Annotated in this window: 51 protein-coding genes and 2 pseudogenes (1 of these 53 running past the window's edge); 28 read left to right on the top strand and 25 right to left on the bottom strand. The window is 59.1% G+C overall.

The features are described from left to right. The 3 genes and pseudogenes from GHN86_RS15300 to GHN86_RS15290 all read right to left on the bottom strand — a co-directional run. Positions 1–1,754: the 5' portion of a xanthine dehydrogenase family protein molybdopterin-binding subunit gene (locus GHN86_RS15300; protein WP_153382691.1), read on the bottom strand. 466 nt of this gene lie to the left of the window's left edge; only the first 1,754 of its 2,220 coding nucleotides appear in the window; it begins with the start codon at positions 1,752–1,754; its stop codon lies off the left edge, out of view. Next, positions 1,751–2,749, bottom strand: coding sequence for an FAD binding domain-containing protein (locus GHN86_RS15295; protein ID WP_153382689.1), 999 nt, complete (start codon positions 2,747–2,749; stop codon positions 1,751–1,753). Before GHN86_RS15295 ends, GHN86_RS15300 begins: the two co-directional genes overlap by 4 nt. Next, a pseudogene (locus tag GHN86_RS15290) lies at positions 2,749–3,243 on the bottom strand ((2Fe-2S)-binding protein); the annotation flags it as partial. The pseudogene GHN86_RS15290 and the gene GHN86_RS15295, both read right to left, overlap by 1 nt. A 249-nt stretch (positions 3,244–3,492) precedes the next feature. Here GHN86_RS15290 and GHN86_RS15285 point away from each other — a divergent pair. From GHN86_RS15285 to GHN86_RS15280, 3 genes and pseudogenes are all read left to right on the top strand, one after another. After that, positions 3,493–3,979 (top strand): annotated as a pseudogene (locus tag GHN86_RS15285) (substrate-binding domain-containing protein); the annotation flags it as partial. A 307-nt stretch (positions 3,980–4,286) separates the two neighbouring features. Continuing rightward, positions 4,287–4,574, top strand: a complete 288-nt coding sequence (locus GHN86_RS23685) for a hypothetical protein (RefSeq protein WP_228385002.1) — start codon at positions 4,287–4,289, stop codon at positions 4,572–4,574. Between the two features lie 154 nt (positions 4,575–4,728). Further along, positions 4,729–5,016, top strand: a complete 288-nt coding sequence (locus GHN86_RS15280) for a hypothetical protein (protein ID WP_153382685.1) — start codon at positions 4,729–4,731, stop codon at positions 5,014–5,016. A gap of 9 nt (positions 5,017–5,025) precedes the next feature. Here the strand turns inward: GHN86_RS15280 and GHN86_RS15275 are convergent, their stop codons facing one another. The 3 genes from GHN86_RS15275 to GHN86_RS15265 form a co-directional block, all read right to left on the bottom strand. Beyond that, the gene (locus GHN86_RS15275; protein WP_153382683.1) at positions 5,026–5,301 is read right to left on the bottom strand and encodes a type II toxin-antitoxin system RelE/ParE family toxin; all 276 of its coding nucleotides are present in this window, start codon (positions 5,299–5,301) and stop codon (positions 5,026–5,028) included. Further along, a complete protein-coding gene (locus GHN86_RS15270; RefSeq protein ID WP_153382681.1) occupies positions 5,301–5,573 on the bottom strand; it encodes a CopG family ribbon-helix-helix protein in 273 nt (90 codons plus the stop codon). Before GHN86_RS15270 ends, GHN86_RS15275 begins: the two co-directional genes overlap by 1 nt. A gap of 138 nt (positions 5,574–5,711) precedes the next feature. After that, positions 5,712–6,635, bottom strand: a complete 924-nt coding sequence (locus tag GHN86_RS15265; protein ID WP_153386873.1) for a 1-aminocyclopropane-1-carboxylate deaminase/D-cysteine desulfhydrase — start codon at positions 6,633–6,635, stop codon at positions 5,712–5,714. Between the two features lie 190 nt (positions 6,636–6,825). On the opposite strand from GHN86_RS15265, the gene mrdA reads away from it, so the two are divergent. Then, complete coding sequence (gene mrdA, locus GHN86_RS15260; protein ID WP_153381111.1) at positions 6,826–8,721, top strand: penicillin-binding protein 2; 1,896 nt, start codon at positions 6,826–6,828, stop codon at positions 8,719–8,721. Positions 8,722–8,749: 28 nt separating this feature from the next. On the opposite strand, the gene GHN86_RS15255 is transcribed toward mrdA, so the two are convergent. The 6 genes from GHN86_RS15255 to GHN86_RS15230 all read right to left on the bottom strand — a co-directional run bounded on the left by GHN86_RS15255 (position 8,750) and on the right by GHN86_RS15230 (position 15,782). Beyond that, the gene (locus GHN86_RS15255) at positions 8,750–9,772 is read right to left on the bottom strand and encodes an NAD(P)/FAD-dependent oxidoreductase (RefSeq protein WP_153386877.1); all 1,023 of its coding nucleotides are present in this window, start codon (positions 9,770–9,772) and stop codon (positions 8,750–8,752) included. Then, positions 9,759–11,963: a hypothetical protein gene (locus GHN86_RS15250; protein ID WP_153381113.1), complete on the bottom strand. Its 2,205-nt coding sequence runs from the start codon at positions 11,961–11,963 to the stop codon at positions 9,759–9,761. Before GHN86_RS15250 ends, GHN86_RS15255 begins: the two co-directional genes overlap by 14 nt. Before the next feature lie 124 nt (positions 11,964–12,087). Beyond that, positions 12,088–12,954, bottom strand: coding sequence for an ABC transporter permease (locus GHN86_RS15245; RefSeq protein ID WP_153381116.1), 867 nt, complete (start codon positions 12,952–12,954; stop codon positions 12,088–12,090). 18 nt (positions 12,955–12,972) lie between these two features. Next, complete coding sequence (locus GHN86_RS15240; RefSeq protein WP_153381118.1) at positions 12,973–13,833, bottom strand: ABC transporter ATP-binding protein; 861 nt, start codon at positions 13,831–13,833, stop codon at positions 12,973–12,975. A gap of 5 nt (positions 13,834–13,838) precedes the next feature. Then, positions 13,839–14,852 (bottom strand): ABC transporter substrate-binding protein, encoded by a 1,014-nt coding sequence (locus GHN86_RS15235; protein WP_153381120.1) that lies wholly within the window; start codon positions 14,850–14,852, stop codon positions 13,839–13,841. A gap of 33 nt (positions 14,853–14,885) precedes the next feature. Then, entirely contained in the window at positions 14,886–15,782 is an 897-nt protein-coding gene (locus tag GHN86_RS15230) for a TauD/TfdA dioxygenase family protein (protein WP_153381121.1), read from the bottom strand. 265 nt (positions 15,783–16,047) lie between these two features. On the opposite strand from GHN86_RS15230, the gene GHN86_RS15225 reads away from it, so the two are divergent. Further along, positions 16,048–16,464 (top strand): hypothetical protein, encoded by a 417-nt coding sequence (locus GHN86_RS15225; protein ID WP_153381123.1) that lies wholly within the window; start codon positions 16,048–16,050, stop codon positions 16,462–16,464. A 279-nt stretch (positions 16,465–16,743) separates the two neighbouring features. Here GHN86_RS15225 and cysQ read toward each other — a convergent pair whose 3' ends face one another. Beyond that, positions 16,744–17,508: a 3'(2'),5'-bisphosphate nucleotidase CysQ gene (gene cysQ / locus GHN86_RS15220; protein WP_153381125.1), complete on the bottom strand. Its 765-nt coding sequence runs from the start codon at positions 17,506–17,508 to the stop codon at positions 16,744–16,746. A gap of 436 nt (positions 17,509–17,944) precedes the next feature. Here cysQ and cysD point away from each other — a divergent pair, with 436 nt between their 5' ends. The 9 genes from cysD to GHN86_RS15175 all read left to right on the top strand — a co-directional run bounded on the left by cysD (position 17,945) and on the right by GHN86_RS15175 (position 28,008). After that, complete coding sequence (gene cysD / locus GHN86_RS23975; RefSeq protein ID WP_323369981.1) at positions 17,945–19,546, top strand: sulfate adenylyltransferase subunit CysD; 1,602 nt, start codon at positions 17,945–17,947, stop codon at positions 19,544–19,546. Further along, entirely contained in the window at positions 19,546–21,459 is a 1,914-nt protein-coding gene (gene cysN / locus GHN86_RS15210; protein WP_153381127.1) for a sulfate adenylyltransferase subunit CysN, read from the top strand. The genes cysD and cysN overlap by 1 nt, the downstream gene beginning before the upstream one ends. 165 nt (positions 21,460–21,624) lie before the next feature. Continuing rightward, positions 21,625–22,707, top strand: coding sequence for a DUF1214 domain-containing protein (locus GHN86_RS15205; protein WP_153386871.1), 1,083 nt, complete (start codon positions 21,625–21,627; stop codon positions 22,705–22,707). A 25-nt stretch (positions 22,708–22,732) separates the two neighbouring features. Beyond that, positions 22,733–23,920, top strand: a complete 1,188-nt coding sequence (locus GHN86_RS15200) for a sulfotransferase family protein (RefSeq protein WP_153381131.1) — start codon at positions 22,733–22,735, stop codon at positions 23,918–23,920. Between the two features lie 29 nt (positions 23,921–23,949). Continuing rightward, positions 23,950–24,654 (top strand): EthD domain-containing protein, encoded by a 705-nt coding sequence (locus tag GHN86_RS15195; protein ID WP_228389622.1) that lies wholly within the window; start codon positions 23,950–23,952, stop codon positions 24,652–24,654. Between the two features lie 22 nt (positions 24,655–24,676). Next, positions 24,677–25,132 carry a nuclear transport factor 2 family protein gene (locus GHN86_RS15190; RefSeq protein WP_153381135.1) on the top strand — a complete coding sequence of 152 codons (456 nt, stop codon included), beginning with the start codon at positions 24,677–24,679 and terminating at the stop codon, positions 25,130–25,132. A 20-nt stretch (positions 25,133–25,152) separates the two neighbouring features. After that, positions 25,153–25,620: an SRPBCC domain-containing protein gene (locus tag GHN86_RS15185; RefSeq protein WP_153381137.1), complete on the top strand. Its 468-nt coding sequence runs from the start codon at positions 25,153–25,155 to the stop codon at positions 25,618–25,620. 39 nt (positions 25,621–25,659) lie between these two features. Beyond that, positions 25,660–26,451 carry an SDR family oxidoreductase gene (locus GHN86_RS15180; protein WP_153381139.1) on the top strand — a complete coding sequence of 264 codons (792 nt, stop codon included), beginning with the start codon at positions 25,660–25,662 and terminating at the stop codon, positions 26,449–26,451. 111 nt (positions 26,452–26,562) lie between these two features. Beyond that, a complete protein-coding gene (locus tag GHN86_RS15175; protein ID WP_153381141.1) occupies positions 26,563–28,008 on the top strand; it encodes an FAD/NAD(P)-binding protein in 1,446 nt (481 codons plus the stop codon). 38 nt (positions 28,009–28,046) lie between these two features. Here GHN86_RS15175 and GHN86_RS15170 read toward each other — a convergent pair whose 3' ends face one another. From GHN86_RS15170 to GHN86_RS15140, 7 genes are all read right to left on the bottom strand, one after another. Next, a complete protein-coding gene (locus tag GHN86_RS15170) occupies positions 28,047–29,279 on the bottom strand; it encodes an NADH:flavin oxidoreductase (protein ID WP_153381143.1) in 1,233 nt (410 codons plus the stop codon). Positions 29,280–29,414: 135 nt separating this feature from the next. After that, positions 29,415–31,097: a class I adenylate-forming enzyme family protein gene (locus GHN86_RS15165; protein WP_153386869.1), complete on the bottom strand. Its 1,683-nt coding sequence runs from the start codon at positions 31,095–31,097 to the stop codon at positions 29,415–29,417. Between the two features lie 515 nt (positions 31,098–31,612). Further along, positions 31,613–32,524: an SMP-30/gluconolactonase/LRE family protein gene (locus GHN86_RS15160; protein ID WP_153381147.1), complete on the bottom strand. Its 912-nt coding sequence runs from the start codon at positions 32,522–32,524 to the stop codon at positions 31,613–31,615. 14 nt (positions 32,525–32,538) lie between these two features. Further along, the gene (locus GHN86_RS15155; RefSeq protein WP_153381149.1) at positions 32,539–33,501 is read right to left on the bottom strand and encodes an ABC transporter permease; all 963 of its coding nucleotides are present in this window, start codon (positions 33,499–33,501) and stop codon (positions 32,539–32,541) included. Continuing rightward, complete coding sequence (locus tag GHN86_RS15150) at positions 33,498–34,490, bottom strand: ABC transporter permease (RefSeq protein WP_153386867.1); 993 nt, start codon at positions 34,488–34,490, stop codon at positions 33,498–33,500. Before GHN86_RS15150 ends, GHN86_RS15155 begins: the two co-directional genes overlap by 4 nt. Beyond that, positions 34,487–35,941, bottom strand: coding sequence for a sugar ABC transporter ATP-binding protein (locus GHN86_RS15145; protein ID WP_153386865.1), 1,455 nt, complete (start codon positions 35,939–35,941; stop codon positions 34,487–34,489). The genes GHN86_RS15150 and GHN86_RS15145 overlap by 4 nt, the downstream gene beginning before the upstream one ends. Positions 35,942–35,964: 23 nt before the next feature. Further along, positions 35,965–36,987, bottom strand: a complete 1,023-nt coding sequence (locus GHN86_RS15140; protein WP_153381155.1) for an ABC transporter substrate-binding protein — start codon at positions 36,985–36,987, stop codon at positions 35,965–35,967. A 271-nt stretch (positions 36,988–37,258) separates the two neighbouring features. Between GHN86_RS15140 and GHN86_RS15135 the strand changes: the two genes are divergently transcribed. The 7 genes from GHN86_RS15135 to GHN86_RS15105 all read left to right on the top strand — a co-directional run bounded on the left by GHN86_RS15135 (position 37,259) and on the right by GHN86_RS15105 (position 44,566). Further along, on the top strand, positions 37,259–38,494 hold the full coding sequence (locus GHN86_RS15135) for a sensor histidine kinase (RefSeq protein WP_153381157.1): 1,236 nt from the start codon (positions 37,259–37,261) through the stop codon (positions 38,492–38,494). A gap of 9 nt (positions 38,495–38,503) precedes the next feature. Further along, positions 38,504–39,247 (top strand): response regulator transcription factor, encoded by a 744-nt coding sequence (locus GHN86_RS15130; RefSeq protein WP_153381159.1) that lies wholly within the window; start codon positions 38,504–38,506, stop codon positions 39,245–39,247. A 141-nt stretch (positions 39,248–39,388) separates the two neighbouring features. Then, positions 39,389–40,414: a LacI family DNA-binding transcriptional regulator gene (locus GHN86_RS15125; protein ID WP_323369446.1), complete on the top strand. Its 1,026-nt coding sequence runs from the start codon at positions 39,389–39,391 to the stop codon at positions 40,412–40,414. Between the two features lie 84 nt (positions 40,415–40,498). Then, on the top strand, positions 40,499–41,281 hold the full coding sequence (locus GHN86_RS15120) for a sugar phosphate isomerase/epimerase family protein (protein WP_153381161.1): 783 nt from the start codon (positions 40,499–40,501) through the stop codon (positions 41,279–41,281). Further along, the gene (locus tag GHN86_RS15115; protein WP_153381163.1) at positions 41,274–42,218 is read left to right on the top strand and encodes a sugar kinase; all 945 of its coding nucleotides are present in this window, start codon (positions 41,274–41,276) and stop codon (positions 42,216–42,218) included. The genes GHN86_RS15120 and GHN86_RS15115 overlap by 8 nt, the downstream gene beginning before the upstream one ends. Before the next feature lie 57 nt (positions 42,219–42,275). Then, the gene (locus GHN86_RS15110) at positions 42,276–43,571 is read left to right on the top strand and encodes an MFS transporter (protein WP_153386863.1); all 1,296 of its coding nucleotides are present in this window, start codon (positions 42,276–42,278) and stop codon (positions 43,569–43,571) included. A 20-nt stretch (positions 43,572–43,591) separates the two neighbouring features. Next, positions 43,592–44,566 (top strand): 2-hydroxyacid dehydrogenase, encoded by a 975-nt coding sequence (locus GHN86_RS15105; protein WP_153381165.1) that lies wholly within the window; start codon positions 43,592–43,594, stop codon positions 44,564–44,566. A gap of 8 nt (positions 44,567–44,574) precedes the next feature. Here the strand turns inward: GHN86_RS15105 and GHN86_RS15100 are convergent, their stop codons facing one another. Further along, positions 44,575–45,981: an NAD(P)/FAD-dependent oxidoreductase gene (locus tag GHN86_RS15100; protein WP_153381166.1), complete on the bottom strand. Its 1,407-nt coding sequence runs from the start codon at positions 45,979–45,981 to the stop codon at positions 44,575–44,577. Between the two features lie 238 nt (positions 45,982–46,219). Between GHN86_RS15100 and GHN86_RS15095 the strand changes: the two genes are divergently transcribed. After that, a complete protein-coding gene (locus GHN86_RS15095; protein WP_153381167.1) occupies positions 46,220–46,498 on the top strand; it encodes a DUF1652 domain-containing protein in 279 nt (92 codons plus the stop codon). 156 nt (positions 46,499–46,654) lie between these two features. Here GHN86_RS15095 and GHN86_RS15090 read toward each other — a convergent pair whose 3' ends face one another. The 3 genes from GHN86_RS15090 to punC all read right to left on the bottom strand — a co-directional run bounded on the left by GHN86_RS15090 (position 46,655) and on the right by punC (position 51,002). Further along, on the bottom strand, positions 46,655–49,126 hold the full coding sequence (locus GHN86_RS15090; protein ID WP_323369447.1) for a UvrD-helicase domain-containing protein: 2,472 nt from the start codon (positions 49,124–49,126) through the stop codon (positions 46,655–46,657). Positions 49,127–49,227: 101 nt separating this feature from the next. After that, positions 49,228–49,764, bottom strand: a complete 537-nt coding sequence (locus tag GHN86_RS15085; protein WP_153381169.1) for a hypothetical protein — start codon at positions 49,762–49,764, stop codon at positions 49,228–49,230. A gap of 56 nt (positions 49,765–49,820) precedes the next feature. Beyond that, positions 49,821–51,002, bottom strand: coding sequence for a purine nucleoside transporter PunC (gene punC / locus GHN86_RS15080; RefSeq protein WP_153381170.1), 1,182 nt, complete (start codon positions 51,000–51,002; stop codon positions 49,821–49,823). Between the two features lie 117 nt (positions 51,003–51,119). Between punC and punR the strand changes: the two genes are divergently transcribed. Then, complete coding sequence (punR, locus tag GHN86_RS15075; protein WP_153381171.1) at positions 51,120–52,037, top strand: DNA-binding transcriptional activator PunR; 918 nt, start codon at positions 51,120–51,122, stop codon at positions 52,035–52,037. On the opposite strand, the gene nikR is transcribed toward punR, so the two are convergent. Further along, complete coding sequence (gene nikR, locus GHN86_RS15070; protein ID WP_153381173.1) at positions 52,034–52,450, bottom strand: nickel-responsive transcriptional regulator NikR; 417 nt, start codon at positions 52,448–52,450, stop codon at positions 52,034–52,036. The genes punR and nikR overlap by 4 nt on opposite strands. Positions 52,451–52,554: 104 nt before the next feature. Here nikR and nikA point away from each other — a divergent pair, with 104 nt between their 5' ends. Genes nikA through nikE form a run of 5 tightly spaced genes read left to right on the top strand, consistent with a single transcriptional unit; the run spans position 52,555 to position 57,495 of the window. Next, positions 52,555–54,114, top strand: a complete 1,560-nt coding sequence (gene nikA, locus GHN86_RS15065; protein WP_153381175.1) for a nickel ABC transporter substrate-binding protein — start codon at positions 52,555–52,557, stop codon at positions 54,112–54,114. Positions 54,115–54,117: 3 nt separating this feature from the next. Further along, complete coding sequence (gene nikB / locus GHN86_RS15060; protein WP_153381176.1) at positions 54,118–55,059, top strand: nickel ABC transporter permease subunit NikB; 942 nt, start codon at positions 54,118–54,120, stop codon at positions 55,057–55,059. After that, positions 55,056–55,901: a nickel ABC transporter permease subunit NikC gene (nikC, locus tag GHN86_RS15055; RefSeq protein ID WP_122782399.1), complete on the top strand. Its 846-nt coding sequence runs from the start codon at positions 55,056–55,058 to the stop codon at positions 55,899–55,901. Before nikB ends, nikC begins: the two co-directional genes overlap by 4 nt. Further along, on the top strand, positions 55,898–56,671 hold the full coding sequence (locus tag GHN86_RS15050; protein ID WP_153381178.1) for an ATP-binding cassette domain-containing protein: 774 nt from the start codon (positions 55,898–55,900) through the stop codon (positions 56,669–56,671). Before nikC ends, GHN86_RS15050 begins: the two co-directional genes overlap by 4 nt. Continuing rightward, positions 56,668–57,495: a nickel import ATP-binding protein NikE gene (gene nikE, locus GHN86_RS15045; protein WP_153381180.1), complete on the top strand. Its 828-nt coding sequence runs from the start codon at positions 56,668–56,670 to the stop codon at positions 57,493–57,495. Before GHN86_RS15050 ends, nikE begins: the two co-directional genes overlap by 4 nt. The last annotated feature ends 176 nt before the right edge of the window (positions 57,496–57,671 follow it).

Here is a 57,671-nt window from a genome sequence, read left to right as displayed (position 1 = left end):
CCCCCGCTCTGGTAGTTGCCTTCAGCGTGAGCCACCTGCTGTGAATCGAGGATTTGACCGAATGAGGCGCGCTGACCGTCACATACCAAGTACCCTTCTTCTACCTGAAGGTTTTCGGTTTTTTGACCTTCAAAGGGCGCCCCTTTCAACACGGCGATCTGGCGCAAGTTGTCCAGCGCTTGTCGGGTCGCGCCGGCGATGGCAGACATGACACTCGAGGTAGCCCACGATCCGCCGGACATTGCGCCGGGCGGGTACGCGGAACTGCCCAACTGCACTTCAATGCGCTCCAGCGCCAGCCCGGACAACTGGCTGAGCGTCTGCGCTACCACCGTGTAAGTGCCGGTGCCTATATCTTGCAGGCCGCATTGCGCCAACGCCGTACCGTCCGCACGCAGAAGCACTCGGGCATCGGTCGGTACTTGAGACGCCTCCCAATTACACGCGCCCATACCGTAGCCAATGATTTCGTCGCCTTCGCGCATGGAGCCGATTTCAGGGTTGCGCTGCTGCCAGCCGATTTTCTGCGCCGCGACGTTCATGGCCTCTTCAAGGTGGTTGCTGGACCACGGCAGGTCGACACTTTCATCCTTGGCAGCCCGATTGAGCAGGCGAAAAGCCAGTGGATCGATACCCGCGTCCAGCGCCATTTCATCGATGGCCGACTCAAGGGCAAATAAACCGGGGGCGGCACCGGGAGCCCGCATCGAGGTGGGCGTGCCACGGTTCACCGGCACATTTTTATGGCTGACCAGCACATTCGGGCAGGCGTACAGACTTTTTGTAACGCTGGCGCAGGTTTCGGTATAGGCATCGGTAGTAGACGTGCTGTTGATTGACTCATGGCGCAGCGATACCAGTTTGCCTTTGCTGTCTGTGGCCAGACGCATGCGTTGCGAGGTTTGCGGGCGATGGCCACTGGTGGTGAACATCTGCGCTCTGGGCAACATCAATTGCACAGGTCGACCGGTGATTTTCGCCGCCACGCAGGCGGCTATGGAATGCGGCCACGGCCATAGCTTGCTGCCAAATCCTGAACCGATAAAAGGTGCACGTACTTCAACCCGATCAGGGGGTAAATCGAACACATTAGCCAATACATTGCGATGGTTGACCACGCCCTGAGTGCTTTCGTACACAAAAAGACAGCCCTCCTCCCACCATGCCGTGGTCGCGTGCATTTCCATCGGGTTGTGATTTTCGACGGGTGTGGTGTAGGTCACGTCAATTTTTTTGGCCGCAGAAGCAAATGCGGGCTCCGGTTTGCCCCGTGAGTGCCCGCCTGCGCCGTCCTGAGCAGCCTGTGCCTTCAGGCCTTCGGTCAGGCTGGTTATCGGCTCGGCAACTTCATAGTCCACCGACACCTGATACGCCGCGGCCCTGGCCTGTTCAAAGGTTTCGGCTACTACCAGCGCCATAAATTGACCGGGGTATGACACCTGATCATCTTCGAACGGGGTGCGAAACTCATCGACTTTGCTGGCATTCAAAATTTTGCTCATGTCCATCGGCGTGGCAGGCGTGCGATGGAGTTTGGGGCAATTGAGATGATGCACGATGCTGACGACGCCAGGCATTTGCAGCGCCTTGGCATCATCAATCGTGCGTATCTGGCCGCGAGCTATAGTGCTGTACACACCATATGCATACAGCAGGCCCGGCATCGAATGATCGGCGGCATAGTCAGCTGTACCGCTGACCTTTAGCCGCCCGTCAATCCTGCGTTGAGGAACACCGATAATGGATTCGTTCATACAGACTCCTGCGCCGTCAGGTCGCGAAGGTTGCGCGCAATGACCTGCTGGCCGAGGGGGATTTTGTAAGCATTGTGCGCGTAGGCCCGCGCGTCTTTCAGAGCCATTTCGGCCACCTCTGACATGAGCTGCGCAGACATTCTTTGCCCGATGAGGTGCTGTTCGGCTTCAACGGCACGCCACGGCTTGGTGGCCACGCCGCCGAGGGCAATACGCGCCTCGATCACGGTGGGCCCGTCCATCACCAGAATGATGGCACTCGACGCCAGTGCGAACTGGTAAGACGTGCGGTCGCGCAGTTTCAAGTAGCCGGAACGACTGGTGCCCAGCGGCGCATCCAGGGTCACGTGGGTAATCAGTTCGTGGGGCTCAAGGGCATGTTCACGCCACGGCGTGTCACCGGGCAGCAGATGGAAATCAGCAAAATTGACTTCTCGTGACTGCCCCTGCGGGTTTTGCAGCGTGACCTGCGCACCAATGGCCGCCATGGCCACACACATATCGGAAGGATGGCTGGCAATGCAGTGATCGCTGGTTCCCAGCACGGCATGCACACTTCGATTAAGCCCCCCAAGCGCTGCGCACCCCGAGCCGGGCTGGCGCTTGTTGCAAGGTGAAACCCCATCGCGGAAATAATTGCAGCGCACCCGCTGCATGACGTTGCCAGCGGTGGTGGCTTTATTGCGCAACTGCGTGGAAGCCCCGGCCATGATCGCTTGAGCCAGCACCGGGTAATGTGTCACGACCTGCGGATGACGCGCCAGCGCGGTATTGCTGACCAACGCCCCGATGCGCAAACGACCGTCGTCCAGGGTTTCAACCTGCTGCAAGGGCAATCGGTTGATGTCGACCAAATGGTCAGCCTTAACCACATCCAGCTTCATCAAGTCCAGAAGCGTGGTGCCGCCTGCCAGATACCGGGTCAGTTCCAGCGTTGATGCCGAGTTGACAGCATGGGCGCACGACTGCGCCCGCACGTAATCGAAGGTCTGCATCAGACACCCCCCGCCATTTTGACGCGCGCCGACTGCACGGCCGCCAGAATGTTTTTATACGCACCGCAGCGGCAGATATTGCCACTCATGGCCTCCCTGACGCTGGCATCGTCCGGCGAAATGCCAGGATCATTAAGCAAGGCCACGGCGCTCATGATCTGCCCGGTGGTGCAGTAGCCACATTGAAAGGCGTCATGTTCCCAAAAGGCTTGTTGCACGGGGTGCAGCGCGTCGCCCTCAGCCAATCCCTCGATGGTGGTGATGCTGTCGCCATCGTGTTGAACCGCCAGTGACAGGCACGAGTTGATCGCCACACCATTGACCAGCAACGTGCAGGCACCGCATTGGCCGTGATCACAGCCTTTTTTGGTGCCGGTCAGTTGCAAACGGTCGCGGACCACATCAAGCAAAATCGCATTGGCAGGCACCTCCAGCGGGTACAACTGCCCGTTGATCTGAAGTGTTATCGGTTGAGCGTTCGCCGCAGGACAGTGTGTGTCTTCTTTGAGGCGCAGGGTTGTTGGGTGTTCTGTCATCAGGGTCACCTTTGGCTAAGGGAGACACGTACAGAGCGGTTACACGTAAACACCCCAATGGCGGCTACGTCAGGTCAAACCACACTTACGTCCGGTGTTGTCGGTGAGGGTCGTAAGTAATGGAGGCATGCCCGGGGCAATTAGTTTCGTGCGCAGGCCATTTAAAATCGTGAAGCCCTACAAGGTTTTTCCAAAAAACTGGCGCGCCATAAGAAACGCTATCGACGAACAGCCTTGTAGTGAACAGCAACACAGGTGATTTCAGCGTACGGAGCGCCGCGATGGCTACCTCAACGGCGTTGGCGAATTGGGCTTGGAGCCGTGGGTGTTTACGCCACAGGAGGGGCTTGCGCCCTTTGAAGCCGGCAAACAGGCCATGCAAACGCTGATGCAGGCCCCTGCCCCACCGGATGCAATCATCTTTGCCAACGACAACCTCGCGGCGGGCGGATTACTCGCCGGGCAGCGCGCAGGGCTGAAGATTCCCCAAGCCTGTGCAGTGCTGGGTTTAGGTGATTATCCATTTGCCGAACTGTTGCTGCCGAGCCTAAGCACCCTCAAACCGCCCGCACTGGAAATCGGGGTATTGGCGGCAACTCGGGTGCTGGAAAGTTTGGGGGTTTTGCCACTGGAGGACGATGTGCAGCGGCTGAACCTGCTGGAATGTCAGGTGATTGAGCGGGAAAGTACGTGAACACTGGCAAACGGGCATGAAGTGGCGGAATTAAATTATTTTCAGAAAATTCCTATTTACTACTGATGCCAGCAGATTCAGGGTGCTGCCTGCTAATTAAACCCTTTCACTCATTGCCATCAACTCGATGTGCTCAAGGAACAGCACACTCGCGCCAGTGACAATTGGAAAGTAGTCCAAAGCACCCAAAGATCCGGATCATACCCATGAATGCATCAATACCCCTGTTGTATACCAATGAAGTCTCCCCAGAGTTTCTACGAACGCTGGATAACTTGCTGCTACCTCCACCAGCGTCGCAAGTTGTATGAAGAAGCTATTGGCTGCTTTAGCGTTGGCGGTGTTGGCTGTGATCTACACAGGCTACTATCAAGCCCTTGAAGATGGCGATATTGAGACTATTTTGTTCATCAAAAGATACCCGACATTTCAACTAAAATTTTTCAACATACACGCCAATGATGGCGAAATCAGGCAAGTTGAACGTCTCACAGACAAAGAACGAATGTGGATCATTGACTACTGTAGGTACCGACTTGGTATTAACACTGAACTGAAAACACAGAACGACATTGAGAGGTGTAGACAGAAATAGATTAATCACAACAAACTCAACAGTATTGGCGGGCACCAGAATGATCAAGATCAGGATAACGATGGCAAATTTGTCCTGAAAACATCGGGATGGAACTGGTGAGAAATATTCGTACGCATACACAGTTACTGCCATCCCCTCGGGCAGTCACTGAATGAAGTATTTCATATTGGCGGGGCTACTTGCCTTACTGGCGATTCTAAATATTGGCTATTACGAGCAACACTCAGAGCATGAAACGCACACCCTTTTCTTTGTGAAAAAGACGCCTACATTAAGGGTTAAGTTTTTCAACATTCATGCCAATGACGGAGACTACCGGCGAATAGAAACATTGAGCGATGATCGACGGCAGAAGATCATGGACTACTGCAAGTACCGATTGGGTATAGAAACAGAAGTGAACACACAGGCAGATGTGGAGATGTGCGCAACGTTGTAGGTGACGGGATCAACGATTTTCACGGGTATGCCACACGCGCAATAGATAGAGCGTGGAGTTCACAATTTCATAGCGCATCTCGTAATTGCCAACCAATAGTCGGCGCACGTCTCGCGGTTCAAACTCTTCCAGTCGCTCACCGATACGCGGGTTTGCAAGAAGGCTGGTGGGGGCCGTCGTGAGCTGCTGCACCGTGCGTGCAGCAGCGGGTTGATGCACCGTAGAGAGGAAATCGTAAAGCCGGCTGAGGTCGCGCAGCCCTTGGTCTGTCCACTTCAATTCCATCAGCGAGGCACCGGCAGTGGTGTGTCAGTGCTCAGGCTGTCGGCCCACGCCTGAACGGCCTGATGATCAATAACACGGCCTGCATCCACATCGTCCAGCGCTTCACGAGTCAAACGATTGCGTTCTTCCTCTTGCTCGATCCAGGCGGTCAGCGCTTGTTTGACGATCCAGTTTTTGGATCGCTCCAAACGCTCAGCCATCACGTCTACTTTTTCAGCAAGCTCTACAGGTACGTGGGCCGTTACAGATCGGGTTTTTGTTGCAGTTACCATGATGAGTTCACTCCTGAGGCAGGATTGCTTTCGCCACGAGGGCTTATTGAATCGCAGTTAATCATGATTAATCATTGCTCACCACAAGTGTGTCGATCCCAGACAAAATGTCTGACGAACGACCGCCAGCGAAGCTCATCAAGCCTCGCTTTCAAACCCCCGGCGGCCTTGCAACCCTCCGGTGTGAACGAACACCAGACGCTGACCTGTGGCGAAGCGCCCGGCTTCTACCGCTTGTTTGAGAGCCAATAGCGCTTTGCCGGTATACAGCGGCTCCAGCAGCAGCCCGCTGGCGGTTTCGCTGTCATGGATAAACCCCATTAATGTGTCATCCACTCGGGCAAAGCCACCGCGACTGGCGTCGATCAGTTCAAGGGTGCTTTGCGAGTGCCCGGCCGCCTGCAAAATTGCGTCCACCTGCGGCGCCACACCATGATCCTCGGGCACGGCCAGCGCGCCATACACCGTGCGCTGTGGCGCTTCAGCCAACAGCAAACCGGCCAGCGTGGTGCCGGTTCCGGCGGCCAGCCACCAACCGTCATAATCGTCCCAGCCCACGTCACCCAACTGCTCCCGCACCTGTCCGACCAGCGTCTTGCAGCCCAGCGCACCGGCCAGCCCGCCGCCCCCTTCCGGGACGGGATGAAACGCCGGGTAGCGCGCGTGCCACGGTTGCCAGAAACCAGCCTCATGCCGCGCCCGGTAACCGGCAAACCCTAGCCAGTGCAACTGCATGCCGAAACGTTCGAGGTCGCGGGTGGTCGGGGTGTGTTGGGCATGGCCACGTAAGAGGCCAACGGTGGGGAAGCCAAAACGCTTGCCCGCAGCGGCCAAGGCATGCAAATGGTTGGAGTGCGCCCCGCCCAGACTGATCAGCCCCTGCGCACCGCACGCGTGCGCGGCCAACAGGTGTTCGGTGAGCTTGAACCACTTGTTGCCACTGATCAGCGGGTCAATCTGATCAAGACGCAACACCGCCACCTCGACACCGGCCCGTTGCAACCAGTCAAAGTGCAAGCGTTGCAGCGCGGCGCGTGGCTGCCAATCGATCAAGGGCAACATGCAGGTCCTGTCCATTCAATTTAAAAAAGACGCGAGTTTACACCTCGGCAGCCTGTCGGCTTTCATCTTGCACGCGACCAATAATCTGACTCGCCCTCGGCCTTCTTGGTAAGGTGTGCGCCGACTTTCGTAGCCCGCTAACGATCTGCGGGCTGCTGCTTTCAGTTTTCTGACGTGAGACACCCCTGATATGCCCGAGCCGATCCCTCTAAAAGATCACGACTCCGAAAAGCGGCTGGTCAACAAAAGGCTGATCGCCTGCGCCGCGCTGGTGCTGGCCATCAGTTGTGCGCTGGTCGGGCGCATGTACTTTCTGCAAGTAACCGAGTTCGCCTACAACTCAACGGTGTCCGAGAACAACCGGGTACACGTGCTGCCCATCCCGCCGGAACGCGGGTTTATCTATGATCGCAATGGCGTGTTGCTGGCCGATAATCAGCCCAGCTTCAACATGACCATCACCCGCGAGCGGGCGGGCGATACCGCCAAAGTGCTGGACTCGGTGATCAGTATTCTGCACTTGCCCGAAGAAGACCGGGCCGTGTTCGCCAAAGCCATGAAGCAGGCGCGCCATCCTTTTGACCCGTCGACCCTGCTGTACGAATTGAGCGAAGAGCAAATTGCCCTGCTGGCGGTTAATCAATACCGCCTGCCGGGCATTGATGTGGACGCCCAATTTGTCCGCCATTACCCGCAGGGTGATCATTTCGCCCATTCCGTGGGGTACGTCGGGCGAATCAACGAAAAAGAAGCCAAACAACTCGACCCGACGCAATACCGGGGCACCCAGTCGATTGGTAAAACCGGCATCGAGCGTTTTTACGAACCGCAATTGCACGGCACGGTCGGTTTTGAAGAAGTCGAGACCAATGCACAAGGCCGCGTGATGCGCGTGCTACGCCACACGGACGCCGTGGCCGGTAAAAATATCGTGCTCAGCCTCGACATCAAACTGCAAGAAGCCGCCGAAGAAGCCCTGGGCGATCGTCGCGGTTCAATCATCGCGCTGGACCCCAAAACCGGTGAAGTGCTGGCGATGGTCAGCAAGCCCAGCTTTGACCCCAACCTGTTTGTGACCGGCATCAGCTCCAAGGACTATTCGGGGCTGCGCGATTCTCTCGATAAACCGCTGTTTAACCGGGCTTTACGCGGCCTGTATGCACCCGGCTCGACCATCAAGCCGGAAGTGGCGATTGCCGGTCTCGACAGCGGCGTTATTTCCGCCTCGACGCGGGTGTTCGACCCCGGCTACTTCCAATTGCCCAACGTTGATCACAAATACCGCAACTGGAACCACAGCGGCGACGGCTGGGTCGACCTGAACGCCGCCATCATGCGTTCCAATGACACCTACTTTTATGACCTGGCCTCAAAACTGGGCATTGATCGCATGCACGATTACATGTCGATGTTTGGCGTCGGGCAAAAAGTCTCGCTGGACATGTTCGAGGAGTCATCCGGCTTGATGCCCTCACGTGACTGGAAGCGCAGCACCCGCCGTCAGGCCTGGTTCCCCGGTGAAACGGTGATTCTGGGCATTGGTCAGGGCTACATGCAGGTCACGCCCTTGCAACTGGCGCAGGCCACCGCATTGATCGCCAACAAAGGCGTGTGGAATCGACCGCATTTGGCCAGAACCATTGACGGCACGCCCCCGGTAGACGAACACCCGATCGCCAATATCGTGCTGCACGATCCCAAGGAATGGGATCAGGTCAACCATGCCATGCAGTTGGTGATGCATGACCCGCGCGGTATTGCCAGAGCCTCTGCCACGGGTGCGCAATACCGCATCGCCGGTAAGAGTGGTACGGCGCAGGTGGTGGCAATCAAACAAGGCGAACGTTACAACCGGCTCAAGACTGCCGAGCGTAATCGCGACAACGCCCTGTTTGTTGGCTTTGCCCCGGCAGAAGACCCGCAGATCGTGATTTCGGTGATGATTGAAAACGGCGAAGCGGGAGGCCGGGTGGCGGGCCCAGTGGTGCGTAAAGTGATGGATGCCTGGTTGCTCGACAATCAGGGCGCGCTCAAACCGCAATACGCCAGCCCGCAGATCAAGCCCCACACCCGCCCGGCGGTGTAAAGGCCCGTCCAGTGACTGACGCCATTGATCAGACCCACATCGGCGGGCAAGGATGCACGCGGTAGAACTGACGCAGCGCATCAATGTCCGCATTGAACTGATTGTGCAACCAGGCGTTGAAATGCTGGTGCACAACGTGCTCGCCACGAGGCCAGGCCAGGCAGTCGGCAATGGCCTGGGCCGCTTGCATGCCGGACATCAGCGCTTTAAGCACGCCGTGGGACGATGCGGGATCCGCTATCGCCGCAGCATCACCGACCAGTATGTAGCCGGGCCCCATGGGAGCCTTGGACAGGCGCCAGGACACATCTGCACCGCGCACCGGGCCAACCGGCGTCAAGTGCTTGAGCGTATCGGGCGCCGCGGCTATAGGCCTGCTGTTTGCGTCAAAATTCAGGGTTGTCCAGTGTAGGTGGTGAGCGTCGACGCGAGCGATCCATTGCCAACCATCATTGACCGCAATAAGCCGTGGCGTGTCATGGACCCGTTCGAACTCGCTCTGGTAATAACCGTAGCGAGCAATCAGTCGCGGTGAAAAGGCTTGCCACTGGATCGGCCATAGTCGACTGAGCCATCTGTGCCCTCCCGATGCATCGACAACACAGGCTGTCAGAAACCGTTCTGGCCCTACGCTGACTCCGACGACCCGGTTGCCTTGATGAATGATCGTTGGACTGGCACAAGGCTGGATAATCTGTACCCCCAAAGCCCGTGCTCTGTTCATGAGTCGAGCATCTAAAACTGCTCGCTCAATCTGGAAGCCTCGCCAAGGGCCAGCGGCATCACCACCGAAGGCGACAAAGCGCGGCGCTGCGTCCCAATGCACCCAGTGCCCTGAATGCCGTAAACAAGAGAGTTTGCTCAGTTCGTGCTGCATCCCCAGCTGGCCGAGCAGCGGCTCAATGGCCGGATGCAAGGTTTCGCCGGGACGGTGTCGCGGGAACGAATCGCGTTCGAGCAGTGCCACGTGCATGCCACGTTGCGCGCACGCGATAGCAGTCGCACAGCCCGCTGGCCCTGCCCCAACAACGACTACATCATATTGATTCATCATGTAAGTGCCACAGCGAGTCGTCTTCTTTGACTAACAGGGCGCTCTGGCTGACATACATTTGCACTCGCGCATCAATGTCCACATAACGACGTTTGAAATCATCCGCTGGCGTGCTGATTGAACCGTGCTTGTAGAGAAACATGTACATCACCTCGCCCTCCAGACGATGCCCTGCCTCTTGCTCGGCATCCTCCAGTTGCTCATCAGGCTGTTGCACGATCAGAAAGGACAGCACCGACCACTGACTTTTCTCCGCCTTTTCGGTTGCTCCCAGCGCTTGATAAGCGCGATGCATGGCCAGGACGCGCTGGTGATATTGCTGAGTAGTGGTATGCCCCGTGACAGCCAGTGACAGCTGTTGATTCAATGCTGCCGACGTGTAATCACTGTATTCGTAGGCTTGGTACTGAACGACCTGACGTCCTTCAAATTCAGCCAAAACAGGACCTTTGAGGCCGTCCCATGAGGGCGCATCCGTTAAACCTATCTCGGCGTCTGTCAGAGGAATGACCGAAGACGCCACCTTACGCGGTTCAAATGTACGGGTTGAATCAGGTGCCACACCAGGCCAGTAGGAACCCAACGCTGCGCAAATCCGCGCATCTTCTGTAAAGGGACTGGCGAGCATGTAACCATTGAGCACGTTGGCAAAAGGTTTATCGACCAAGCCGCGGCCCACTTCCCAGCCGGGGCCAAACACGCCACTGGCGAAGTCGGGCAAACAGGACTGGCGTTGCGCCAAGGCGATTTCAGGAGCGTTCAATACCGGTTCACCGACTGGTTCAACACGCGCCAAGGAGACAATCGCCGTAGCGCCAAGATCATCATCGGCAAAATAATTGCCCTTCAGCGTCGGGTTGATCGGGAAACGAACGTCCGACAATGGATTGACACGTGTGTGCCACACCTCGGGGCACGGCGGCGTCGGACAAGGGAAAACAGCTGGATCACTTGACCACGCCTTCAGTTCGCGTTGCCCACACAGCGGGAAGAAGTCGGGAGCACCTATGATCGAATAGGCCGCGACGCTGTCCCTGTCCATGCCGTATGACTCCAATGCTGGACAACGCGCCAGGACCCAGCCGTCTGCCATTGCATCCTGATAGTGCAGCGTGCGATAGCCGCCTGCTTTAACGATCGCATCAACACCTTCAACGTTATTCAGATCTTCGATAGAGCCGTCGTCTCGGAGTCGATGGCGGCCATGCACGAGCCCACCCGTACCCGCCGGCATCGTAAATGACAAGGGTTGACCCTGATAGTAGGCCAGCTCAACCAATCGCTCCTTGGCATTGGGCACCAGAAGTCCAGCACCCACGTCAGTGGAGTTAGCCCAATGACACAAACCTTCGGTAATAACAAATGGATCATTCAGAATGTCAGGCTCTTGCCACCCTGTGCCTTTGTACAACATGTGCACTTGGCGGATTTTCTCATTGATCTGGTAGTTCTCCAGATGCACTGTCAAGTCCAGGCCCAGCAAGCACTCCTTACCCTCGAATAATTTGTGGATAGGCACCCAAAAACTCAAATTCTCGTCAGTGGGTGACTGAAAACTCATGGGACCGAAGCTTGCGCTATCGCCTTTTTTTTGCATGGCAATGTACGCGCCATATCGGGCCGGAATGGCCCGCATCTGCTGTGCATCGGTCTCTACAAAGGGCAGAAAGCCACGCCGTGCGGCATCATACAAAGCGGGTGCGGTGCCTGTTCGGGCCACGCCGGTGCGGGAGAAACACAGGTCTGCCTGAGTTTTATGGACAGTTTCCGGGCGTGGCCGATACTCATAGGCGAACACGACTATAGCCAATGGTGCTGACCCCGCGTATGCACTCAAGGTCTCCACGCTGGGCGGGTTGATCCCGTAGACGAAATTCAGTATCTGCTCAATTTCAAGGGCTGAAGGGAACGCCGTCAGTTGGCTACCATCCACGGCGCTCAGCACGTTAGGCGACGCAAACGCGTGATACAGCAAACTCTCTGCAGGCTTGCCGGCTTCGATACCGCGCTCCCCTTCGGGAGAAAAGTCTTCGAAGCCCTTGAGGGTTCGGTCAACGGACAATGGTTTGATCAATTCCTGCTGCAAGTCAGCCGCAGTAATGTCCAAGCCATGTTGGAGCAGGAGTGAGTGCCAGCCGTGCGCCGCCAAGCGCGAGCAGGCAAGTTGTACATCACTGACCAAAGCCATAGTGTTGTCCTCACGTTTGTGCCTGTTTTTGAGGACCACTGTAACCGCTGTTTGCGTATTTGTTTAGAACAGGCTCACCTCAGGATTCAAATGTTTGGAACCTGCCGGGTGGCACTCAATCGAGTCAGCGCTGCATGCCCCAGCGCTTCACCGTCACACGCTCCAGCGTGTCAAACACCAGGTTCTCCACCAACAAGCCAATCAGAATCACCACCGCCAGCCCGGCAAATACCTTGTCGGTGTACAACTCGTTACGGTTCTGAAAGATGTACCAACCCAGCCCGCCTTTGCCGCTGGTGGCGCCAAACACCAGCTCGGCGGCGATCAAGGTGCGCCAGGCGAAAGCCCAACCGATTTTCAACCCGGCGAGAATCGACGGCAGCGCCGCGGGAATCAGGATAAACAACACAAAACGAATACCCTTCAGGCCGTAATTGCGCCCGGCCATGCGCAGGGTTTCCGAGACCCCGAGAAAACCTGCATAGGTGTTGAGCGCCAGCGCCCATAACACCGAATGCACCAACACAAAAATCAGGCTGTTTTGCCCAAGTCCAAACCACAACAGCGCCAGTGGTAATAACGCGATGGCCGGCAGCGGGTTGAACATCGAGGTCAAGGTGCTCAACAGGTCGCGTCCCAATTGGGTCGACACCGCCAACGTGGTCAAGGCAAAGGCCAGCACAATGCCGATCAGGTAGCCCTTGAGCAGCACCACTAACGAAATACCGACCTTACTCAGCAATTCGCCGCTGATCAGGCCGTCAAACAGCGCGCTGGCCGTTTGCACAAAGCTGGGCAGCAACAAGTCGTTGTTCTGCACCCGCGCCACCACTTCCCAGAGCACGGCCAGCACCACCAATATCAGGCTTTTGCGCAACCAGCCTTGTTGCCATAAGCGTTGCCCAAGGGGCAGTTCGCGTTCCAGTGGCACGGACACCAGCGGTTCAAGGTGCACTTCGTATTCCGCGCGTACAGATGATGATGGGCTCATCGGGCAATCCTCCAGGGCTCAATAAGCAATACGAATATCGGCAAAATTCAGGGCGTGTTCCGGGTTTGCGGTGTCAGCCTCATCAAACAGCAACCGATGAATGCGCCGCGCCGTGTGCTGAAATTCCAGACCACCCAGGCTGTGCAGGTTGTATTGATGGCTGTTGATCTCGGCCCGTACGCGGCCCGGATGGGGTGACAACAGCAGGATGCGATTGCCCACCACCAAGGCTTCTTCGATGGAATGGGTGACGAACAACAACGTGAAGCGCACCTCCTCCCACAGCAGCAGCAACTCCTCCTGCATCTTGCGCCGGGTCAGGGCGTCGAGGGCGGCGAAGGGTTCGTCCATCAACAGGATTTTGGGCTGCATGGCCAGCGCACGCGCGATGGCCACGCGGGCTTTCATACCACCCGACAGCGTGTGCGGGTAGGCGTCGGCAAACGCTGCCAACCCCACCTTCTCCAGATAATGCAGCGCCCGCTCTTCAGCCTCGCGCCGAGGCAGGGTTTTTGAAGCTACTAGCGGGAACATGACGTTCTGCTTGACGGTCTTCCAGGGCGGCAGTTGATCGAACTCCTGAAACACCACCATGCGGTCTGGTCCCGGTGCCGTTACGGTTTGGCCCTGCAAGCTGATCTGCCCTTCACAGGGCGGGTGAAAACCGGCCACTGCCTTGAGCAAAGTGGACTTGCCGCACCCGGAAGGGCCCAACAGGATAAAACGGTCCGCCGGGTCAATTTCGAAACTGACCTGATGGGTAGCCCGCACCACACGTTGCGGCGTGCGGTATTCGAGGCTGACGTTATCAACCGACAACAAGGCAGGCCCTGTTGTATTCAAGTGGCTGGCCGTGTGGCCTTGCACAGAAGCGTTCATGGTGATCAGCTCCCCTGCAATGGTTTTGCGTCCTGAAAGAAATAATCCTTCCAGGACTCGGGTTTGTGTTTGATCGCGCCGATGCGGTACATGAATTCAGCCAGCGGGTAAGTGTTTTTCGGCGTCACGGTGAATTCGTACTGCGGGTTGTCGATGATTTTCAACAGCTCGTCGCGGTCGATGTTGGCTTTGGTCACGCGGATATAGGTATCGGCTGCGGCGCCTTTGTCGTGTTGGGCAAATTCGGCCGCTTCGGCCAGCGCTTCGGTGAAGGCTTTATAGGTTTTAGGGTTGTCGTTGCGAAATTTCTCGGTGGCAAACAGCACCGTCGGTGAGTTGGGGCCGAGCAGGTCGTAGCTGTCGAGCACCACATGCACGTTGGGGTTCTTCAACGCCTGATCCTGAAACGGCGGATTGGAAAAATGCCCGCTCAATTCAGTACCGCCCGCAATCAGTGCCGCCGTGGCATCAGGGTGCGGCAGCGCGAGGGTGTACTTGTCCAGTCGATTGAATTCCTTGTTGCCCCACTGCTTGGCCGCCGCGTATTGAAGAAAACGCGACTGCACCGACACGCCGACGGCCGGAACGGCAATACGGTCCTTATCAGTGATGTCGGCAATGGTTTTGACATGCGGGTTATTGCTCACGAGGTAGTACGGAAAGTTGCCCAACGACGCCACAGCCTTGATGTTTTGCCGACCGTGGGTTCGGTCCCAAATCGTCAGCAGCGGGCCCACCCCGGCACCGGCAATATCAATCGAACCGGAGAGCAAGGCATCGTTGATCGCCGCGCCGCCGGACAACTGCGTCCAGTCCACCTTGATGTCGATGCCCTCCTCCTTGCCGTGTTTCTCGATCAGCTGTTGATCGCGCACCACATTGAGCAACAGATAAACAATGCCGAACTGTTCCGCGATACGAATCTCGCCTTCGGCATGAGCCAGATTCGGCGCCAGAAAAGAGCTGGCAAGCAAACTGATACCAAGACTGGCGGCCAGCGTTTTTATTGATAGAGCCATGAGTGTTCCTTGAAATAGCCAAAGCGTGGCGGATCAGTAAGGCGCGTCGCCTTGAATGGTGGTGCGGTAGAGCGTGCGGCGCAGATGGCTGGGGCAACCGGCCGCGAGGTGGATCAACGAACGGTTATCCCAAAACACCAGATCATGGGGTTGCCATTGATGCCGATAGCTATTTTCCGGGCGCACGCTGTGGGCGTAGAGCTGAGCCAGCAACTCACGGCTTTCGTCGTCAGGCAGGCCGATGATGCGGGTGGTGAAGCCTTCACTGACAAACAACGCCTTGCGCCCATTTTCCGGGTGGGTGCGTACGACCGGATGCACCACTTCGTGGACCTGCGCCAGTTGTTCCGGGGTGAGAGTCGGGCGCCAATTGCCTTCGAATTTGGTTTCGCTGTAACGCGCGGTATAGGAATGCGCTGCCGAGCGGCCTTCGACTGCTTGGCGTAAGGCTTGCGGCAGGGTGTCCCAGGCGTGATGCATGTCGGCAAACAACGTATCGCCGCCTTCGGCGGGCAGCTCTTGGGCATGCAGCATGGAACCCAGACTGGGCAGCTCTTTATAGGACAAGTCCGAGTGCCAGAACTTACCCGCGTCACCGAGGCCGATGGCTTGGCCGTTCTCGATCACATTCGAGACGATGAGAATTTCCGGGTGGCCTGTCAGCAGGAACTGTTTGAGCACATGGATTTGCAATACACCGAAACGGCGGCTAAATGCGATTTGTTGTTCTGGCGTGATGCGCTGATCACGGAACACCACCACATGGTGCTCAAGGTGGGCGCGATGAATACGCGCGAAGTCCTCATCGTTGACTGGCAAAGCCAGGTCAAGCCCAATGATTTCAGCGCCTACGGCACCGCTGAAGGGACGAATGTGAAAAGACTGAGGGGCGATGCTCGGAGCAATCGCAGAAGCCGACGGTGCAGACATAAAACACTCCCACGCAGAGCACGCCCAATGGCGCGCTAATCGATCAGAAACTCACGGAGGTCCCGTGTTCGTTCATTTCGTGCGGCGCGTCGATTGGTCGACCTGTACGCAGGGGAGTGACTTTATAGATATAAGAAAATTAATTTAAATACCGTTAGAGAATAAGGATATGTCCTACATGAGGTTTTAAATGCGACTTGAGCCTAAAGACCTTTGCTCGCCTGCCGATGGCCTTGAACAACTTAAGGTTTAAAGGACAAACGCCATGGTCAGCAGCATCCCAAGCCTTGGAGCCAGCATCAATATTGCGGGGGTAACGCCTAAAGCCGCGGACAACGCTGCGGTGAGTGAGACGGGAGTGACGGAGCAGCCGCAGAAGATCAATACCAAGGCGACATCGGGTGCTACTGCCGAAAGCAGCGATGACAGTTCCGATATCGTAAAACAGCTGAAAAAGCAGATAGCCCAATTGCAAAAACAGCTTCAGCAACAGCAGCAGGCGCTGCAGCGCATCCAGTCCAGCGAACAAAACGCGGACGCGAAGGCAGCGGCGATTGCTGGTGCTCAAGCGCAAATCACCGCCACGGCGGCAGCGTTGCAAACGGCGACGGCGGCCTTGTTGCAGGCCGTATTGGCCCAAGGCGGCAACAGTTCGGGGTCGATGGTCAGTACATCGGCTTGACGTACCCCCGCTGACGAGCTCTGCGAGGCTGCGATCGGCGGGGAAGCCGTCGTAAATGCATCAGGCCCCCCCCCATGCCCGAGTTGAGCTTTTGCGACGATTGCATCGTCGAACGTAGCCTCGCACTACTCGTCAACTGCTACGGGCAGCAAAAATCCTTGTAGCAGCTGACGAGCTCCGCGAGGCTGCGATCGGCGGCGAAGCCTTCGTAAAACCCTTCAACGCGGAGTGTCAGGCACACCACCATCGCCGCTCGCAGCCTTCGTTCCTCGTCAGCGACTACAGTCCGCGAGCGTAAAAATGCGGGTTGTCCAGGCCGGGCTTGCCATAACGAAGACCCTCTCCGGTCAACGTAAACACCTGTCCGCCAGCAGCGACCAACACCGCATGACCCGCGGCGATGTCCCACTCCATGGTGCGCCCAAGACGTGGATAAAGGTCGGCCTCGCCAGCAGCCACCAGGCAAATCTTCAGCGATGAACCAGCACTTTTCACAGAGCGTACCTTGCGCCCGTCGAGGAAGGCATCCAGCGCCTCGGCATCACCATGGGAGCGGCTGGCAACCACGTCCAGCCCCTCGTCTGGCACCGCTCGACACTGAATGGCCAAACGCTGTCCGCCTTGTTCGATAAAGGCGCCGCAATCACGAGCCCCCGCAAACAAACGCTCCAGTGCAGGCGCCAGCACGACGCCCAGCACCGGTTCGCCGTTATCGATCAGGGCGATATTGACGGTGAACTCACCGTTGCGATTGATAAATTCCTTGGTGCCATCCAGCGGGTCCACTAGCCAGAAACGCTCATGCACTTCGGGCACCTGACCCGCCGCAGCGGCTTCTTCCGAAATCACCGGAATCTGCGGGGTGCGCGCCGCCAAGGCTTGCAGAATCAAGGTCTCGGCGCGCTCGTCAGCTTCGGTCACCGGGGAGGCATCGACCTTGCCGCGCACCTCGAAATCCGAGCGGTATACCTCCATCACCCGTTCGCCCGCTGCGCGAGCAATACCGATGACGTCTTCAAGCAGAACAGCCATTGACGCGTTCATGGGTTTCTCCTGTTTTTGTTCTTCGTATGGTCCATACGGCCTATGCACCGTTTTTCAGATCAGCGAACAGTACAGCCATCCACAACAAGACCAATAAGCAACTGGATGTTTAACAGGAGTTCCTGTGTCTCACGGCAATCAGCTCTCTGTTCCACAAATCAACACCCTGCGTCTGCGCGCTGTGCAGTTGCGCATTGGTGGCAGCACCCTCAAAGCCATCAGCCTGGACACCGGGCTTTCATCACCCACCATCATTGCCGCCTACAAGGCCTGGCAGGCGGGCGGCTGGAGTGCCGTGCCGGTACGCGACCGCGGGCGCAAGCAAGGTGAGGGCCGCACGCTCTCGGCCGAGCAGGAGAAGCATGTGTACCTGTTGCTGGTCAGCACATTGCCGGAGCGCCACCAACTGCCATTCCCGCTCTGGCATCTGGAGGCGATGCAGGCACTGGTCAAACAGCTGCATGCTATCGACCTGCCCGAACGTACCGCCGCCCATTATTTGCAACGCTGGCAGCTCAATGCCGAACGCCCGGCCAAACGGGTCGCCAAGGCTTCATCGGCCGTGCAGCGCTGGTACGCCAGCACCTACGAACACATTCTTGAACAGGCACGCACGCAGAACGGCGAGATCCTCTGGATCGACGACTACGGTGCGCCTAACGATCAGGGCAAACTCAGTTATGGCGTCCTGCGCGCGGTCAGCAATCGCGGCAAGGTGATGTGGATGCCCTACGAAGACGGGCTGCGCGCGCCCCATCTGGTGGCGTTCTTCGACCGCCTGCATCGCTGCGCCGAACGCAAGGTGTTCGCTCTGCTCTCGGGCATGCACTGGCAACGCGCGGCCGCCTTTATCACCTGGGCCGGCGAGCACGCCGACCGGCTGCTGCTGTTTCACTTGCCGCAAGCCAGCGCAATGCTCAGCGGTGCCCGTGAGTTGGCGACCCACATCAGCCAGCAAGCTGAGCGCATCAGCCAGGACAATGGCCTCGACACCGTGACCGATGACGCCTGCACCCTGCCGCGTAACCCCATGCTGCAGATGTTGCGCCTGATGTTAAAACATCAAGTCGCGCATAAGTCCGAACCGCGGCAGTTGTACGTTGATAAGCGACAACAACAAAAAGCGAAAGGACGATCTATGACGCTTACCCACCTGCAACGACTGGAAGCTGAAAGCATCCAGGCCATGCGCGAGGTTGTCGCCGAATCCGACAACCCGGTCATGCTCTACTCCATCGGCAAGGACAGCGCGGTCATGTTGCACCTGGCCATGAAGGCCTTCTACCCGGCCAAGCCGCCCTTCCCTTTGCTGCATGTCGATACCACCTGGAAATTCCAGGAGATGTATCGCTTCCGCGATCAGATGGTGGCCAAACTGAACGTGGAACTGTTGACCCACACCAACCCCGAAGGCATTGAAATGGGCATCAGCCCTTTCAAGCACGGGTCGCAAATCCACACCGACATCATGAAGACCGAAGGTCTGAAGCAGGCGCTGGATCACTACGGCTTCGACGCGGCATTCGGCGGCGCACGCCGCGACGAGGAGAAATCCCGGGCCAAGGAGCGGATTTTTTCCTTCCGCTCCGACCAGCACCGTTGGGACCCAAAGAACCAGCGCCCGGAGCTCTGGCACCTGTACAACACCCGCAAACACAAGGGTGAGTCGATTCGCGTGTTCCCCCTGTCCAACTGGACCGAACTGGACATCTGGCAGTACATCCATCTGGAAAACATCCCGATCGTACCGCTGTACTTCGCCGCGCCGCGCCCGGTGGTCGAGCGCGACGGAATGCTGATCATGGTCGATGACGAGCGCATGCCCCTCAACCCCGGTGAAGTGCCGATGGTGCGCAATGTGCGCTTTCGCACCCTCGGCTGCTACCCGCTCACCGGTGCCGTCGAGTCCGAAGCCGACACCCTGCCCAAGATCATTCAGGAAATGCTGCTGACCCGTACATCCGAGCGTCAGGGACGAATGATCGACCACGACTCGGCCGCGTCGATGGAGAAGAAAAAACAAGAGGGGTATTTCTAATGGCACACGTATCTGACCTGATTGCCGAGGACATCGAGCAGTACCTCAAGGCCCACGAGCACAAGAGCCTGCTGCGCTTCCTGACCTGCGGCAGTGTGGACGATGGCAAGAGCACCCTGATCGGGCGCCTGCTCTACGATTCGAAAATGCTCTTTGAAGACCAGATGGAAGCGCTGGAGGCTGACTCGAAAAAAGTCGGCACCCAAGGTGGCGAACTGGACTTCGCCCTGTTGGTGGACGGCCTGGCCGCCGAGCGTGAACAAGGCATCACCATCGACGTGGCCTACCGTTTTTTCTCCACTGACCGGCGCAAGTTCATCGTTGCCGACACCCCAGGGCACGAGCAGTACACCCGCAACATGGTCACTGGCGCGTCCACGGCTGACGTGGCCGTGGTGATGATCGATGCCCGACGCGGCGTGCTCACTCAATCCCGGCGCCACAGTTATTTGGCCTCACTGCTCGGCATTCGCAAGGTGGTACTGGCGGTCAACAAGATGGACCTGATGGACTATTCGGAGAAAGTCTTCAACGCCATCGTCGACGACTACCGCGCCTTCGCCAAGCAGATCGGCCTGCAGGATTTCACCGCTATCCCGATGTCCGCCCTACGCGGTGAGAACATCACTGAACAAAGCGAACACATGCCCTGGTATCGCGGCACCACGCTGATGGGTTATCTGGAAACGGTCGAGATCGATGAGGCACACCAGCAGAAACTGTCGTTCCGCATGCCGGTGCAATGGGTCAACCGCCCCAACCTGGACTTCCGTGGTTTCACCGGCACCATCGCCAGCGGCGTGATTCGGCCCGGTGATCGCGTGCGTGTGCTGCCGGGCGGCCAAGAGAGCCATATCTCACGCATCGTCACCCTCGACGGTGACTTGCAACAAGCGGTGGCCGGACAGTCCATCACCCTGACCCTGAGCGACGAAGTCGATTGCAGTCGAGGCGATGTACTGTCCACTGCACAAGACCCGACCAGCGTGGCCGACCAGTTCCAGATCAGCCTGATCTGGATGCATGAGCAACCCATGCTCGCCGGTCGCCCTTACTTGATGAAAATCGGCGGCAAAACCTTGTCCGTGACCTTGTCGGTGCCCAAGTACAAGGTCAACGTCAACACCATGGAGCACTTGGCGGCCAAAGAGCTGGCACTGAACGAGATCGGCGTGTGCAACCTCTTTACCAGTCAGCAGATCGCCTTCGATGCCTACAAGGACAACCGCGAAACCGGCAGCTTCATTCTTATTGATCGCATGAGCAACGCCACCGTCGGTGCGGGCCTGATCGAGTTCGCCCTGCGTCGTTCGCAGAACATCCATATGCAGCACGTGGATGTGAGCAAGAAAGCGCGCGCCGAACAGATGGGCCAGCAGCCCGTACTGCTGTGGTTCACCGGGTTGTCCGGTGCCGGCAAGTCGGCCATCGCCAACCTGCTGGAAACCCGCCTGTACGCCCGCGGACGGCACACCTACCTGCTCGACGGTGACAACGTGCGCCACGGCCTGAACCGCGACCTGGGCTTCACGGATGCCGACCGGGTGGAGAACATCCGCCGAGTAGCCGAAGTGTCCAAGTTGTTCGTGGATGCCGGGATGATTGTGTTGACGGCCTTTATCTCACCCTTCCGTGCCGAGCGTGAGATGGCGCGCAGACTGCTGCAGGAAGGCGAGTTCATCGAGATCTTCGTCGACACGCCACTGGCCGTGGCCGAGGAGCGCGATCCCAAGGGTCTGTACAAGAAAGTCCGGCGTGGCGAGTTGAAGAACTTCACCGGCATCGACTCTCCTTACGAGGTGCCGACCACGCCGGACATTCACATCAAGACCGGCGAGCTGACGCCGCACAAAGCCGTGGATCACATCATCGACGTGCTCACCGCGCGCGGCATCATCAGTAAAGAGTTCTAGCCCCATCGCCCGGTTCGCCGGGTGTTTAACGATCGCCTCGATCAGTCGGCAAGGACGACGCGAGGCGAATAAAACAATGGCCCTGTTGTGGGCCGAAAAATCCGCTTCGCAAGCCTGTGCGCAGGCCTTGAGGATCCGGGTTCAACTCATCAAGAGCGTCTAACAATGACAATCAGCTCGATTGACGAACAACAACTGTTAAGTGGCCAGACCTGGTCCACGTTTTGCGATCACCTCAAGCGCTGCGGCGAGCAGATTCTGCGCCCCGAAGCGCCGGCCGATGCAGCCACCCGCGCCGAAGGTTTTCGCTACCTTACGCGCCTGCTGCGCATTGGCCTGGAAATGCACATTGAGTTTGCCGATCCGGCGTTTCCCAGCTTCTTCAAAACCTCCCACGAGACCGCGAAAATCGGCGCCGACAACCCGGACAACCTCTACGAGTACTCGCGCTTGGACGGCACGCTGGACTATCGCATCAAAGGTCAGCGCGCCAGCGTCGCTTACCTGAGTTTCGGCACCCAAAAGGGCGGCTATGAAACCGACGGAACCCTCACCCAAACCGGCTTCATCGATGCCAGCCAGCTACAGGTCGATGCTCAGGGCAACTTCGAAATCATCCTCAGCCGTGAGCCGAAAACGGGCAACTGGTTGAAAATGGAGGACGCCACCAACGCCCTGATCGTGCGCCAGACGTTCCTCGACCGGCGAGTTGAAGCACCGGCCAAGCTGAGCATTGAGCGCATCGGTACCGACTCCAAACCCCAGGCCCTGGATCCGGCGACGTTCCAGCAAGGTCTGGCGCGGGTATCCAGTTTCGTGGAGAACACCGCAAAGCTGTTTGCCGACTGGAGCCAAAGTTACCTGCCCCACAGCAATCAGCTGCCACCGGCCAATCAGGCTTTGTGTCAGGCAGTGGGCGGCGACCCGAACATTTTTTACTACCACTCGCATTGGGCACTGGCGCAAGACGAAGCCTTGGTCATCCACATCGACAAAGTGCCGGAGTGCGACTTCTGGAACCTGCAGATCAATAACTACTGGATGGAGTCGCTGGACTACCGCTACCACCAGATCTGCTTCAACAAACACCAAGCCCACTACGACGACAACGGCGGCGTGACCCTGGTGCTCAGCGAGCAGGATCCAGGGGCCAGTAACTGGCTGCAAACCGCTGGCATACGCCAAGGCACGATGTGCCTGCGCTGGGTCGGTGCTCAGGAACAATGCCACCCAACACCCACGTCGTAAAAGTATCTGCCATTGCGGAGGCCCTATGAACGCGCATGCCCTGAATGAAGAGTTGACCGTCGACAGCCTGTTGGCCAGCGCCATCGCGCGCACCAACGGCCTCAGCCATTTTGGCGATGACAACTATCGCGAGTCCTTGCAGGCGCTGCTCGATGCCCTGTCGACCGAGGCCGGGCTGTCGAGTACGGGCCTGCAAATGCTGCAGGAAAGACTGGTGGGGCAACTGGTCAATCGTCTGGTGATCGAAGACTACCTTGTCCGCTACCCGCACATCACCCAGATTGAAATCGACGATCCGCTGGTCATCGTCGGCCTGCCACGCACCGGCACCACCATGCTGCAACGCACGCTGGCGGTTGACCCGCGATTTCACTCGGCGGCGTGGTGGGAGACGCGCTTCCCTGCCCCGCTGGCCGATGAAACTCTGGCCGTACCGGCCAAACGCATCGCTCAGGCCAAGGCCGAAGTCGAATTGATGGCCCAGGTCATTCCGCAGATCCTCGCCATCCACCCGCTGGATGCCATGCTCTGCGATGAAGAGTTCATGCTCATGGAACACTCGTTCATGTGCGCCATGGACGCCTACGTCAACGTGCCCAGCTATACCCGCTGGCTGGATCAGCAAGATCAGCGGCCGGTCTATACCCAGCTGAAAAAAATGCTGCAGTTCCTGCAATGGCAAAAAGCCCAACGGGGTGAACCCGCAGGCCAACGCTGGCTGCTCAAAGCCCCGCAACACCTGCACACCCTGCACCTGCTGCTGGATGTTTTCCCGAAGGCGCAGGTGATTTTGACCCACCGCGAACCGGCGCAGACCATCCCGTCAATGGCCAGCATGGCCCACACCTTGTGGCAGATGTACAGCGACAACCCGGACCCCAAAGCCGCCGGAGAACAGTGGAACAGTCGCATGGCGCGTGGCATCCGCCACACCCTGCAGGTCCGCGACCAGCAGCCTGCCGAACGTTTCCTCGACATCCACTTTGCCGACACCGTGAACCAGCCGATGGCCGTGCTGGAAAAGATCTACGCCTTCGCCAATCTGCCGTTTACCTACAAGGCCCGCGCCGACGCGCAGAAATGGCTGGGGCAAAACGGCCGGGAAAAACGGGCCAGCCACGACTACAGCCTGGAGCGCTTCGGTTTGAACGAGGCGCAGATGACTGAGGACTACAAGGAATATCGCGCCCGTCATTTGAGCGCCCACCACTAAAGCAGGTTGGAGGATTCATGGAAAAAATCATGTTGACCCTGTGGAAACCGTCACAGCACAGCGTCGAGCAATGGCGCCGGGCATTACTCGACCTAGGTGAGACTCTGCTCAGCGCCGGTGCGCGCACCCTGCGCGTCATGGTGGTGGATGAGGACGTGGCTGGCGCGTCCGCACATCGCATTACCAATAGCGCCGTGCCGCTGGACGGTGTGCTCTCGCTGTGGCTGGACAGTGCCTCGCAATGGCCTTCGATCAAGGCGCTTGTGACACCTTTCACCAGTCGCCTGGAGGCGTATCTGGTGCTGGAGTCCGAGCCCTACCCCGAGGAGCGCACGTCGCGTGTCGCCCATTACCGCGTCCCGGTTGGTGAGCGCACACCGGGGATGAATCAGGTGGCGCTGCTGCACAAGCCAGATCGCATGAGCTACGAACATTGGTACGACACCTGGCGCAATAGCCACGGGCCGAAGGCCTACCCCTTGCAATCAATCTTCGGTTACCGGCAGAACACCGTGGTGCGGGCGCTCACTTACGGTGCGCCGGTGCTGCACGGGATTGTCGAGGAAAACTTTCCGCCGCAGGCCATCGGCAATCCGCAAGGGTTCTTCGCCGCTCTGGGCGACCCGGACACCTGCGCGCAGCGCCAGCAGGCCATGTACGAATCGACGAGCAAGTTCATCGACTTTGAAAAGCTCGACTGCATCCTCACCAGCGAGTACCAGCTCAGTGCCTGAGTAGCCCACAAGGAGGCTTGTCATGTTGGACCTAGAAGCAATCGAGCTGATCAAGCAGCTCAAGGCGCGCTACTTTCGTGCCATCGACACCTGCAATATCGAGATGCTGCAAGCCATGCTCAGCGAAGACGTCGCGCTGTCGTTCAAAAGCCCGGCCTATGAATTTCAGGTCAATGGCCTGACCGATGCGCTGGACTTCTACCGCACCTCGTTCACCAAGACCCGTCTGGCCACCCACAACGGTCACACCCCGGAAATCGAAGTCAATGGCGACACGGCGTCGGCCCTCTGGTACCTGAGCTACGTGTTTATCAACCTTGAGGACAACACTCACCTGCACGGCAGTGCGATCTATCAGGATCGCTACATCAAGCGCGGCGAGCGCTGGATGATCGCCGAAACGGGCTACGAAACCTTGCTCGAAACGATCCAGCCCTTGAGCGAACAGCTGCAGATCACCTCCAGACCCATCAACTGAATGCACAACAGGAGACCGTCATGGCCAGAGCCGAAAACATAGTGACCTCCCACACGGTGGACATAAACGCCCCCGCGCGGGTGGTGTGGGAAGTGCTCACTGATCTGGACAACTACCACCAGTGGAACAGCTTCTGTCCGCGCATTCAGTGCGGTCTGCAGATCGGCGACGAGGTACACATGCAGGTGCTGACCCCCGATACCGGCGAGACCGTTCCGGTGTTCGAGTACCTCGTGGCCTGCGACCCCGAGCAGCTGCTGTCCTGGGAGCAACGCCCCGTCCCGGAAAACATGGACGCCGCCCGCCGCGATCAATACATCACGGCCATCGACACCAACCGCTGCCGCTATTTCACCACGGATATTTTTCTGGGCCTTAACCAGGACACGATCATGCGTGAACACGGTGCCTGGGTAAAAATCGGCTTCGACCAAATGGCCCTCGACCTCAAACATCGTGCCGAAGCCCTGCACGCCAGCCGCAGCTGAACCACCGATCCAGACCAAAACAATAAAAAGGACATCGCCATGTTGCTGAAAGATAAAGTCGTCATCATCTCCGGTATCGGCCCAGGCCTGGGCATCAAGCTGGCCGTACGGGCCGCGGAGTATCAGGCCAGGGCCGTGGTGTTGGCCACACGCACACCCGCCAAACTGGATCAGGCTGAACAGGCCATCCGCGACGCCGGCTACAGCACCCCGGTGTTGAAAGTGCCCACCGACATCGCGCAAGCCGAACAGTGCCAAACGCTCGCCGACCTGACGATCGAGCACTTCGGTCAGATCGACGTGTTGATCAACTCTGCCTACGCCCATGGCGCCTGGGGCAGTTCCTCCGAGTCGTCCATGGACGACTGGCGCAAAGCGATGGACGTCAATTTGTTCGGCACCATGCACATGACTCAGGCCGTGCTGGCGCAGATGAAGAAACAGAAGTCGGGCAGCATTGTCATGATCAACACCATGGCCACCCGCACGCCCAACCAGCTGGAGTCCGGCTATGCCGTGTCCAAGGGCGCGTTGAAAACGGCCGTGCAGTACCTGGCACAGGATCTTGGCCCGTTCGGCATCCGCGTCAACTCCACCTTCATGGGCTGGATGTGGGGCGCGCCGGTCATGGGTTACTTCCAGCACGAAGCCAAGCGTCTGGGCGTGCCGATGGAGTCGCTGGTTGACCAGGTTGCCCAGCAGATTGCCTTGCGCAAGATCCCCGATGACGCCGACTGCGCCGTGGCCGCGCTGTTCCTGGCCAGTGACTACGCCAAAGCCATTACCGGCGCGCAACTGGACGTCAATGGCGGTCACTTTCTGCCCTGCTGATTCATTCAAGGCGACAGGGATGTCGCCTTTGGCAGGCGCGCACACGATGTCCGTCTGGCCATCTGGCCGTGCAGGCGCCAGGAAAAAACAAAAACAGGAGCGCGATTGAAAATGGCCAACGATTCGACTTCAGTGATCATTGTCGGGGGCGGGCTCAGCGGCACGCTCACGGCGATTAATCTGCTGCGTTACACGGTGCAGCAACGTGTCTCCATAACCCTGCTCAACCCCACACCCGCGCTGGGGCGTGGCTTGGCTTACCGCGACCATGACAACAACGACCTACTGCTTAATGTGCCCGCCGGCAACATGAGCGCGTTTGCCAATGCCCCCTCGCACTTCGTGGAGTTTTGCCAGCGCATCGACCCCTCAGTCAGTGCGGGCAGCTTTATGCCGCGACGCTGTTACGGAGACTATCTGGAACACTGCCTGACAGACGCCATGGCCGCACACCCCGGACGGTTACATACGACGGTGGCCGAGGTGTGTGAGGTGCGGGCACTGTCCGAGACAAAGGGCTTTAAGGTCAAACTCTCATCTGGCCAATACCTGACTGCCCAGCACGTGGTCCTGGCCTTGGGGCATCAATTGCCACGCTTTCCGATACCGCTCGGGCCAATGGAACGCGATTTGATCATTGATGCATGGGATTTTGAGCGCATGAATCGCCTGCCCAGTGGTGTACCCATTCTGATTTTGGGAACAGGTCATACCGCAGTGGACGTGCTCTTGCACCTGTCGCAACGGGTGCGACCCAGCGCGGTGTGGATGGCTTCACGTCGCGGGCTTTTACCCGCGGCCCATCGGCTCAACCTGCCCCCTGCACCCGTCGTGCTGAGCCCCGACGCTTTTGGCGAATCGCCTCTGCGCACACGGGATCTGATGCACCGACTGCGCCGGGAAGTGGCTCGCCAGATTCGCAGGGGCCTCGATTGGCGCGACGTGCTCAACCAGCTTCGCTCCCACACCCCGCAGCTCTGGCAGGGGATGCCGTTGGCCGAGCGCCAGCGCTTTTTGCGCCATGCTGTACCCTTCTGGGATATTCACCGTCACCGGCTCGCCCCGCTGGCGGCCGAACGGCTGCAGTCGCTGCTTGCCGCAGGAACGGTAGAGGTGCTGGCCGCAAGGCTGCTGGCGGTGCGCAAGACCCGCCATGACAGGCTGGCGTTGGAATTCAAACCTCGCGGGCAAACACCGACGCAAGCGCTGAGCGTGGCAGCCATCATCAATTGCACCGGACCCAGCATGGCCATCGGCCCGGACTCCCAGCCCCTGCTTCAGCAATTGACTCGGGACCGTCTGATGGCGCCCGATCCGTGCGGCCTGGGCCTGAACGTCAATGATCGGCATCAGCTAACCAACGCCCAAGGCAATGCCATAGCAGGTCTCTGGTACGTCGGGCCTATGCTCAAGGCCCGTTACTGGGAAGCCATCGCGGCACCCGAACTTCGTGTACACGCACAACAACTGGCGCAGGATCTGGCCATGCAGATGGCAGCGCACTCCATGTCTTCCCCACTGCCGGGAACGATTAACCCGGCATTGATGCCGGGTTAATCGCTGCGCAGGCTCCTACTGGCCTGACTGCCCTGATCTCAGCGCCCCGCGGCCTGCTGACTGTTGAGCGTTGCATCGCCGGGCTGGCCCAGTACACAGGAGGTTCCGCCGGGGGTGTACATCATCGCCACGCAACGGTTGCAGGCTGTACAGATCGAGTCGCGGCTGACGCCACTGGCGAGCTTGTTGACGTAGTCATTTTCGGCCAGCAATACCCGGCCCATGGCGACCAGATCGAAGCCCTCAGCCATGAGTGTTTCAATACTCGCCATGCTCTTGGCACCGCCCAGATACGCCAAAGGCATGTTCACCGCCGCCCGTACCTTGCGCGCATGTTCCAGCAGATACAGCTCACGGAATGCCACGGTCGGCTCTTTGCGTCGCTGGATGGCCATCGCAAAGGCAATCAACTTGTTCTTCTGCTGAACGCGATTTTCCTTGGGGAACGAGGAACCGAACATGGTCGTGATCGACTCTGCGTTCATCCCGGCGCTGAGCACCAGCAGGTGCGCACCCTCCTGTTCCAGCATGGCGGCGATCTTCGCCCCGTCTTCAGCGCTGTTACCGGCACGCACACCTTCAGTGACGCTGTATTTGCAGATCACCGCCATGTCCCGGCCAACCGCATCCAGCACCGCCCGCAGCACCCGGCGCGGAAAGCGCAAGCGGTTCTCCAGGCTGCCGCCGTACAGGTCGCGACGTTTGTTGTACATCGGCGAAATAAACTGGCTGAGCAGGTAGCCGTGGCCCATGTGGATTTCCACCGCATCAAAACCCGCCTCACGTGCCAGGCGTGCGCCTTGAGCGAATTCACGCACCACTTGCTGCATGTCGGCTTCGCCCATCGCCTGTTTGAGGAACATCCCGCTCATCAGACCGATCTTGTTGAAGCCACCGCTGGCAGACAGCGGACGCTTGGTCGAGCGCTCACGAATAAAGGTAAAGCAGCCACCGTGGGTGATCTGCGCACTGACCAGCCCGCCGCTCTCGTGGACCCCGTCAGTCAAGGCCTTGAAGTGTGGCAGGCTGGCTTGAGTCAGGGTCAGTTGGTTGGGCAATGTGCGGCCATCGCTGCTCACCGCGCAATAAGCCACGGTGGTCAGGGCGACACCCCCGGCGACCAGCGCCGAGTGCAGCTTGACCAATTGTTTGGAAGGCACGCCTTGAGCACTCATGCCCTCGTTGGTGGCGGACTTGATAAAGCGGTTTTTCAGGGTCAGTGGGCCAATATCTATAGGGCTGAACGGTGACGGGATCGGGCTAAGGTTCATGGCAGGCCTCTCGTTGTTGTAATTATCAGAAGCTGTATGTGGCGTTGAACGACAAGGCAATCACGGTCGGCCAGCAGACGCTTTTGGGCGCGTGTTCTGCCGCCGCCGACATCCCCCGCAAAGACTCGAAAAACGTTATACGCCCAGACTTTCTTGCAGTTGCGCTTTAAGCACTTTGCCGGTGGCATTGCGCGGCAAGGGCTCAAGCACTCGGTAGACCCGCGCCGGTACTTTGTAGCTGGCCAGTCGCTCGGCGATAAATGCGCAGACTTGCGCCTCCTGGGGCAGCGCCGATGCCTGGCCATACACGACCAGCCCCACCGTTTCGCCCATTAAAGGATCGGCAATGGCGAACGCTGCCGCCTCCAGTACACCGGCCATATCGAGAATGCAGGTTTCGATTTCAGCGGCTGAAATCTTCTCCCCCCCACGGTTGATCAACTCTTTGACTCGGCCGGTGATGCTTAGAAAGCCTTCATCATCGAGGTAGCCAATATCACCAGTGTCGAGCCAACCGTCGCGCAGACTTTGCGCCGTGACCTCGGGCAGATTCCAGTAGGCGCTCATCAACGTCGGCGAGCGCAGCCAAATCACTCCACAAGTATCCGCCAACTGCTGCTGATCAGGGCTGTCGCCTATGCGAATTTCCACAATCGGCAGCGCCCACCCCGCCGTCGCTGGCTTGTACACAAAAGGATCGCCACCAATCACCGCACCAATGCCGTTGCTTTCGGTCAGCCCGTAGCCGGCCCCGCCAATGACATCGGGTTTGCGCTTGAGCATGCCGTCGAGCACACCGGCAGACGAAGCGCCACCCCCAAGCCCCAGCGCGAAGAGACTGGCGGTATGCTCCCCGCCAAAACGTGGCGCGGCCAGAAGTTGCTGCATCATCACTGGCGCGCCGTTGAACTGGGTACAACGCTCATCGCGAATCAGATCGATAGCGCGCTCGACATCCCACTTGTACATCAGCACCAAACGGCGTCCCACCCGCAATGCCGACAGGAACTGCGCATGCAAACCGCTCACATGAAACAGTGGAACCGCCGCCAGCGTAGTGGGCGCAAAGCCGCTGTTCATCACCACCTTAATCCGCTCCGGGGAGCTAACAGCGCAAAATGCGCCTTGAAAATCCAGCGCAAACAGCGCCTGGCAAATAGCCCGATGGCTCGACACTGCGCCCTTGGCGCGACGGGTGGTGCCGGAGGTGTAGAGGATCATCGCCGGTAGGTCCGGGTTGATCTGCAGCGCAGGCACCGAGGCTTTCGGCGCACTGATCAGGTCTTCGTAACGGGCACAGTATTCGGGGAGCATTGCATGCTCGGTGCCGACGACAATCGTGGCCCGTTGCTCACGGTCCAGTTCATCGTGCAGGAGAGTGAGTCGCGCGTCGTCGCACAGCAGCAGACGTGAACCGCTGTCTTGCAGCGCATAGTGCAATTCATCGCCCAGCCCCCAGCTGTTGAGCGGCACGCACACCGCACCACAGCGCAGGATCGCGGCGAAGGCCACCAGCCATGCGGGTTGGTTACGCATGGCAATCGCCACCCGCTCACCGGGTTGCAGGCCAAACCGGGCGATCATTTGTCCGGCGAGTCGATCAACCTGATCGTAATACTGATTGAACGTCAGGCGTTGTGACTGCCAGACCAGAAACTCGCGATCGCCGTGCACCCGACCGGCGTCCAGCACCTGAAGCAAATCCTGCGCGGCATGACGGAAAAAGCGGGGAGCGCCGTCATCCGGCGTTACCACTTCAAAGGGTGAACCGGGCGCTATCAGTTGGCGCCACGCGGTTTGCCAGCGTTCAACACTCATCTGTGCGTTCTCCTGAACAGCAGAGGCACCCGCAGGCGCGCAATTAGGCTAATGACGTGGGTCAAATAGCGTGCGCAATGGGAGTTCCTGTCACCCAGGCAACTACTGACAAAAGACACTTTAGGGATGAAATTAGAGCCAAACTACGTCTGAATGGACGATTAAAATTTAGCCTTTTGAACAGGGTACTCGCCGCCATTCACACGCTATCGGGTCTTGGAAGCGCGCAAAATCCCTGTAGCCGCTGACGAGCTTTGCGAGGCTGCGATCGGCGGCGAAGCCGTCGTAAAACCATTCAATCCGGTATGTCAGGCACGCCCTCATTGCCGGGGGTTGAGCGTTTTACGACGTGCAAAAATCCCTGTAGCCGCTGACGAGCTCCGCGAGGCTGCGATCGGCGGCGAAGCCGTCGTAAATCCATTCAATCCGGTGTGTCAGGCACGCCCTCATTGCCGGGCTTGAGTCGATCGCAGCCTGCGTTCCTCGTCAGCGACTACAGATGTGCGCGGGCTGGATCAAGGCACCTGCGCGCCCGCCACGGCCACATGGATCATGTACAACGAGGTGTTGGCCGCGATAAACAGGCGGTTACGCCGAGGCCCGCCGAAGGTCAGGTTGGCCACCTTCTCCGGCAATTTGATTTTGCCCAGCAACACACCATCAGCGTCGAAACACTGAATCCCATCCCCCGCGCTGGTCCAGATGTTGCCCTGTACGTCGATCCGCAGCCCATCCGGGATGCCCGGTTCGATATGGGCCAACACCCGCGACGCACCCAATCGGCACCCGTCAATCACTTCAATCGCACGGATATGGTGGGCCGCGTCCGGGTCGTGGGAGCGCGCCGAGTCAGCGATGTACAACGTCTGCCCGTCCGGGGAAAATGCCAGACCATTGGGCTGTTCAAAATCATCCGCCACACAGGCGATGTCCAGCGTCTGCGGGTCAATGCGGTACACATTGCGCCCGCGCTGCTCAGGTTCTGCCTGATAACCCTCGTAATCACTGAGAATGCCGTAGGTCGGGTCGGTGAACCAGATGCCACCGTCACTGTGCACCACCACGTCATTAGGCGAGTTAAGTCGCTTGCCTTCAAACTGATCCGCCAACACGGTGATGCTGCCGTCCGGCTCGGTGCGGGTGACGCTGCGGGTGCCGTGCTGGCAGGTCACCAGCCGCCCTTGTCGATCACGGGTGTTGCCGTTGGCGAAGTTGGATGCCGGACGGAACACCGATACGCCCTGCTCCGGTGTCCAACGCAAGATGCGTTCGTTGGGGATGTCACTCCACAGCAAATAGCCGCCATCGTTGAACCACACCGGGCCTTCCGCCCACCGGCACTGATCGTACAGGTGCTCAAGCTGGGTGTTGGGCAAGGTCAAATTGCGAAAGCGCGGGTCGTGAATTTCGTAAATATCGTCGCTCATAAAAGGGTCCTGGCTTAAAGGCTGCGCAGGCTTTTACGCCCACTGACGGCGGCTATTACCGCGATAATGATTACGCCGGTGAGGATCAACCGCACTCCGGCGCTGGCGCCGAAGGTGTTGAGCATACTGACCAGCAAATACAGAAACAGTGCAGCGCCCCACAGCCCCGGCACGTTGGAGAAACCACCGGCCACCGAGGTGCCGCCAATCACCACCACGGCAATCGAGGCCAGCAGGTATTCATCGCCCATGCTCAGCGAGGCGCCACCGGAGAAACCGGCCAACATCACGCCGCAGACGCTGGCAAATACCGCACTTAATACGTAAGTGGCCCAGCGCACGCGCTCTACCCTGACGCCTGCCAATTCAGCGGCACGCATGTTCTGGCCCACGGCCAACGTCCAGCGACCGTACAGGCTGCGGCTCAATACATAGCCGGCGATCACCGTCAGTACGCCCACCGCCACGGCCAAATACGGAATACCCAGCACCTTGCCCGTGGAGAATTGATAGAACAGTTCCGGCGGCGCAATCCTCACACTGCGACCGTAGGCAATCGCCATCGACTGCAACAGGAAACTGGCGGACAAGGTGGCGATGATCGGCGGAATACGCAGCAGACGAATCAGGGCGTAGTTGGCACAACCGATCAGCACGCCCACGCCCAACACACCGGCCACGCCCAATGCGATCAAGCCGTCCTGACCGTCCATCAACTTCATCCCCACCGCGCCACTCAGGGCGATGTTGGCCGGGATCGACAGGTCGATATTGCCGGGGCCGGTGGTGATGACGAACATCTGCCCCACCCCGACGATGACAAAAAACGCCGAAAAAGCCAGCGCACCCGAGGTCAGCGCGGCGGCGCCTTCGCCACGGGTAAAGGCCAGCGTGGCCAGCCACACCAGCAGCGCAGCCAGAAACGACCACAACCAGGGTTTGCTGCGCACGCGATTAATAGACAGGGACAGGTTCATAGCGGACGGACCTCAAGGCGGTTAACGGCAGTGCGCAGGGCCAGCACCAGAATCGCGCCCTGAGCGCCGATCTGCCAGTCCGGCGAGATACGGATAAAGGACAGCAGTGACCCGGCCAGCACCAGGGTCAAGGCACCCAGCACAGCACCGATGGGCGACACTCGCCCGCCAGTAAATTCACCGCCACCCAGAATCACCCCGGCAATCGACAGCAAGGTGTAACGCAGTGCCATATTGGCGTCGGCTGAGGTGGTCAAACCCACCAGAAACAAGCCCGACAACACCCCAAAACAGCCGGCCATCGCGTACAAGGTGACTTTGATCCGCAGCAGCGACCAGCCCGCCTTGGCAATGGCCAGCGGATTGCCCCCGGCGCCGCGCAGTACCACGCCCAGTGTCGAGCGCATCAAAAACAGGTGCACGGCAATCGCCAGCAGCACGCACACCACCACGGCAAACGGCAGCAGCGGTGTCTTGATCTTGACCATCGCCTGCAACCATTGCGGCGCGCTGCCGCCGGGCGCGGGCAGAAGCAGCACTGCGCCACCGATCCAGATAAACGACATGCCCAGCGTCACCACAATCGCCGGTAATTGACGGATATGAATCAGCGCGCCAAGCAAGGCGTACACGCCCACACAGCCCACCAGTGCCAGACAGCCCAGCCAGGGATGGTCGTTGAGCAAGGTCGCGGCCACGCAGGCGACGAAGCTGATAAAGCTGCCCAACGACAAATCGAGGTCGTTGACAGTGATGATCAGCATCTGTGCAATGGTCGCCAATGCAATCGGCACCGCCAGATTGAGCATCAGGTTCATGCCCATGTAGCTCATGGCACGCGGCTGCATGATAAAGATGGTCGCCAGCAGCACCACCAGCGACATTGCCGGTAACGCGTTGCGCAGCAGGCGCGCACGATTGAACCCGGCCGAGGGCGTGGCCGTGAGCAAGGGTTGAGGTTTTAACGTCATGGGTTGAGGCGCGTTCATGCCACCTCCTCCTGAAAGGAGCTGCGCAAAATCTGCGCTTCGCTCAATTGATCACGGGCCATGTCGGCCACCACTTGGCCTGCGCGAAACACGTAGATGTGATCGCAATGGTCCAGCTCTTCAAGCTCCGTGGTGTACCAGATGAACGTGCGTCCGCGTGCGGCCTCCTCTTTGATGATGGCGTAGACCTCGCGTTTGGTGCCCACATCAACGCCGCGCATCGGATCGTCCATCAAGATCAGGTCGCTGTCACTGCCCAAGGCGCGGGCAAACAGGGCCTTTTGCTGGTTGCCCCCCGACAGCGACGTAATCGGCTGGTTCATGTCCGGCGTGCGAATGGCCATCCGTTGTTGCCAGGTGGTGGCCATCGCCTGCTCGGCCTGCGGGTCGATCAGCACGCCGCGTTTGAGCGCCGCCAACGAACTGATGGTGATGTTCTGGGCAATCGACCACAGGCTGAACACCCCGTCGGTCTGGCGATCACCGGCCACCAGCGCGACCCGCTGGCCAGCGCCAATGCGCTCGCGCAACAGCTGCACCAGCCATTGGCTTTGGCCCTGCCCGGCCAACCCGGCCAAGCCGACAATTTCACCGGCCCAGGCAGCCACGGTCTGCCCGTTTTGTTGACGGGCCGGACGCTGATTGACCACAGGCGCCTGACTGTCGCGCTTGGAAACGAATACCTGTTGCTCATCCTGAGGTTTTGCCACGGTGCCCATCGACGCCACCAACGAGGCATGAGTAAACGCACTGGCGGCGCGCACCTCGACCACACAGCCGTCGCTCATCACGGCAATGCGGTCGCAGGTGGCGAGCATTTCGCCAAGGATATGGCTGATCAACACCACACAGCCGCCGCCTTCAACATAGCGGCGCACGTGCCCCAGCAATTGCTCGGCGACCCGGGCGTCCAGAGATGACGTCGGTTCATCCAGAATGACCAGCGCCAACGACTCGTCCACGCAGGTGAAAGCGCGGGCGATTTCGACCATCTGCCGCTGCCCGATCGGCAAATCGGCCACCACGTCTGCCGGGTTGATGCCATGCCCGGGAAAGATGCTGTTCAGGCTCGCCATAATCAGTGCGCCGGCTTTGCGCCGCCAGCCAAAGCCCCGTAAACCGGGGCACATCAACCGGGTATTTTCGGCCACGGTGAGATTGGGGCACAGCGACAGTTCCTGAAACACACAGCGGATGCCGTGCTGGCGAGCCACTTGCACCGAGTAGCCACTGCGCACATCAACGCCGCCCATCAGCAATGAGCCGGTATCGGCGCGCAAGGTGCCCGCCAAAATGTGCATCAGCGTCGACTTACCGGCGCCGTTGTGACCGATCAGGCCCAGACATTCACCCGCCCGGCAGTTCAGGTCCACGTCATTCAAAGCGCGCACGGCGCCGAAACGCTTGCCGACCCCCTTGAGGTCAACCAGCGATGCTTGGCTCACAGTCATGACTCTTTCCTCGACGGGGGCGCTTACTGCGCGACGGGACGCTTGAGTTGAGCGACGTCGTCAACGCTGTAGACGTGGCTGACGATGCCGCCCTTCTCCAGCCCGGTCAGCGAGCTTTCGAGGGTGTCCTGAGTCACGCTGATGGCAGGCGATAACAGGTCATGGGGCATCTGCTTGCCGTCGAGTAATTGCTGAGCGACCCAAAACGCCAGGCTGGAAATGCTCGGCGCGCTGGAAATCGAGAACGCTTCATAACCGTTGGCGTCTTTTTGCTTCTTCCACAACGACAGTTCTTCTTCACGGTTGCCGAAGACGATCACCGGCAGCGGTCGGCCCGCGGCGGTAAAGGCTTGGGCCACGCCGAAACCGTCATCCCCCTGAGTCACCACCGCGTCGATTTTCGGCAGGCTGGGCAAGATCCCGGCCACGGCTTTTTGCGCGGCCGTTTGCGACCAGTTGCCGTTGACCGAACCGACGATTTTCAACTGCGGGTGCTTGCTCGCGCCAGCCACCACGCCGGAATGGATCAACTCATCCACCGATACCCCGGCCAACCCGCGAACTTGCAGCACATTGGCGCCATCCGGAAAGCGCTTGGCCAGGTAATCCATGCCATCCAGACCACTTTGTTTGAAGTCCATGGAGATGCGGTACGCGCACGGCTCAGTGACGATGCCGTCGAAAGACACCACGATAATCCCGGCATCGCAGGCCTGTTTCACCGCGCCGTTCAACGCGGTGGGCGACGCTGCATCGATGACGATGGCGTTATAGCCTTGAAGGATCAGGTTCTGGATTTGCGCCGCCTGCTCGGTGGCCTGATTTTCACCGGTGGTGAACGAATCGGCGCCCTGGATAATCCCGGCTTTGACCGCTTGGTCCGTGGTGTTCTGCCAACTGCTGAGCATGCTTTGACGCCACGAGTTACCGGCGTAGTTATTGGACAAGGCAATGGTTTTATCGGCCGTGTCGGCCAAGGCGGGAGCAAAGGGGGTGAGTAATAAAGCCGTAGACAGCAAGGCACAACACAGTGAGTGACGTTCCATGACAAAAACCCTTTTTATTATTGTGGGCCAGCGGTCGCCGATTGATTCGGTCGTACCTGATTACTGTGCAACGTTTCCAGTCTGCTCGGCCAACGGCCCTGTGTCTGGAGCGTTACTGCACACTTAATACCCTTTGCGCGCAAATAACCTGCGGGATCCCGCAAAAGAAACGCGCATTCATGCAGCGTTATTCAAGGTGCGCGCTCGCCCCTTTGGGTCATAATCGAGCCTCGGGCCGCCAACGGGTGGGCCTTCTGACGGATGTCCGGGCATGAGCCAAAGAGTCCCCATTGCCGCTGAACATGTGCTGCACCACTTCCTCGGTATTTCCCGGGCACTGGCCGGGCGCCTCGACTTTCAGTCGATGATTGAAGCGGTGTCGGAAGAGATCCGCTTTATCCTGCCCCACGACCACCTGGACGTCAGTCTACTGCTCGATGACGACCATCACCTGTCGGCGTACGAGACCGGTCTGCACACCGCCTGGAGCGACTTCGCCATTCACCCGCTGGAAATAGCCCGCAGCCCGATCCGCAGCCTGTTGCTGGGAGTGGAGCCGTATATCCTCAGTGATGACGCCATGGTCGATGAGCGCTTTCAGTTCCCCGGTGCGTTGAACACCCCGATTTTCGATGCCCGCTTGCGCAGTCGCCTGCATGTGCCCTTGCGCGCACGCGGCGAGGTGATCGGCGCTTTGAGCTGTTCAACCCATCTGGCCCATTTCTACACCCTCGACGATGTGCGCCACACCCAGCATGTGGCCGACCTGCTCGCGTCCTACCTGTATGCCCTGCGCCAGACCGAGCAGGCCAAACAACTGGCCATCGCCGAAGCGCAAATCCGTGCCCGTGAAGAAGGCCTGCGTCTGGGCGTGCTACGCCTGACGCAAGAGCTGGAAAACGAGCGTCAGCGCATCGGCATGGACCTGCACGACCAGACCCTGGCCGACATGACCCGCCTGCACCGGCGCCTCGCCCGTCTGCAATTGCAAGACAGCGTGCCCGCCACCGAACTGGCGCCTGTTGCACAGGCCCTGCACGAAAGCATGCAAGAGCTTCGCTTGATTATCGACGCGGTCAAACCGACCATCCTGCAACTGTTCGGTTTTGTCGAAGGCCTTGAAGACCTGCTGCTGCGCAGCGTACGCAACAGCGGGTTGGCCATCGTCACGCAGTTGCGCGATGACACCGACGGACTGGCCAATGATCTCGCCGAGCCGCAAAAAATTGCCCTGTTCAGGATTATTCAGGAGGCGGTCAACAACGCCATCAAACACGCGGTTCCACACGCGATCATCGTTGAAATCACCGCGACCGCCAGTGATCTGTGCCTGACTATCCTTGATGACGGCCTCGGGCTGGACAGCGCCAGCCGGCTGGAAACCGGCGGCATCAAGAACATGCAAATCCGCGCGCAACTGCTCAGTGCTCAGGTGCATATCGACAAAGGCCGGAACGGCAAAGGCACCTGTGTGCAAGTGTGCCTGCCGCTGCCTGCGCCGCTTTAGGAAAAACTTATGGAAATCCTGTTAATAGAAGACGATCCGGTACACCGCGCCTTTTTCAAGGAAGTGATAGAAAGCGCCTTACCGGAATGCGTGCGCCTGCACGAAGCCGAGGACGGGCTGGTGGGCGAGCGGCTGGCGCAGGAATTTGCCGTCACCTGTGTGGTCATGGACTTGCAAATGCCACGCCGCACCGGTGTTGAAGCCGCACGGGCCATCTGGCACGAGCGCCCGCACACATCGATCATGTTCTGGTCCAACTACGCCGACGAAGCGTATGTGCGCGGCATTTCGCGCATCGTGCCTGAAGGGGCTGCCTACGGTTATATCCTCAAGACCGCGTCCGAAGACCGTCTGCGTCTGGCCCTGCGCAGTCTGTTTATCGAACAGCAGTGCGTCATAGACCGGGAAGTGCGCGGGGTTCAACAGAAGAGTCAGAACCAGTTGCTGGGCCTGACCGACACCGAATACGAAGTTCTGCAAGACATCGCCCTGGGGCTGACCGACCGGATCATTGCCCAGCGCCGAAATCTGTCGCTGCGCAGCGTGCAAAATCGCCTGCAACAGCTGTATGAAAAGCTCGGCGTGCGCCAGCCCAGTGAAGACACCGACAGCGCTCCGGCCTTCAATTTGCGCGCAAGGGCGGTGAATGTGGCCCTGCTGCGTAAGCTGCTCAACCGCACTGCGCTGGAACAGGCTGAAATCGAATTGCAGGCATGGCTCAAGGACCCTCGGTTTAACTATTCGAGGCTGTAAGTGTTGCCCTTAAACCCTCCCATAAGGTTTGTCCGGACAAACGTCACTTGACGTCGACAGGTGATTTGAGTTTTCCTGAAACCGGTTTCAGCGCCCTAACGCGAAATCGCCTGCGATAACACCAATAAAAGGTTTCAGGCCGTGAACAGTTTTTCTGCTGCCCAGCGCAGCCGCGTCACCATGCTCGATGTTGCCCAACGTGCCGGGGTGTCCAAGGCCAGCGTGTCGCGCTTTATTGGCGAAGACCGTGCCCTGCTCTCTCAGGCCATTGCCGAGCGTATCGAGCGTGCCATCAACGAGCTGGGCTACCGGCCCAACCAAATGGCCCGCGGCTTGAAGCGCGGTCGTACACGGCTGATCGGCATGCTGGTGGCCGATATTCGCAACCCCTATTCCATTGCCGTGATGCACGGCGTCGAAACCGCCTGCCGTCAGCACGGCTATAACCTGGTGGTGTGCAACACCGATCGCGATGATGAACAGGAACGTCAACACCTCGCGGCGTTGCGTTCCTACAACATCGAAGGTTTGATTCTGAATACCTTGGGGCATCATCCGGATGCGTTGCAAGCACTGCAGCAGGAAATGCCCGTCGTCCTGATTGACCGCAAAGTCGAACACCTGCACAGCGATCTGGTGGGGCTGGATAACCCCGGCGCAGTGCGTATGGCCCTTGAGCACCTGCAACAGCAGGGTTATCGCGACGTGCTGCTGGTCAGCGAACCGATTGATGGCACCAGCTCACGAGTCGAACGCATTCACAGCTTCACCGCGCAACTGGCCGAACACCCGACCCTCCAGGGCGCGGTGGTGCAAACCGGTCCGCAGTTGCTGGCCGACATTCAATCTTTCCTGCAAACACCCGGCAACGGCCGCAAAGCCCTGTTCTGCGCCAATGGCGTGGCGGCACTGGCCTGCACCCAGGTATTGCGCGATTTGAACTGCCGACTGTTTGAAGACGTGGGCCTGATTGCCCTCGATGACCTGGACTGGTTTCCGTTGGTGGGCAACGGCATCACGGCCCTCGCTCAACCCACCCAACAGATTGGCGCCAGTGCCTTTGATTGCCTGTTTAAACGCCTCAATGGCGACAAAACCCCGGCCCGCGCGCTGGATTTTGCCGCGCAGTTGATGGTTCGCGGCTCCACGCAACCGCCCAGTACCTGAGATGTTGTGACTGGCAACCCGCAGCTTGGGTTATCAGTGATGTGTCATAACAAAAAATGAAACCGGTTTCAGAGATTAATAACAATGACCACATTTCCCGTTTCCATCAGCTTGTCGAGCTACGGCGCCGACCTCGTTCGCCAACGCGGCCAAGGCAGTTTTATTGAATTGCTGGCCAGTGCTGGCGCTACACGTATCGAATTACGCGAAGAATTGTTGACCGATGAAGACCCGGCCATCTTCAGCCACACCGTGCAGCAACACGGGCTTGAGTGTGTGTACTCCTCGCCTATGGAACTGTGGGAAGCCGGCCAGTCACGGCCCAACCCGCAACTGCTCGCCACACTGGCCCGCGCCCATGCATTCGGGGCCAAATGGCTGAAAGTCTCACTGGGCTATTTCACCGAACATTGCGACCTGCCCAACCTGACCGCCTGCCTGAATCAGCAGCCGGTGCAATTGCTGGTGGAAAACGATCAGACCTCACAAGGCGGGCGCATCGAACCGATGCAGCGCTTTTTCGACAAGGTCGACCAACAGCGTGCGCCCATCAGTATGACCTTCGACATTGGTAACTGGCAGTGGCAAGACCAGTCGGCCAGCACCGCCGCCCGCTTGTTGGGCCGTTACGTGACTTACCTGCACTGCAAGGGTGTGGCCCGCCGCCCGGATGGCAAGTTGATCGCGATCCCGCCGACGGCCACTGACTTGCATATGTGGCGCCAACTCATGAGCCATATGCCCCACGGGCTGACCCGCGCCGTCGAATACCCGCTGCAAGGCAACGACCTCGACTGGCTGACCCAGGAGCACGTTGCGGTTTTAGCCACGCTGAGCCACGCCCAACCGGAGCTGAGCCATGTCTGATTTCGATGTGCTGTCGTTTGGCGAAACAATGGCCATGCTGGTCGCCGACCAGACGGGCGATCTGGCCCAGGTAGGGCAGTTTCATAAACGCATTGCCGGTGCCGACAACAACGTGGCGATTGGCTTGGCGCGCTTGGGCTTCAAGGTCAAATGGCTCAGCCGCGTTGGTAACGACTCGTTTGGCCGGTTCATCCTCGACACCCTGCAAAAAGAGGGGCTGGACTGCCAGCACGTGGAGATTGACCCGCAGCACCCGACCGGCTTTCAACTCAAGTCCCGGGTAGACGATGGCAGTGACCCGCAGGTGGAGTATTTCCGCCGTGGCTCGGCCGCCAGTCACATGAGCTGCGCTGCCATAACGCCCACCCTGCTGGAAGCGCGGCATTTACACGCGACCGGTATTCCGCCTGCCCTGTCGGCCAGTTGCAATGAACTGTCCTTCGAACTGATGAAGTCCATGCGTGAGGCCGGCCACTCGGTGTCGTTCGACCCCAACCTGCGACCTTCACTGTGGACCAGCGAGCAGCAGATGATCCGTGACATCAACGGCCTCGCCGCCCATGCCCATTGGGTATTGCCGGGCTTGAGCGAAGGCCGCTTACTCACCGGCTTCGACACCCCGGCCGACATTGCCGCGTTTTATCTGGATCAGGGCAGCGATGCCGTGATCATCAAACTCGGGGCCGATGGCGCTTATTTTCGCACCGCCGACGATCAAGCCTTCGTCCCTGCCGTGCCGGTGGCCAAAGTGATCGACACCGTGGGCGCAGGCGATGGCTTTGCCGTGGGGGTCATCAGTGCGCTGCTGGACAATCTCGACATGACCAAAGCCGTACAACGCGCCAACTGGATTGGCAGCCGCGCCGTGCAAAGCCGTGGCGACATGGAAGGGCTGCCGACCCGCGCCGAACTGGAGCACTACCTCGCAACGACCTGATGAGTGGCGTTACCCGTTACCTGCTGCGACAAAAACAACAAGCTCAGGAGCAACATTATGCAATCGCTAAAACTCGCTGCCCGTCGGTGGTGGTACATCATGCCGATCGTATTTATCACCTACAGCCTGGCCTACCTGGACCGGGCCAACTATGGTTTTGCCGCCGCATCAGGCATGGCCGCCGACCTCAACATCACACCGGGCCTGTCGTCGCTGCTGGGTGCGTTGTTCTTCCTCGGCTACTTTTTCTTTCAGGTACCGGGGGCGATTTATGCGCAGAAAAACAGCGTCAAGAAGCTGATTTTTGTCAGCCTGATCCTCTGGGGCAGTTTGGCCACGTTGACTGGCGTGGTCTCCAACGCCTACACGTTGATCGTGATCCGCTTCATGCTCGGCGTGGTTGAAGCGGCGGTAATGCCGGCCATGCTGGTGTACCCGTGCCACTGGTTCACCCGTGCCGAACGCTCGCGGGCCAACACTTTTCTGATCCTCGGCAACCCGGTGACCATGTTGTGGATGTCGGTGGTGTCGGGCTATCTGGTGCAGCATTACAGCTGGCGCTGGATGTTTATCATCGAAGGCTTGCCAGCCGTGCTCTGGGCCTTTATCTGGTGGCGTTTGGCGGATGACCGTCCAAGCGACGCGAAATGGCTCAGCCATCAGGAAAAACAAGACCTGCAAAGCGCGCTGGATGCCGAACAGGTCGGCATCAAGCCGGTGAAGAACTACGCCGCTGCCTTCCGCTCACCGAAAGTCATCCTGCTGTCCTTGCAATTCTTTTGCTGGAGCATTGGCGTCTACGGCTTCGTGCTGTGGCTGCCGTCGATTCTCAAGCAAGGCGCACAGATGGACATGATCGAAGCCGGCTGGCTCTCGGCCCTGCCCTATCTGGCGGCCGTGATCGCCATGCTGGCGGTGTCCTGGGGCTCGGACAAACTGCAAAAGCGCAAACGCTTCGTCTGGCCTCCGCTGCTGCTCGCCTCGATTGCCTTTTACGGCTCCTATGCGCTGGGCGCCGAACACTTCTGGTGGTCCTACGCCTTGCTGGTGATTGCCGGTGCCTGCATGTACGCCCCGTATGGCCCGTTTTTCGCCATCATCCCGGAGATTCTGCCGTCCAACGTGGCGGGCGGGGCCATGGCGCTGATCAACAGCATGGGCGCGCTGGGCTCGTTTGCCGGTTCCTATCTGGTCGGCTACCTGAACAGTGAAACCGGCTCGCCGGGGGCTTCTTTCCTGCTGATGAGCGGCGCACTGCTGATTTCTGTCCTGCTCACGCTCATGCTCAAACCCACGGTCAATGACACCGCAGCGCCTACCCGGCTGGCTGCGCCGCGTCTGGCCCACTCTTGATACCCGAATCGGTGACTGCTTTGAAAAAACATGTCGTGCTGTATAAAAAACTCTCCGATGCACTGATGCAGCGCCTCGAAGAACAGGCCCACGTGACCCTGATCGAGAAACTCGATGAACAGGGTCTGGCGCAACTGCGCGCTGCCCTGCCCCACGCCCAAGGTCTACTGGGCGCCAGCTTGAAACTGGATGCCACTCTGCTGGATCTGGCGCCGCAACTTGAGGCGGTTGCCAGCGTCTCCGTGGGCGTGGACAACTACGACATCAATTACCTCAGCGAACGCAAGATCCTGCTGACCAACACCCCCGACGTGCTGACCGAAACCACGGCGGACACGGGCTTTGCCCTGATTCTGGCGAGCGCCCGCCGCGTCGTGGAACTGGCCAATATGGTGCGCACGGGCCACTGGCAAAAAAACGTCGGGCCGGAGCATTTCGGCACCGATGTGCATGGCAAAACCTTGGGCATTATCGGCATGGGCCGCATCGGTGAAGCCCTTGCCCAGCGCGGGCATTTTGGCTTCGGCATGCCGGTGATCTACCACAGCAACACGCCTAAACCGGCCGTCGAGGCGCGGTTTAATGCGCAATACCGCAGCCTGGATGAATTGCTGCAACAAGCAGACTTTGTTTGCCTCACTCTGCCGTTGACCCCTCAGACGGAAAACCTGATGGGCGCTGAACAGTTTGCCCAGATGCGCCCCGAGAGCATCTTCATCAACATCTCTCGCGGCAAAGTGGTGGACGAACCGGCGCTGATCAACGCCTTGAAGCAAGGCCAGATTCGCGGTGCCGGACTGGACGTATTCGTGCGCGAACCGCTGGAACCGACGTCGCCCTTGTTGCAACTGGACAACGTGGTGGCAACGCCGCATATCGGCTCGGCCACCTATGAGACCCGCGAAGCCATGGCCCGCTGCGCGGTGGACAACCTGCTGGCGGCGTTGGCCGGTGAGCGCCCGGCCAATCTGGTCAACCCGCAAGCCCTGCGCTGAGGGTGTGGTTAGTGCATTAAGCTTTCCATAAACCCGGCCATCCTCTGAGCAAACTGCCGACGCCACGGCGGGCTGTTCGGGTTGGCCAGGGTTTTATCTTCATGGACAAAACTGCGGATCACGGCGTTGTAACCCAGCCAGCGACAAGGCTCCGGCTCCCACGCCTTGAGCGCGCCCAACCCACCTTCGGTCAAGACCCAGGGCTGTTTAACCTCAAGAGTGTCTCGCTGCAATATCAGGTCGGCCAGCGTGCGGCCGCCCAGATGGCTGGCGCCTACACCTTCGCCGCCATAGCCCCCGGCCAGCGCAATGCCTTGCGCGTGGTCACAGAGCATATGCGGTTGAAACCTGCGCGCCATGCCCAGATTGCCGCCCCACGCGTGGCTGATGGTGACGTTTTTCAACGCGGGGAACAGCTCACCGAACAAATAGCGGCGAAGCTCTATTTCGTTGTCGGTGAGATCGAAGCTGTGCCGCAGACGTCCACCAAACTGATAGCCGCCGCGTGCGCCAAACACCAGCCGGTTATCAGCGGTACGCTGGCCGTAGGTCACTTGTTTGCTGAACTCGCTGAACGCCTGCCCCTGTGACAGACCGATTTCATCCCACTGCGCGGCTGACAACGGCTCGGTGGCCACGATCAGACTCTGCACGGGCAATTGATAGCGGCCCAGCGTGTTCAGAGTAGCGGCGTAACCCTCAACAGCGGGCACCACCCAACCGCTGCGCACCTGAGCCTTGGCCGTACGCACGAGACCCGATTGCCAATGGCTGACCGGGCTTTGCTCAAAAATACGCACGCCCATGCGCTCCACGGCGCGAGCGAGCCCCCGAACCAGCTTGGCCGGATGCAGGGTGGCGACATGCGGGGTATAAATGCCGCCATAAGGCTTGGCTATTCGCAACTGTTGCGCCAGTTCGTCGGGGCTTAACCAACGGTAGTCGGACGTGCTCAACCCTTGGCTGTAAAGGTCCGCCAGATACCGGCGCAGACTGTCTTCCTGTTCCGGGTAACGTGCGGCGCAGTACAACGCGCCACCTTTGCGGTAATCGCAGGCGATGCCTTCACGATCAATAACCGCTTTCACCTCATCAGGAATGGCGTGCAGCAAATCGAACGACTGGCGGCGGCGCTCGGGGGACAGCCCTGCAAGCAGCCGGTCCTCGCCCAGCAGGTTGCCCATCAACCAACCACCGTTACGACCTGAAGCGCCAAAGCCCGCCGTTTGCGCCTCGACAATGGCAATGTTCAACTCAGGTGCATGGCGCTTGAGGTAGTAAGCCGTCCACAGCCCGGTATAACCGGCACCGATGATCGCAACATCGACATCCAGATCCTGCTCAAGAGACGGCCTGGGGCTGAGGTCCTCTGCAAGCTGATCCATCCACAAACTGATTGAGCGCCATGCCGGCATTTGCGACTCCAGACGGTTGCAAGAAAGGGAGGACTTTACCGCGCAGCGCCTTATGAACGGCGGCTAAATCGCTTCACTGCATGATTTGCATCAAAGCACGACCAAACAATCTAAGCGCGGGAGATAAAAGGCTTGTGCCAACCGATATGAATGATAGGTTTGAACACGAACCTCTCGCAAATACGTGGGTCAGGGGCAGCCCTGATCGTCAAATCCATTGAGCAAAAGGAAGCGCTCCATGAACCTGCAAACCGAGCATCACAAGGTCACTTTCCCCAATGCCTGCCAACTGATGCGCTGGCATTTTCATCCGATGGGCTTTGAGGCGACCATGGACGCGCCGCGAAGCATGGTGGCCCGTTTGTTTGACCGTGCCAGCGGTGAAACGTTGATTGCCATTGCTGGCATCCCCTGCTCAACCGTCATGAGCCCCGGCGAAGTGGGCCGCATCATACAAGCGGTCGAAGACGAACTCGAAAGCTTCAGCCCGCCAGTAGCCTGGCAGGCGCTGGCTTAAGGCTGCGATCGCAAACCAAGCGACGGGTTTACGACGGCTTCGCCGCCTATCGCAGCCTTCGTTCCTCGTCAGCGACTACATGGCCTGTAGTCGCTGACGAAGGCTGCGATCGAGCGCGCAGCGGTCGTAAAACCATGCGCCACGGTGTGTCAGGTTTTACGAAGTTTGAGCCACACGTTGGTCTTCAAAAAACGCTTTGTCCCCAGGAATGCGATCCGAGGCCTTGGGCACATTCGGCCCTTGAGCCTCCGAGCTTTCCAGATACCAATAGCAATGCTGCACCGCGCGGGTGATACCGACATAGGCCAATCGCAATATCTCGTCTTTCTGCGCCGAGTCGTAAGGCTCCGGGTCGCCCTCTTTGCCTAGACCCGCCATGCGGTACACCTGATTTTTATAGGGCGAAGACGTCAGGTGCTGACAATCACCCAACAAGAACACCACATCCGCCTGTAACCCTTTTGAGCTGTGATAGGTCAGTTGTTTTAATCTGCGGTCTTCCGGCGGCAAGCTGGAATCCACATTAACTATCGACTGAATATCCTTTTCAATCAGTAACTTGTCGCTACTTTTTCGATACAACATCAAGATCCGATCACCGGCGTTGTAATGCTCGGTCAGTCGCGCCACCAAGTCCTCAACATCGCGACTCATCACCTTCACCGGCTCCAGCGCTTTCGGCTCGCCGCTGGCTTTGGCCCGCTTGCCCGCAATAGAGGGCGCTGCACGCACGATATGCTCGGCGGCGTCGATGATGTGCTGGTGGCTGCGAAAGTTGTCGCTGAGCATCACCCGGGTCGTCGCCGGCGACGGGAATTCCTTGTTGAACGCTATAAAGTACTGGGGCGAACTGCCTCGCCAGCCATAGATCGACTGCCAGTCGTCGCCCACGCACAGCAGCGACGAACGTTGAGCCCCTCTGCCGACATGCATCGCCGGGCCACGGCTGCGGATTTCGCGCAGGCTTGCACGCAACCACGAGACGATTTGCGGTGAGACGTCCTGAAATTCATCAATCATCAAATGCGACAGCGGCCGTAATTGTTCATGACTGAGCAGTTTGAAATTCTGCGGGGTGTTCTCGCCAAACAGCGAGAACATGCGGTTGTACGTCATGACAGGCGGGCTTTGCGCCAACAGGTGATCTTCCAGCGCTCGCCAGTACAGACTCAGCGCCTCAAAGAAAAACCGGTCTGGATCATCCTTGGCAAAACGCATATCGCCCACGGCGGCGCAAACGTCCAGCCCCAGGTTTTCAATGAAGCTGGCGGCAGCCACGAAACAGTCCAGCAAGGGTGCCGAACCCAGTTCGCCTTTAAGCCTGTAATCAAACCCCGGACCGGCACTGGCATCCCCCGCCAGCGAAGCAACCACGCGCTTAGCGGCCTCGTAATTTTCCAGCCATATCAATGGTTTATCGCAGAAAGCTCGAAACAAAGTACGCTTTACAGCCCACTCAGCCCGCACCGCCAGACGCGCACCGGGCCGGGTAATCTGCGGGTTTTCCCGAGCATCAAAGCCCAGCACCACCCACGCATCCAATTGCGGGATATAGCCGTGACAATGAAACAGCGCGCCATTGATCTGCAGCACTTCGCGGCTCGGTTCGATGCCCTGAATGGGCCAGGCACCCGCCGCAAACCACAGGTCTTCGAGGGTGTCGCACAGTTCTTCGTCACGCTTGGACGCCAGCTCTGTGACAGCCATGCGTTTTTGCACGTCGGGGTGATCGCGCTCCAGCTCTTTAAGTTGCAGGGCATGGCGGCATAACGGCGCGACCGCTTCGCGAAAACGCTCACTGGCGGTATAAAGCCCGTGATAGCAGGCATTCAATTGTTGGCGCTGTGCGTCATTGATGCGTAAATCGAACGGGTTACTGTCGCCCTCGTCGTCATTGAGCAGGCTACGCGTGCTCAGCGTTTCGAAGGCTTGCAACTGGCTGTAGCCGGGCAAGCTGCGCACCATCGGCAATATTCGCGAATGGAACGTACGCACCACATCCCGCGCCTCCTTGAGGCTCAAGGTGCGGCCCCACAGGGCGAAGATGTCTTGCAGCTTGGCGATGAAATCCTTGCGCGACTCGCGGGTAAAGGTCACCACGGTCATCGAGCTGAGTTCAAAGCCCAAATAATGGGTGAGCAGCAGAATACGCAACACCAGCGAGGTCGACTTGCCAGCCCCTGCCCCGGCAACCACCGAGGTTGACGGCGTATCGCTGAAGATCATCTTCCATTGCGCGGCACTGGGCTGCGCGTACTCAGGCAGCAGAGCGGCCACATCCGCTTTGATCTGTTTCTTCAGGTCGGCGCTAAGGGGCAAGCGCCAGTCATCGAACAGATGGTCATCAATGCCCGGCGCACGCAGCTCCTGGGGACGCGTGTCGCTGATGAACAACACCTGACGGCCTTCTTCGAGGCCCTCGGCATGCCCCTCCTTGAAGCCGTAGTCAACGCCCGCGCTGTGTCCGCTGCGAAACCCGTCGGCTTGCCCGTGCAACCAGGACGCGGCATGTTGCGCCCGCAAACGACTCAAGCCGCTGCCGAAGACACGTGCGGCAAGGCGTTTGAGCAAGGGTAATTGGGCAAGGGGGGCGAGTTCTTCAAGCTGATCGGGGGTGTGTTGCGGCACGCTGACTCCAGTCTGTGAGGCTGTCCGGACGGATGGGCTATGGTCGCTGGATTGCCCGTTGAAATCCAGCGAATTGCTGGAACATCAGCGGGTTGGAGCAATCAGGTCATCTGGATGTACAACGAAAATGCCCCCAGCACCATCCAGAAGCAGCCGAAGATCCACGGCGAGCGCACGGAAAACATCAACGACTTTTTATAGCCTTTGTGCGTGGACTCCATTTCGCAGAACAGCGGTGACTCATCGTAGGCCATGCCCATCACCGGTTCGCTGCTGAGCAGTTCGCTTTGTTTGAAGTACCAATGATCAATGATGTCGTACGCCGCCCGAATGCCTGGCCAGGCATTAATGGAGATTACGATGCCCAGAATGGCCAGCAACGGCGGCACTGTGAGGGTAAAAAACTTGCCCCACTCGGGGTTGATGTTGGCCATGCACGACGCAAAGGCGATCACCAGAAAGGCCTGAGCCGCCAGATAAGCATCCGTGCGGTGGGACAAAATGCTGGTTTCGTACTGGATTTCACGCCGGTAAAAATCCAGTCGATCCTTGGGAGAACCGAACATTTTGGCATCGTGGTTGGTCAGGACAGCTTCTGGCGTGGGGTCTGGATTGCGGTCTGTAATTATTTGGGTCATCAAGAGCGCTCGCTCAGTGGCTCGAACACTCTTTGAGGCAAACGGGGGCAACTAGTTCAGCCTGTGGCCCGTTCCACTGTGGGGGATTTGTACCGCGCAATCAGGAAACCCAGCACCGCCAACGGTGCAGTGGCCAACATCACTTCAACCGTAATTTGCAGGGGCTGGCTGATATAGGTCGAGACCAGCAAGCTGCCGAGAAAACACAAGCCCAATTGCAGGGTGTTTTGCAAGCCGGCCGCCTTGCCCGAGTTTTGGGCAAACGGCATCAGCGCATTCGCCACCACAATCGGGTAGCTCGCCCCATTGACCAGTGCCATCAGGCAAAAGGGAATCAGCAAGGTCAGCAGTTTCGGTTCTGTTTGGGTGGCCACGGCATACAACCCGACCATGCTTGCGCAATAGGCCAGCAGCAGCCACGGCAGCAGCTTGCGACTTTTGATGCGTTGCAAGGCGCTGCGGCAACCGTAGCCGCCGATCATGAAGGCCAGTGTCGGGAACGCGTAGCTCAAGCCAATATCACCGGGGCTGTAACCCATGTCACCGAGGATAAAGGGTGAAGCGGTCAACCAGGCGAAGAAACTGGCCGAGCAGGCGGCAAAGATCATCACGTTGCCGCTAAAACTCGGCGAACGCAGCAACTGCCAATAGCTGAGGGAGGTTTTGGCCGGGCGGGTTGCCGTGCGCGGCTTTTCCTTGAGCAGCAACGTGGGGACGATCAGCAACACCGACAGGCCCAATAGCACCGTGAAAATGGCTTGCCAGCCCAAATGGCCCAGCACCACCGCACCCAACAACGGCGCCAATGCAGGGGACAAGCCCATCAGCGGCATGATGCCCGCAAACACCCGGCTGGCACGCTCGGCAGGGTAGCGATCAATCACCAGCGCTTGCCAGGTCACCGCCGCCGCACACACACCGATGGCCTGAATAAAACGCAGGGCCAACAGCAACGCGGCATTGTCGACCCAGAGCATGCCCAGACAACCGAGGGCGAACATCGACAGCCCTGCCAGCAGCACCGGTTTGCGGCCCAGTCGGTCAGACAGCGGCCCCCAAAGCAATTGACCCAAGGCAAACCCGGCCAGAAAGATGCTCAGGCTGGCGCCTACCGCACCCGCGGACAGCCCCAGTTCGCTGCGCAGCGTGCCAAACGCCGGCAAATACATGTCCATCGCCAGATAGCCGAGCATGCTCAGCCCGGCGAGGTAAACGGTAAAACCCACTGAATTTTTCATGTGCATCCAAAACTTGCCATCAAACAATTTGTTGACTGGCGCGCATTATGCGGCTGATGATTTCTTTGTGAAGCGAGAATAATTGCCCACTGATATCAATTTTTTTGAAGGCTAACCATGTGGTCTGAATACTCGCTGGACGTTATCGACGCGGTGGCCCGCCACGGCAGTTTCAGCGGTGCCGCGCAAGAATTGCATCGCGTGCCTTCAGCCATCAGTTACACCGTGCGCCAATTGGAACAGTGGCTGGCGGTGCCGTTGTTTGTGCGCCGCCATCGTGATGTTGAACTGACCCCGGCCGGGCACATGTTTGTCAAAGAAGCCCGCGACGTGATGAAAAAAATGCTCGGCACCCGGCGCCTGTGCCAACAAGTCGCCAATGGCTGGAGCGGTCAATTACGGGTGGGGGTGGACTCGATCATCAAAAAACCGCGCTGCCAACAGATGGTCATCGACTTTTACCGGCACTTCCCCGATGTCGAGCTGATCGTTCACTACGAGGTGTACAACGGGGTGTGGGATGCGCTGGTGGATGCGCGCGCGGATCTGGTGATCGGCGCAACCCGGGCTGTGCCGGTGGCTGGCAGCTTTGCCTTTCGCGACATGGGCGCACTGGACTGGTTATGCGTGGCCAGCCCGCAACACCCGCTGGCGTCACGAGAGGGCTTGCTGCTGGATGATCAACTGCGCCCCTACCCTGCGCTATGCATGGACGACACCTCGCGCAGTCTACCCAAACGCGATACCTGGACGCTGGACAATCAGCGCCGGATGATGGTGCCGGACTGGGCCACGGCCTTGAACTGCCTGACCGAAGGCCTGTGCGTAGGCATGGCCCCTGCGCATCAAGTTCAGCCGTTGATAGAACGAGGCCTGCTGGTGGCGTTGCATTTGCAGCGACCTTTCCCGTCCAGTCCCTCTTGCATTGCCTGGGTGCAGGACAATCACTCTCCGGCCATGAGCTGGCTGCTGGACTATCTTGGGGACACCCCGACCTTGAATCAGGAATGGCTGAACCAAACGGCGGTGAGTTAAAGGTCTTCGCCAGCAGGTAATGGAATGATCTGCGCGCTGCCGTGGCGAACCCCGCGCTCGGCCATCACCTGACGTGCCAGTTGCGACACCTCGCTCACCGAGCCTTTGAGTACGGACACTTCCATGCATTTGCCCTGATCGAGGTGCACATGCAGCGTCGACAAGGTCAGGTCATGGTGATCATGGAAGGCACCGTTCAGGCGCTTCGACAACTCACGGGTGCCATGATCGTAGACGTAGCTCAAGGTCGCCACACAGGCGCCGTCGGGGTCATCATCGCTGTGGGTTTGCAGCAGCCCGGTGCGCAATAAATCGCGCACGGCTTCTGAGCGGCCTTGATACCCGTGGCTGGACACGCGCTCGTCAATGGCGGCCAACAATGCGTCGTCCAGCGTAATCGTGACCCTCTGCATGCAATTAGCCTCGCAGTTATGAACTTTTGACATAGACTTCTTACCCGGTGAACAAACAGGCCAATAGCCATTAACCCGGGAGAAGCAGTGTGACGGACTCATGGATGAAAAAACAGCTGGCTGTATGGACGATTGGCGTCTGCCTGAGTACAGGTCTGCCGCTCGCCAGCGCCACTGAACCGGAACCGACGCTGACCTACTCATGGCCCACCAATGCCGGGCCGCTGGACCCCAGAGGTTACTCGCCCAACCAGATGTACGCCCAGGCCATGGTCTATGAACCGCTGGTGCGCTACACCCCACAAGGCACGCTGGAGCCGTGGCTGGCCACGCACTGGACGGTTTCGCCAGACGGCAAAACCTACACCTTCACCTTGCGCGACGGTGTGCAGTTCAGTGATGGCAGCCCGTTCAATGCCGCAGCGGCCAAAGCCAACCTTGATGCCGTGTTGAGCAACAGCCAGCGCCACCAGTGGATGGAGCTGGTCTCAACGCTGGAGCGCGTCGAAGCCCCTGACGAGCACACGCTGGTACTGACGCTCAAACACCCGTATTACCCGACGCTGATGGAACTGGCGCAAGTACGCCCGCTGCGTTTCGGTGCCCCGGCTGCCAAACCCGGCAAACCGGTGGGCACCGGGCCGTGGGTGCTGACGCAAACCCGGCGCGGCGAATATGATCGCTTTGAGCGTAACGCGCACTATTGGGGTAACAAGCCCGCGTACGGCTCGGTGCTGGTCAAAGTCATTTCCGACCCGGACAGCCGAGCCATTGCCCTGCAAACGGGCGAGATCGATTTGATTCAGGGCGCTGACGGTGAGATTTCCCCCGGCACCTTTGTGCGCCTGCGCGACTCAGGCTTTCACAGTGCCATTTCTGCCCCTTTGGCCACGCGAACGGTCGCAATGAACACCAATCTGGCCCCTACCAATGAGTTGGCGGTGCGTCAGGCCATCAATCAGGCGGTGGACAAAGACACGATTATTGCCAAAGTGCTGCACGGTCAAGAGCCGCGCGCCGACGCGCTGTTTGCTCGCAACATGCCCTACGCCGACCTTGGCCTCAAAGCCTTGCCTTACAACCCCGAACAGGCCAAAAAAACCCTTGAAGCAGCCGGCTGGACACTCCCGGCAGGCAAAACCGTGCGCGAGAAAAACGGCCAGCGACTGAGCACCGAGCTGGTATTCCTCGGCCCCAGCGCCTTGCAAAAAAGCCTCGCCGAAATCATTCAGGGTGAACTGGCCAAAGTCGGCATCGAGGTCAAGTTACGCGCCGAAGAAGACGGTGCACTGGTTCAGCGCCAACGCGAAGGCACATTCGGCATGATCTTCGCCGATACCTGGGGCGCCCCGTACGACCCGCATTCGTTTGTCAGCTCCATGCGTTACGCAGGCCACGCGGACTATATGGCCCAGCGCGGTTTGCCGATGAAGGACGCCATCGACCAGAAAATCGCCGAAGTGCTGGGTGAGACCGATGAAGGCAAGCGTGCCGAGGATTACCGCGAAATCCTCACCACCCTCCACGATCAGGCGGTCTACCTGCCGATCTCACACCTCACCGCCATCAGTGTGAACGCCAACAACGTCGATAACGTCGCCTTCGGCAGCACCTTGTTTGATGTGCCGTTCGAAGTCATGCACCCCACCCGCGGGAAGCCCTAAACCATGCTGCGCTATATCATTTTGCGGCTCGTGCTGCTGATTCCGGTCCTTCTGGGCGTGTCGTTGATCGTGTTTGTGTTGTTGCATTTGGGCAACGGCGACCCCGCGCTCGACTACCTGCGCCTGTCACAGATTCCGCCGACCGATGCCGCGCTGGCCGAGGCGCGACATGCGCTGGGGCTTGACCGTCCATTGCCTGAGCAATACCTGACGTGGTTGTGGAATGCCCTGCATCTGGATTTCGGCATGTCCTATATCACCGGGCGTCCGGTGCTCGACGATCTGTTGTATTACTTGCCGGCCACTCTGCAACTGGGCGGTCTGGCGCTGCTGGTGACGCTGGTCATGAGTGTTCCACTGGGGCTGGCCGCGGCGCGCTGGAAAGGCCGCTGGCCTGATCAGGTGGTGCGTTTCATCACCTTCATCGGCGTGTCGATGCCCAACTTCTGGCTGGCCTTTTTGCTCATCGCCCTGCTCTCGCTGTGGCTGGGCTGGTTGCCACCGATGGGCCGTGGTGGTCCCGAGCACTTGATCATGCCGGTACTGGCCATCGCGCTGATGTCGATGTCGATCAATGCCCGTTTGCTGCGCGCCAGCTTGCTCGACGTGCGCCAGCACCGGCATGTGTTCTATGCCCGTGCCCGCGGTCTGAATGAGCAGCGGGTGTGGCGCGACCATATCCTGCGCAATGCCTGGATGCCGCTGGTCACCGCCACCGGCATGCACATCGGCGAGCTGCTGGGCGGCGCGCTGGTGATTGAAACCATCTTCGCCTGGCCCGGTGTCGGGCGCTTCGCCGTCAGCGCTGTGCTTAACCGTGACTTCCCGGTGATGCAATGTTTCACCCTGCTGCTGACCACGTTGCTGGTGGTGTGCAACCTGGTGGTCGATATCTGCTACGCCTGGCTGGATCCACGCACACGCTCTTCGGGGGTAATGGCATGAGCACTTTGGCCGCAACGTTTTCAGGCAAAAAGACCGGGATGCGCATCGGCTACTGGTTGGTGGGCCTGTTGCTGATACTGGCCCTGTTCGGGCCGTGGATCGCCCACTACGACGCGACTCTGGTCGATCTCGACAACCGCCTGCTGCCCGCCAGTGCCCACCATTGGCTGGGTACCGATCACTTGGGGCGCGACGTTCTTTCACGGCTGATTGTCGGCACGCAGTTGTCATTAGGCAGCGTGGTACTGGTGCTGGGTCTGGTGTTGATTCTCGGGGTGATTATTGGCGGCGTGGCCGGGATAGTTGGCGGCAAGGTCGATATGGTGCTGATGCGCCTGTGCGACATGTTTCTGACCTTCCCTACGCTGGTACTGGCCTTTTTTCTGATAGCCCTGCTGGGCACCGGCCTGACCAACGTGATCATTGCCATCGCCCTGTCGCACTGGGCCTGGTATGCGCGCATGGTGCGCGGCATGGTGCTGGCCCAGCGCAACCGCGATTACGTGCTGGCCTCGCAGTTGGCCGGTGCCTCGCGCTTGACCCGTCTACGCCAACACGTGATGCCCAATGTGGTGGGCCAATTGCTGGTGCTGGCCTCGATGGACATTGGCCATATGATGCTGCACGTTTCCGGGCTGTCCTTCCTCGGCCTGGGCGTCAGCCCGCCCACCCCGGAATGGGGCGTCATGATCAACGACTCCAAGGAATTCATCTGGACCCACCCGCAATTGCTGCTGTGGCCCGGCCTGATGATTTTTATCTCGGTAATGGCCTTCAACCTGCTCGGTGACGCATTGCGCGACCGGCTTGACCCCAGTGTGCTGGCGGAGATCAAGGAATGAACACCCACCTGAGCATTCAAGGCATGAGCCTGCGGCATCAGCAGCGAACGCTGGTGCACAACCTGCAACTGACGTTAAAGGCCGGCCAGGTGCACGCCTTGGTCGGTGCCAGCGGTTCAGGCAAATCCCTGACCTGCCTGGGCATCCTCGACCTGCTGCCACCCGGTGTGCACTGTAGCGGCGCCACCTTGTTGCTGGACGGCAAGCCGGTTGAACCTGCCCAACTGCGTGGCCGCGAAGCCGCGCTGGTGCTGCAAAACCCGCGCAGCGCCTTCAACCCGGTGCGTTCATTGCGCCAGCATGCGCAGGAAACCCTGCACACCCGGGGCGTGACAGGCCGCGAGGCCGACGAACTGATTCACGCCACATTGAATGAGGTGGGCTTGTACGACGCTCAGCGTGTACTCGACTCTTTCGCCTTCCAGCTCAGTGGCGGCATGTTGCAGCGCATGATGATCGCCCTGGCGCTGCTCGCTGACAGCCGTTTTTTGCTGGCGGACGAACCGACCAGCGATCTGGACGTGGTTGCGCAAGCGCGCTTTCTGGACTTGCTGGAGCGGCTGGTGGATGAGCGCAATCTGGGCGTGCTGCTGATCACCCATGACATGGGCGTGGTCGCCCGTAGCGCGGATCACGTCAGCGTGATGGCCCACGGCCGCATTGTCGGGCAGGCCGATGTCTGCACCCTGTTCAACAACCCCCGCAGTGAAGAAGCGCGCACGTTGCTGGCGGCGCATCACGCTTTGACCCGAGAGGTTTGCCGCGCATGAGTATTTTTCAGGTACAAAACGTCAGCCACGGCTACACCGCTGGCGGGCTGTTCAGCAAGCGCCACCGGGTTCAGGTGCTCAGTGAATTGAGTCTCGACCTGCAGGATGGACAGAGCCTGGGGCTGCTGGGTGCCAGCGGCAGTGGCAAGAGCACCCTCGCCCGCCTGCTGATGGGGCTGGAAAGCCCTGATACGGGCAGCATTGCGTTTGCTGGCCAACCGCTGCGGGGGATCGACGATCCATTTTTAAAACGTGTGCAAATGGTTTTTCAGGACGCCCTGAGCGCGTTCAATCCCCAGCGCAGCATTGGCTGGAGCATCGCTGAGCCGTTGCGTCACCTCTCGCAACTGGATGCTGAGGCGTGCAAGGCACGGGTCACGCAACTGCTGGCGCAGGTGCAACTGAACCCCCGTGACATCGACAAACTGCCCGCCCAGCTCAGTGGCGGGCAACTGCAACGGGCCGGTATTGCGCGTGCGCTGGCGGTTAATCCGCAGTTGATTATTCTTGATGAAGCGCTGTCGAACCTTGACCGGGTGCTGCAAGTGCAGATTCTGGAGCTATTGGCCGAGGTGCGTCGTGAATCGGGCACGGCGTTTTTGTTGATTACGCATGATTTGAGTCTGGTGCGGTATTTTTGCCAGCGGGTGGTGGTGTTGGCAGACGGGCATGTGGTGGAGGATCAGGCGGTTAGCGCGCAGATGCGGTTTACCCACCCGGCGGCGTGTACGTTGCAGGACGCGGTGTTGCCGGCCATGCCGGTTGGGCGTGAGCGTAAAAGGGTTGTCAGTGAAGAGGTGCAAGAAGTTCAACTGGGGGCTTGATGCGTAGTTCACGGCACAGGAAGTTTTAGCTTTTAGCTTTTAGCTTTTAGAACGATGTGACTGCTGCCACCGAAAAAGTGAGAACGACACAGAGGCCCATCACAGGAGGCTGAACGCAGGTGCTGTTATGGGGGTGGCGAGGCAGGACGCCGAGCCAGCCGCGATCGGGCCAAGGA

Source organism: Pseudomonas helleri, from assembly GCF_009600315.1.
GTDB lineage: Bacteria > Pseudomonadota > Gammaproteobacteria > Pseudomonadales > Pseudomonadaceae > Aquipseudomonas > Aquipseudomonas helleri_A.
The sequence above is the reverse complement of the archived record's forward strand: the minus strand, read 5'-3'. Positions and strand labels throughout refer to the sequence as shown.

Excerpts from the sequence above, each read along its gene's own strand:
- GHN86_RS15295 (WP_153382689.1), bottom strand. The coding sequence starts at position 2,749 with ATGCAGACCTTCGATTACGTGCGGGCGCAGTCGTGCGCCCATGCTGTC.
- GHN86_RS23685 (WP_228385002.1), top strand. The coding sequence starts at position 4,287 with ATGAAGAAGCTATTGGCTGCTTTAGCGTTGGCGGTGTTGGCTGTGATC.
- GHN86_RS15280 (WP_153382685.1), top strand. The coding sequence starts at position 4,729 with ATGAAGTATTTCATATTGGCGGGGCTACTTGCCTTACTGGCGATTCTA.
- GHN86_RS15275 (WP_153382683.1), bottom strand. The coding sequence starts at position 5,301 with ATGGAATTGAAGTGGACAGACCAAGGGCTGCGCGACCTCAGCCGGCTT.
- GHN86_RS15270 (WP_153382681.1), bottom strand. The coding sequence starts at position 5,573 with ATGGTAACTGCAACAAAAACCCGATCTGTAACGGCCCACGTACCTGTA.
- GHN86_RS15265 (WP_153386873.1), bottom strand. The coding sequence starts at position 6,635 with ATGTTGCCCTTGATCGATTGGCAGCCACGCGCCGCGCTGCAACGCTTG.
- mrdA (WP_153381111.1), top strand. The coding sequence starts at position 6,826 with ATGCCCGAGCCGATCCCTCTAAAAGATCACGACTCCGAAAAGCGGCTG.
- GHN86_RS15255 (WP_153386877.1), bottom strand. The coding sequence starts at position 9,772 with ATGAATCAATATGATGTAGTCGTTGTTGGGGCAGGGCCAGCGGGCTGT.
- GHN86_RS15250 (WP_153381113.1), bottom strand. The coding sequence starts at position 11,963 with ATGGCTTTGGTCAGTGATGTACAACTTGCCTGCTCGCGCTTGGCGGCG.
- GHN86_RS15245 (WP_153381116.1), bottom strand. The coding sequence starts at position 12,954 with ATGAGCCCATCATCATCTGTACGCGCGGAATACGAAGTGCACCTTGAA.
- GHN86_RS15240 (WP_153381118.1), bottom strand. The coding sequence starts at position 13,833 with ATGAACGCTTCTGTGCAAGGCCACACGGCCAGCCACTTGAATACAACA.
- GHN86_RS15235 (WP_153381120.1), bottom strand. The coding sequence starts at position 14,852 with ATGGCTCTATCAATAAAAACGCTGGCCGCCAGTCTTGGTATCAGTTTG.
- GHN86_RS15230 (WP_153381121.1), bottom strand. The coding sequence starts at position 15,782 with ATGTCTGCACCGTCGGCTTCTGCGATTGCTCCGAGCATCGCCCCTCAG.
- GHN86_RS15225 (WP_153381123.1), top strand. The coding sequence starts at position 16,048 with ATGGTCAGCAGCATCCCAAGCCTTGGAGCCAGCATCAATATTGCGGGG.
- cysQ (WP_153381125.1), bottom strand. The coding sequence starts at position 17,508 with ATGAACGCGTCAATGGCTGTTCTGCTTGAAGACGTCATCGGTATTGCT.
- cysD (WP_323369981.1), top strand. The coding sequence starts at position 17,945 with ATGCAGGCACTGGTCAAACAGCTGCATGCTATCGACCTGCCCGAACGT.
- cysN (WP_153381127.1), top strand. The coding sequence starts at position 19,546 with ATGGCACACGTATCTGACCTGATTGCCGAGGACATCGAGCAGTACCTC.
- GHN86_RS15205 (WP_153386871.1), top strand. The coding sequence starts at position 21,625 with ATGACAATCAGCTCGATTGACGAACAACAACTGTTAAGTGGCCAGACC.
- GHN86_RS15200 (WP_153381131.1), top strand. The coding sequence starts at position 22,733 with ATGAACGCGCATGCCCTGAATGAAGAGTTGACCGTCGACAGCCTGTTG.
- GHN86_RS15195 (WP_228389622.1), top strand. The coding sequence starts at position 23,950 with ATGTTGACCCTGTGGAAACCGTCACAGCACAGCGTCGAGCAATGGCGC.
- GHN86_RS15190 (WP_153381135.1), top strand. The coding sequence starts at position 24,677 with ATGTTGGACCTAGAAGCAATCGAGCTGATCAAGCAGCTCAAGGCGCGC.
- GHN86_RS15185 (WP_153381137.1), top strand. The coding sequence starts at position 25,153 with ATGGCCAGAGCCGAAAACATAGTGACCTCCCACACGGTGGACATAAAC.
- GHN86_RS15180 (WP_153381139.1), top strand. The coding sequence starts at position 25,660 with ATGTTGCTGAAAGATAAAGTCGTCATCATCTCCGGTATCGGCCCAGGC.
- GHN86_RS15175 (WP_153381141.1), top strand. The coding sequence starts at position 26,563 with ATGGCCAACGATTCGACTTCAGTGATCATTGTCGGGGGCGGGCTCAGC.
- GHN86_RS15170 (WP_153381143.1), bottom strand. The coding sequence starts at position 29,279 with ATGAACCTTAGCCCGATCCCGTCACCGTTCAGCCCTATAGATATTGGC.
- GHN86_RS15165 (WP_153386869.1), bottom strand. The coding sequence starts at position 31,097 with ATGAGTGTTGAACGCTGGCAAACCGCGTGGCGCCAACTGATAGCGCCC.
- GHN86_RS15160 (WP_153381147.1), bottom strand. The coding sequence starts at position 32,524 with ATGAGCGACGATATTTACGAAATTCACGACCCGCGCTTTCGCAATTTG.
- GHN86_RS15155 (WP_153381149.1), bottom strand. The coding sequence starts at position 33,501 with ATGAACCTGTCCCTGTCTATTAATCGCGTGCGCAGCAAACCCTGGTTG.
- GHN86_RS15150 (WP_153386867.1), bottom strand. The coding sequence starts at position 34,490 with ATGAACGCGCCTCAACCCATGACGTTAAAACCTCAACCCTTGCTCACG.
- GHN86_RS15145 (WP_153386865.1), bottom strand. The coding sequence starts at position 35,941 with ATGACTGTGAGCCAAGCATCGCTGGTTGACCTCAAGGGGGTCGGCAAG.
- GHN86_RS15140 (WP_153381155.1), bottom strand. The coding sequence starts at position 36,987 with ATGGAACGTCACTCACTGTGTTGTGCCTTGCTGTCTACGGCTTTATTA.
- GHN86_RS15135 (WP_153381157.1), top strand. The coding sequence starts at position 37,259 with ATGAGCCAAAGAGTCCCCATTGCCGCTGAACATGTGCTGCACCACTTC.
- GHN86_RS15130 (WP_153381159.1), top strand. The coding sequence starts at position 38,504 with ATGGAAATCCTGTTAATAGAAGACGATCCGGTACACCGCGCCTTTTTC.
- GHN86_RS15120 (WP_153381161.1), top strand. The coding sequence starts at position 40,499 with ATGACCACATTTCCCGTTTCCATCAGCTTGTCGAGCTACGGCGCCGAC.
- GHN86_RS15115 (WP_153381163.1), top strand. The coding sequence starts at position 41,274 with ATGTCTGATTTCGATGTGCTGTCGTTTGGCGAAACAATGGCCATGCTG.
- GHN86_RS15110 (WP_153386863.1), top strand. The coding sequence starts at position 42,276 with ATGCAATCGCTAAAACTCGCTGCCCGTCGGTGGTGGTACATCATGCCG.
- GHN86_RS15100 (WP_153381166.1), bottom strand. The coding sequence starts at position 45,981 with ATGCCGGCATGGCGCTCAATCAGTTTGTGGATGGATCAGCTTGCAGAG.
- GHN86_RS15095 (WP_153381167.1), top strand. The coding sequence starts at position 46,220 with ATGAACCTGCAAACCGAGCATCACAAGGTCACTTTCCCCAATGCCTGC.
- GHN86_RS15085 (WP_153381169.1), bottom strand. The coding sequence starts at position 49,764 with ATGACCCAAATAATTACAGACCGCAATCCAGACCCCACGCCAGAAGCT.
- punC (WP_153381170.1), bottom strand. The coding sequence starts at position 51,002 with ATGAAAAATTCAGTGGGTTTTACCGTTTACCTCGCCGGGCTGAGCATG.
- punR (WP_153381171.1), top strand. The coding sequence starts at position 51,120 with ATGTGGTCTGAATACTCGCTGGACGTTATCGACGCGGTGGCCCGCCAC.
- nikR (WP_153381173.1), bottom strand. The coding sequence starts at position 52,450 with ATGCAGAGGGTCACGATTACGCTGGACGACGCATTGTTGGCCGCCATT.
- nikA (WP_153381175.1), top strand. The coding sequence starts at position 52,555 with ATGAAAAAACAGCTGGCTGTATGGACGATTGGCGTCTGCCTGAGTACA.
- nikB (WP_153381176.1), top strand. The coding sequence starts at position 54,118 with ATGCTGCGCTATATCATTTTGCGGCTCGTGCTGCTGATTCCGGTCCTT.
- nikC (WP_122782399.1), top strand. The coding sequence starts at position 55,056 with ATGAGCACTTTGGCCGCAACGTTTTCAGGCAAAAAGACCGGGATGCGC.
- GHN86_RS15050 (WP_153381178.1), top strand. The coding sequence starts at position 55,898 with ATGAACACCCACCTGAGCATTCAAGGCATGAGCCTGCGGCATCAGCAG.
- nikE (WP_153381180.1), top strand. The coding sequence starts at position 56,668 with ATGAGTATTTTTCAGGTACAAAACGTCAGCCACGGCTACACCGCTGGC.